The organism is Pseudomonas fluvialis, assembly GCF_014207935.1.
In the GTDB taxonomy this organism is placed as follows: domain Bacteria; phylum Pseudomonadota; class Gammaproteobacteria; order Pseudomonadales; family Pseudomonadaceae; genus Aquipseudomonas; species Aquipseudomonas fluvialis_A.
Map to the genome: position 1 here is coordinate 420,774 of NZ_JACHLL010000002.1, position 55,959 is coordinate 476,732.

General features: G+C 64.3%; 53 protein-coding genes (2 of these 53 running past the window's edge). 34 read left to right on the forward strand and 19 right to left on the reverse strand.

Features of this window, described 5'->3' with window-relative positions:
• From rsxA to HNP49_RS07025, 8 genes are all read left to right on the forward strand, one after another.
• Positions 1–319, forward strand: partial view of an electron transport complex subunit RsxA gene (gene rsxA, locus HNP49_RS06990; protein ID WP_095939322.1) — the 3' portion only. Its footprint begins 266 nt before the window's first position; the window shows 319 of its 585 coding nt (coding positions 267–585); its start codon lies off the left edge, out of view; its stop codon occupies positions 317–319.
• Positions 316–891, forward strand: coding sequence for an electron transport complex subunit RsxB (gene rsxB / locus HNP49_RS06995; RefSeq protein WP_095939323.1), 576 nt, complete (start codon positions 316–318; stop codon positions 889–891). The genes rsxA and rsxB overlap by 4 nt, the downstream gene beginning before the upstream one ends.
• On the forward strand, positions 888–3,365 hold the full coding sequence (rsxC, locus tag HNP49_RS07000; RefSeq protein ID WP_184681824.1) for an electron transport complex subunit RsxC: 2,478 nt from the start codon (positions 888–890) through the stop codon (positions 3,363–3,365). Before rsxB ends, rsxC begins: the two co-directional genes overlap by 4 nt.
• A 14-nt stretch (positions 3,366–3,379) precedes the next feature.
• The gene (locus HNP49_RS07005) at positions 3,380–4,411 is read left to right on the forward strand and encodes an RnfABCDGE type electron transport complex subunit D (RefSeq protein WP_184681825.1); all 1,032 of its coding nucleotides are present in this window, start codon (positions 3,380–3,382) and stop codon (positions 4,409–4,411) included.
• A gap of 1 nt (position 4,412) precedes the next feature.
• Complete coding sequence (rsxG, locus tag HNP49_RS07010) at positions 4,413–5,054, forward strand: electron transport complex subunit RsxG (RefSeq protein ID WP_184681827.1); 642 nt, start codon at positions 4,413–4,415, stop codon at positions 5,052–5,054.
• Entirely contained in the window at positions 5,047–5,757 is a 711-nt protein-coding gene (locus HNP49_RS07015) for an electron transport complex subunit E (protein WP_095939326.1), read from the forward strand. Before rsxG ends, HNP49_RS07015 begins: the two co-directional genes overlap by 8 nt.
• A 2-nt stretch (positions 5,758–5,759) precedes the next feature.
• The gene (nth, locus tag HNP49_RS07020) at positions 5,760–6,398 is read left to right on the forward strand and encodes an endonuclease III (protein ID WP_184681828.1); all 639 of its coding nucleotides are present in this window, start codon (positions 5,760–5,762) and stop codon (positions 6,396–6,398) included.
• Positions 6,399–6,505: 107 nt separating this feature from the next.
• Positions 6,506–6,691 (forward strand): PA3496 family putative envelope integrity protein, encoded by a 186-nt coding sequence (locus HNP49_RS07025; RefSeq protein WP_184681829.1) that lies wholly within the window; start codon positions 6,506–6,508, stop codon positions 6,689–6,691.
• Between the two features lie 75 nt (positions 6,692–6,766).
• Here HNP49_RS07025 and grxD read toward each other — a convergent pair whose 3' ends face one another.
• From grxD to HNP49_RS07040, 3 genes are all read right to left on the reverse strand, one after another.
• Positions 6,767–7,090 carry a Grx4 family monothiol glutaredoxin gene (gene grxD / locus HNP49_RS07030; RefSeq protein ID WP_184681830.1) on the reverse strand — a complete coding sequence of 108 codons (324 nt, stop codon included), beginning with the start codon at positions 7,088–7,090 and terminating at the stop codon, positions 6,767–6,769.
• A gap of 294 nt (positions 7,091–7,384) precedes the next feature.
• A complete protein-coding gene (locus tag HNP49_RS07035; protein ID WP_184681831.1) occupies positions 7,385–7,996 on the reverse strand; it encodes a hypothetical protein in 612 nt (203 codons plus the stop codon).
• On the reverse strand, positions 7,993–10,101 hold the full coding sequence (locus tag HNP49_RS07040) for a molybdopterin oxidoreductase family protein (protein ID WP_184681832.1): 2,109 nt from the start codon (positions 10,099–10,101) through the stop codon (positions 7,993–7,995). The genes HNP49_RS07035 and HNP49_RS07040 overlap by 4 nt, the downstream gene beginning before the upstream one ends.
• Positions 10,102–10,399: 298 nt before the next feature.
• Between HNP49_RS07040 and argF the strand changes: the two genes are divergently transcribed.
• On the forward strand, positions 10,400–11,317 hold the full coding sequence (argF, locus tag HNP49_RS07045; protein ID WP_184681833.1) for an ornithine carbamoyltransferase: 918 nt from the start codon (positions 10,400–10,402) through the stop codon (positions 11,315–11,317).
• Positions 11,318–11,319: 2 nt separating this feature from the next.
• Complete coding sequence (locus HNP49_RS07050; protein ID WP_184681834.1) at positions 11,320–12,432, forward strand: ABC transporter ATP-binding protein; 1,113 nt, start codon at positions 11,320–11,322, stop codon at positions 12,430–12,432.
• Positions 12,433–12,465: 33 nt separating this feature from the next.
• On the opposite strand, the gene HNP49_RS07055 is transcribed toward HNP49_RS07050, so the two are convergent.
• Positions 12,466–13,245, reverse strand: coding sequence for a PhzF family phenazine biosynthesis protein (locus HNP49_RS07055; protein ID WP_184681835.1), 780 nt, complete (start codon positions 13,243–13,245; stop codon positions 12,466–12,468).
• Positions 13,246–13,575: 330 nt separating this feature from the next.
• Between HNP49_RS07055 and HNP49_RS07060 the strand changes: the two genes are divergently transcribed.
• The gene (locus tag HNP49_RS07060) at positions 13,576–14,859 is read left to right on the forward strand and encodes an alginate export family protein (protein WP_184681837.1); all 1,284 of its coding nucleotides are present in this window, start codon (positions 13,576–13,578) and stop codon (positions 14,857–14,859) included.
• Positions 14,860–14,915: 56 nt separating this feature from the next.
• Entirely contained in the window at positions 14,916–15,716 is an 801-nt protein-coding gene (locus HNP49_RS07065) for a type IV pili methyl-accepting chemotaxis transducer N-terminal domain-containing protein (protein ID WP_184681838.1), read from the forward strand.
• On the opposite strand, the gene HNP49_RS07070 is transcribed toward HNP49_RS07065, so the two are convergent.
• The 3 genes from HNP49_RS07070 to ybaK form a co-directional block, all read right to left on the reverse strand.
• The gene (locus HNP49_RS07070; protein WP_184681839.1) at positions 15,700–16,470 is read right to left on the reverse strand and encodes an ABC transporter substrate-binding protein; all 771 of its coding nucleotides are present in this window, start codon (positions 16,468–16,470) and stop codon (positions 15,700–15,702) included. The two genes, HNP49_RS07065 and HNP49_RS07070, sit on opposite strands and share 17 nt — an antisense overlap.
• Before the next feature lie 19 nt (positions 16,471–16,489).
• Positions 16,490–17,977 (reverse strand): glycerol kinase GlpK, encoded by a 1,488-nt coding sequence (gene glpK / locus HNP49_RS07075; protein WP_184681840.1) that lies wholly within the window; start codon positions 17,975–17,977, stop codon positions 16,490–16,492.
• A gap of 62 nt (positions 17,978–18,039) precedes the next feature.
• Positions 18,040–18,510 (reverse strand): Cys-tRNA(Pro) deacylase, encoded by a 471-nt coding sequence (gene ybaK / locus HNP49_RS07080; RefSeq protein ID WP_184681841.1) that lies wholly within the window; start codon positions 18,508–18,510, stop codon positions 18,040–18,042.
• Between the two features lie 170 nt (positions 18,511–18,680).
• Here ybaK and HNP49_RS07085 point away from each other — a divergent pair, with 170 nt between their 5' ends.
• The 4 genes from HNP49_RS07085 to HNP49_RS07100 all read left to right on the forward strand — a co-directional run bounded on the left by HNP49_RS07085 (position 18,681) and on the right by HNP49_RS07100 (position 25,035).
• On the forward strand, positions 18,681–19,439 hold the full coding sequence (locus HNP49_RS07085; protein ID WP_184681842.1) for a DeoR/GlpR family DNA-binding transcription regulator: 759 nt from the start codon (positions 18,681–18,683) through the stop codon (positions 19,437–19,439).
• Positions 19,440–19,753: 314 nt separating this feature from the next.
• The gene (glpD, locus tag HNP49_RS07090) at positions 19,754–21,292 is read left to right on the forward strand and encodes a glycerol-3-phosphate dehydrogenase (protein WP_184681843.1); all 1,539 of its coding nucleotides are present in this window, start codon (positions 19,754–19,756) and stop codon (positions 21,290–21,292) included.
• A gap of 592 nt (positions 21,293–21,884) precedes the next feature.
• Positions 21,885–24,218, forward strand: coding sequence for an autotransporter outer membrane beta-barrel domain-containing protein (locus tag HNP49_RS07095; RefSeq protein ID WP_184681844.1), 2,334 nt, complete (start codon positions 21,885–21,887; stop codon positions 24,216–24,218).
• 103 nt (positions 24,219–24,321) lie between these two features.
• The gene (locus HNP49_RS07100) at positions 24,322–25,035 is read left to right on the forward strand and encodes a S9 family peptidase (RefSeq protein ID WP_184681846.1); all 714 of its coding nucleotides are present in this window, start codon (positions 24,322–24,324) and stop codon (positions 25,033–25,035) included.
• On the opposite strand, the gene HNP49_RS07105 is transcribed toward HNP49_RS07100, so the two are convergent.
• From HNP49_RS07105 to HNP49_RS07120, 4 genes are all read right to left on the reverse strand, one after another.
• On the reverse strand, positions 25,032–26,123 hold the full coding sequence (locus tag HNP49_RS07105; RefSeq protein WP_184681848.1) for an AAA family ATPase: 1,092 nt from the start codon (positions 26,121–26,123) through the stop codon (positions 25,032–25,034). The two genes, HNP49_RS07100 and HNP49_RS07105, sit on opposite strands and share 4 nt — an antisense overlap.
• Positions 26,120–28,378, reverse strand: coding sequence for an ATPase, T2SS/T4P/T4SS family (locus HNP49_RS07110; protein ID WP_184681849.1), 2,259 nt, complete (start codon positions 28,376–28,378; stop codon positions 26,120–26,122). The genes HNP49_RS07105 and HNP49_RS07110 overlap by 4 nt, the downstream gene beginning before the upstream one ends.
• Positions 28,379–28,552: 174 nt before the next feature.
• On the reverse strand, positions 28,553–29,866 hold the full coding sequence (gene brnQ, locus HNP49_RS07115; RefSeq protein ID WP_184681851.1) for a branched-chain amino acid transport system II carrier protein: 1,314 nt from the start codon (positions 29,864–29,866) through the stop codon (positions 28,553–28,555).
• 165 nt (positions 29,867–30,031) lie between these two features.
• Positions 30,032–31,051: an alpha/beta fold hydrolase gene (locus HNP49_RS07120; protein ID WP_184681853.1), complete on the reverse strand. Its 1,020-nt coding sequence runs from the start codon at positions 31,049–31,051 to the stop codon at positions 30,032–30,034.
• A 207-nt stretch (positions 31,052–31,258) separates the two neighbouring features.
• Here HNP49_RS07120 and HNP49_RS07125 point away from each other — a divergent pair, with 207 nt between their 5' ends.
• A complete protein-coding gene (locus HNP49_RS07125; protein WP_184681856.1) occupies positions 31,259–32,212 on the forward strand; it encodes a class I SAM-dependent methyltransferase in 954 nt (317 codons plus the stop codon).
• A gap of 159 nt (positions 32,213–32,371) precedes the next feature.
• Positions 32,372–32,722: a hypothetical protein gene (locus HNP49_RS07130; RefSeq protein WP_184681857.1), complete on the forward strand. Its 351-nt coding sequence runs from the start codon at positions 32,372–32,374 to the stop codon at positions 32,720–32,722.
• 2 nt (positions 32,723–32,724) lie between these two features.
• Here HNP49_RS07130 and metE read toward each other — a convergent pair whose 3' ends face one another.
• The 4 genes from metE to HNP49_RS07150 form a co-directional block, all read right to left on the reverse strand.
• Positions 32,725–35,052: a 5-methyltetrahydropteroyltriglutamate--homocysteine S-methyltransferase gene (gene metE, locus HNP49_RS07135; RefSeq protein ID WP_184681859.1), complete on the reverse strand. Its 2,328-nt coding sequence runs from the start codon at positions 35,050–35,052 to the stop codon at positions 32,725–32,727.
• 129 nt (positions 35,053–35,181) lie between these two features.
• A complete protein-coding gene (locus HNP49_RS07140; protein ID WP_184681861.1) occupies positions 35,182–36,273 on the reverse strand; it encodes an extracellular solute-binding protein in 1,092 nt (363 codons plus the stop codon).
• Positions 36,274–36,282: 9 nt separating this feature from the next.
• Positions 36,283–37,392 (reverse strand): agmatine deiminase, encoded by a 1,110-nt coding sequence (aguA, locus tag HNP49_RS07145; RefSeq protein ID WP_184681863.1) that lies wholly within the window; start codon positions 37,390–37,392, stop codon positions 36,283–36,285.
• Positions 37,393–37,489: 97 nt separating this feature from the next.
• Positions 37,490–38,377, reverse strand: coding sequence for a LysR substrate-binding domain-containing protein (locus tag HNP49_RS07150; protein ID WP_184681865.1), 888 nt, complete (start codon positions 38,375–38,377; stop codon positions 37,490–37,492).
• Between the two features lie 136 nt (positions 38,378–38,513).
• Between HNP49_RS07150 and metR the strand changes: the two genes are divergently transcribed.
• Both metR and HNP49_RS07160 read left to right on the forward strand, forming a co-directional pair.
• A complete protein-coding gene (metR, locus tag HNP49_RS07155) occupies positions 38,514–39,434 on the forward strand; it encodes a transcriptional regulator MetR (protein WP_184681867.1) in 921 nt (306 codons plus the stop codon).
• 23 nt (positions 39,435–39,457) lie between these two features.
• Positions 39,458–40,216: a hypothetical protein gene (locus tag HNP49_RS07160; RefSeq protein ID WP_184681869.1), complete on the forward strand. Its 759-nt coding sequence runs from the start codon at positions 39,458–39,460 to the stop codon at positions 40,214–40,216.
• Here HNP49_RS07160 and HNP49_RS07165 read toward each other — a convergent pair whose 3' ends face one another.
• A complete protein-coding gene (locus HNP49_RS07165; protein ID WP_184681871.1) occupies positions 40,217–40,573 on the reverse strand; it encodes a hypothetical protein in 357 nt (118 codons plus the stop codon). It lies immediately after the preceding gene.
• Between the two features lie 161 nt (positions 40,574–40,734).
• Here HNP49_RS07165 and HNP49_RS07170 point away from each other — a divergent pair, with 161 nt between their 5' ends.
• A complete protein-coding gene (locus HNP49_RS07170; protein ID WP_184681873.1) occupies positions 40,735–42,033 on the forward strand; it encodes a serine/threonine protein kinase in 1,299 nt (432 codons plus the stop codon).
• A complete protein-coding gene (locus HNP49_RS07175) occupies positions 42,026–42,790 on the forward strand; it encodes a VacJ family lipoprotein (protein WP_184681875.1) in 765 nt (254 codons plus the stop codon). Before HNP49_RS07170 ends, HNP49_RS07175 begins: the two co-directional genes overlap by 8 nt.
• A gap of 1 nt (position 42,791) precedes the next feature.
• Here the strand turns inward: HNP49_RS07175 and HNP49_RS07180 are convergent, their stop codons facing one another.
• Together HNP49_RS07180 and HNP49_RS07185 are read right to left on the reverse strand one after the other, a co-directional pair.
• Positions 42,792–44,057 (reverse strand): patatin-like phospholipase family protein, encoded by a 1,266-nt coding sequence (locus HNP49_RS07180; RefSeq protein WP_184681877.1) that lies wholly within the window; start codon positions 44,055–44,057, stop codon positions 42,792–42,794.
• A gap of 49 nt (positions 44,058–44,106) precedes the next feature.
• Entirely contained in the window at positions 44,107–45,039 is a 933-nt protein-coding gene (locus HNP49_RS07185) for a lipid A biosynthesis lauroyl acyltransferase (RefSeq protein ID WP_184681879.1), read from the reverse strand.
• 101 nt (positions 45,040–45,140) lie between these two features.
• Between HNP49_RS07185 and minC the strand changes: the two genes are divergently transcribed.
• The 5 genes from minC to HNP49_RS07210 all read left to right on the forward strand — a co-directional run bounded on the left by minC (position 45,141) and on the right by HNP49_RS07210 (position 49,123).
• Positions 45,141–45,899: a septum site-determining protein MinC gene (gene minC / locus HNP49_RS07190; protein WP_184681881.1), complete on the forward strand. Its 759-nt coding sequence runs from the start codon at positions 45,141–45,143 to the stop codon at positions 45,897–45,899.
• 99 nt (positions 45,900–45,998) lie between these two features.
• Positions 45,999–46,811 (forward strand): septum site-determining protein MinD, encoded by an 813-nt coding sequence (gene minD / locus HNP49_RS07195; RefSeq protein WP_184681883.1) that lies wholly within the window; start codon positions 45,999–46,001, stop codon positions 46,809–46,811.
• Positions 46,811–47,065, forward strand: coding sequence for a cell division topological specificity factor MinE (minE, locus tag HNP49_RS07200; protein WP_160491111.1), 255 nt, complete (start codon positions 46,811–46,813; stop codon positions 47,063–47,065). The genes minD and minE overlap by 1 nt, the downstream gene beginning before the upstream one ends.
• 56 nt (positions 47,066–47,121) lie before the next feature.
• Positions 47,122–47,757 (forward strand): RluA family pseudouridine synthase, encoded by a 636-nt coding sequence (locus HNP49_RS07205; RefSeq protein WP_184681884.1) that lies wholly within the window; start codon positions 47,122–47,124, stop codon positions 47,755–47,757.
• A 76-nt stretch (positions 47,758–47,833) separates the two neighbouring features.
• Positions 47,834–49,123, forward strand: a complete 1,290-nt coding sequence (locus tag HNP49_RS07210) for a M18 family aminopeptidase (RefSeq protein WP_184681885.1) — start codon at positions 47,834–47,836, stop codon at positions 49,121–49,123.
• A gap of 61 nt (positions 49,124–49,184) precedes the next feature.
• Here the strand turns inward: HNP49_RS07210 and HNP49_RS07215 are convergent, their stop codons facing one another.
• Positions 49,185–49,901, reverse strand: coding sequence for a UTRA domain-containing protein (locus tag HNP49_RS07215; protein ID WP_184681886.1), 717 nt, complete (start codon positions 49,899–49,901; stop codon positions 49,185–49,187).
• Between the two features lie 306 nt (positions 49,902–50,207).
• Between HNP49_RS07215 and HNP49_RS07220 the strand changes: the two genes are divergently transcribed.
• The 7 genes in view from HNP49_RS07220 to HNP49_RS07250 are tightly spaced (at most 57 nt apart) and all read left to right on the forward strand, a layout consistent with a single transcriptional unit that may run on beyond the window.
• Complete coding sequence (locus HNP49_RS07220; RefSeq protein ID WP_184681887.1) at positions 50,208–51,260, forward strand: ABC transporter substrate-binding protein; 1,053 nt, start codon at positions 50,208–50,210, stop codon at positions 51,258–51,260.
• Between the two features lie 48 nt (positions 51,261–51,308).
• Positions 51,309–52,115 (forward strand): alkaline phosphatase family protein, encoded by an 807-nt coding sequence (locus HNP49_RS07225; RefSeq protein WP_184681888.1) that lies wholly within the window; start codon positions 51,309–51,311, stop codon positions 52,113–52,115.
• Positions 52,112–52,957 carry an ABC transporter permease subunit gene (locus HNP49_RS07230; RefSeq protein WP_184681889.1) on the forward strand — a complete coding sequence of 282 codons (846 nt, stop codon included), beginning with the start codon at positions 52,112–52,114 and terminating at the stop codon, positions 52,955–52,957. The genes HNP49_RS07225 and HNP49_RS07230 overlap by 4 nt, the downstream gene beginning before the upstream one ends.
• Complete coding sequence (locus HNP49_RS07235; RefSeq protein WP_184681890.1) at positions 52,944–53,729, forward strand: ABC transporter permease; 786 nt, start codon at positions 52,944–52,946, stop codon at positions 53,727–53,729. Before HNP49_RS07230 ends, HNP49_RS07235 begins: the two co-directional genes overlap by 14 nt.
• A complete protein-coding gene (locus HNP49_RS07240) occupies positions 53,726–54,715 on the forward strand; it encodes an ABC transporter ATP-binding protein (protein ID WP_184681892.1) in 990 nt (329 codons plus the stop codon). The genes HNP49_RS07235 and HNP49_RS07240 overlap by 4 nt, the downstream gene beginning before the upstream one ends.
• Entirely contained in the window at positions 54,715–55,368 is a 654-nt protein-coding gene (locus tag HNP49_RS07245; RefSeq protein ID WP_184681894.1) for an HAD family phosphatase, read from the forward strand. Before HNP49_RS07240 ends, HNP49_RS07245 begins: the two co-directional genes overlap by 1 nt.
• Positions 55,369–55,425: 57 nt before the next feature.
• Positions 55,426–55,959, forward strand: partial view of an ABC transporter ATP-binding protein gene (locus HNP49_RS07250; protein ID WP_184681895.1) — the 5' portion only. 393 nt of this gene lie beyond the right edge of the window; the window shows 534 of its 927 coding nt (coding positions 1–534); it begins with the start codon at positions 55,426–55,428; its stop codon lies beyond the right edge, outside the window.

The following is a 55,959-nucleotide window of genomic DNA, read 5'->3' on the forward strand; positions in this document are numbered from 1 at the left end:
AATGGTGGTGAAGAAGAGCAGCCCCCTGCTCTACCGCGTGCTGGGCATTTTCCTGCCGCTGATCACCACCAACTGCATCGTCCTCGGCGTGGCGCTGCTCAATGCCAACAAGGCCGAATTCACCTTCCTGAGTGCCAGCGTCAACGGCTTTGCCGCGGGGCTCGGCTTCTCCCTGGTGCTGGTGCTGTTCGCCGCCATGCGTGAGCGCATTGCCATTGCCGATGTGCCCAAGCCGTTTCAGGGCGCGGCCATCGGCATGATTACCGCCGGGCTGATGTCGCTGGCGTTCATGGGCTTTGCCGGGTTGATCAAGCTATGAGTCTGGTGCTGATTGCGGTACTGGCCATCCTCGCGCTGTGCCTGATCTGCGGTGCCATCCTGGGTTTCGCGGCGGTGCGCTTCAAGGTCGAGGGCGATCCCATCGCCGAACAGATCAACGCCCTGCTGCCACAGACCCAGTGCGGCCAGTGCGGCTACCCAGGCTGCAAGCCCTACGCCGAGGCCATCGCCGCCGGCGACAAGATCAACAAGTGCCCACCCGGTGGCGAGGCCACCATCCAGGCGCTCGCCGACCTGCTCGATGTGGAAGCCGAACCGCTGGACGCCGAGGGCGGCGAGAAGCCGCAGATGGTCGCCTTCATCCGTGAAGCCGAGTGCATCGGCTGCACCAAGTGCATCCAAGCGTGCCCGGTAGACGCCATCGTCGGCGCCGCCAAGCAGATGCACACGGTGATCGCCAGCGAGTGCACCGGCTGTGACCTCTGCGTGGAGCCCTGCCCGGTTGACTGCATCGACATGATTCCGGTTGGCAGCACGCTGCAGGGCTGGAAATGGGACCTGCCCGTACCGGCCAGCCAACTGATCGCAACCGACCGGGAGCATGCGGCATGACAGCCCTGATCGACCACGCCCAACAGATCTGGGACATCCCCGGCGGCATCCACCCGGCCGAGTGCAAGACACTCTCCAACGGCTCACCTATTCAACAGGCTCCGCTGCCCCGCCAGCTAATCGTGCCACTCAACCAGCACATCGGCGCGGCGGCCGAACCCTGCGTGGCGGTGGGTGATCGCGTACTCAAGGGCCAGTTGATCGCCAAGGCCAATGGCTTTGTCAGCGTTGCCGTGCATGCCCCGACCTCCGGACTCGTCAGCTTTATCGGCCCGCAGCCCTACCCGCATGTTTCCGGCCTGCCGGCACCGGCCATCGTGATCGACAGCGATGGTCAGGATCAGTGGAGCGACCTGGCGCCCTGCCCGGACTACCGCCAGCTGGACAGTGCGGCGTTGCTGGCGAAAATCCGCGATGCCGGTATCAACGGCCTCGGCGGCGCCGGTTTCCCCACCGCAGTCAAGCTCAAGGCCCGCGCGGCACAGAAGATTCATACCCTGGTGATCAACGGCACCGAGTGCGAGCCCTACATCACCGCCGATGACCTGCTGATGCGCGAGTACGCCGCCGAGCTGGTTTCCGGCATCGATATTCTGGTGCAGCTGATCCAGCCCGATGAAGTGCTGATCGGCATCGAGGACAACAAGCCCGAGGCCATCGCCGCCGTGCGCGCCGCGCTGACCGAGCGCAGCTACACACTCAAGGTGTTCCCGACCAAGTACCCGTCCGGTGGCGAGAAGCAGCTGATCCAGATCCTCACCGGCCGGGAAATCCCCAGCGGTGGCCTGCCGGCCGATATCGGCATCGTCTGCCAGAACGTCGGCACCTGTGTGGCCATCCATGACGCGGTGGTGCACGGCAAGCCGCTGATCGAGCGCATCACCACCCTCACCGGCGAAGCGCTGGCCCGCCCCGGCAATGTACGCGCACTGATCGGCACTCCGGTGGGTGAGCTGCTTGCCTTTGCCGGTCTGGATGAGCGCAAGCTCAACCGTCTGATCATGGGCGGGCCGATGATGGGCTTTACCCTGCCCTCGCTGGATGTACCGCTGATCAAGACCAGCAACTGCCTGTTGGCCTCGACCCGCCAGGAACTGCACGCGCCGCCGCCAGCCATGCCCTGCATCCGCTGCGGGGATTGCGCCGAGGCCTGTCCGGCTAGCCTATTGCCGCAACAGCTGCACTTCTTCGCCCTCGGCCAGCAACACGACCAGCTCAAGGCACACAACCTGTTTGACTGCATCGAGTGTGGCGCCTGCGCCTATGTCTGCCCGTCGAGCATTCCGCTGGTGCAGTACTACCGCGCCGCCAAGGCAGAGATTCGCGAACTGGAACAGAAGCAGCAGAAGGCCGAACACTCCAAGCAGCGTTTCGAATGGCGTCAGGAGCGCCTGCGCCGCGCCGAAGAGCAGAAGGAAGCCGAGCGCATCGCCCGCGCCGAGCGTGCCGCCAAAGCCAAGGCTGCCCAGGCCGAAGCCGCCACTGCGACTGCCGCGCCCTCCGCCACCGACGAGCAGCTCAAGCGCCTGAAGATCGAAGCCAGCATGGCGCAGGTCGCCCTGAAGAAGGCCGAGAAGCAGCTCGCCACCCACGACACCGCCGAGCTGCAGGCACAGGTCGAGTCGTTGCGCGCCGCCGCCGATGCCGCCCAGCAGACCCTGCAGGAAGCACTGGCTGCTGCCCCGCCTGCACCAGTGCCTACGGCCGCACAGCCGGCTGCCGACGAGGTGCTGAAGAAGGCCAAGATCGAAGCAGCCATGCTCAAGGCGCAGATCCGCAAGCTGGAAAAGATCGAAGCGCCAACGCCAGAGCAACAGAGCGAACTGGACGCGCTGCGTCAGCAGCTGAGCCAGGCCGAGCAGGCACTGGCCAGTGCCGAAGCCAGCGCGCCAGCAGCTCCCGCCAAACCCGCCACCGACGAGGCACTGAAGAAAGCCAAGATCGAAGCGGCCATGTTCAAGGCGCAGATCCGCAAGCTGGAAAAGATCGAGGCGCCGACGGCCGAGCAGCAGAGCGAACTGGATGCCCTGCGCCAGCAACTGAGTCAGGCCGAGCAGGCACTGGCCGCTGCGGAAAGCACTGCCGCCAGCGCACCAGCCGCCGCCAAATCACCAGGCGAGGAAGCCCTGAAGAAGGCCAAGATCGAACTGGCGATGAAGCGCGCCGAGCTGAAGAAGGCGGAAAAGGCCGGGGCCGACGAAGCAAGCCTCGCCACCCTGCGCAGCGCCCTGGCAGACGCCGAGCAGGCCCTGCACGCTGCCGAGGAGGCTTCCGGCAAACCGGCACCCGAGCTGCAGCGCCACAACAAATCGGGCGTCGATGATGCCCTGCGGGCGCTGAAGACCGACGTTGCCTTCGCCCGCGCCGATCTGCGCAAGCTGGAGCGCGATGAAACCGCCAGCAGCGAGGCGCTGGACGCCGCGCGTACCCGACTGGCGGCCACCGAACAGGCCCTGGCCGCCCATCAAGGTTGATTTCCGGAGACTCCATGGCCCTGCCCCGCATCACATCGCCCCACGCCAAGGGCAACAACCGCACCCAGCGCGTCATGCTGCTGGTGGCGGCGGCCTGCGCCCCTGGCGCCCTGGCCCTCACCTGGCTGTTCGGCATCGGCACGCTGGTCAATCTGGTCTGGGCCAGCCTGGTCGCAGTGGCGGTGGAAGCTGCCATTCTGGCAGTACGCCGTCGCCCGCTGGCGTTTTTCCTCAAGGACGGCAGCGCCCTGGTCACCGCTGTGTTGCTGGCCCTGGCATTGCCGCCCTATGCGCCCTGGTGGCTGACCCTGGTGGCCGTCGGCTTTGCCATCATCTTCGGCAAACAGCTCTATGGCGGCCTCGGGCAGAACCCCTTCAATCCGGCCATGCTTGGCTACGTGGTGGTGCTGATTTCCTTCCCCATTCCCATGACCAGTTGGCCCGCACCGCACAGTGTGGGTGTCTGGGAAGGTCTGCAGCACATCTTCGGTCTGGCCAGCCTGCCCGATGGCTGGAGCCAGGCCACGGCGCTGGACAGCCTCAAGGTCAACAAGAGCCTGACCATGGACGAGCTGTGGGCGCAAAATCCGGCCTTTGGCCAGTTTGGCGGCAAGGCCGTTGAGTGGGTCAATCTGGCGTTTCTCCTTGGCGGCCTGTTCCTGATCCACAAGAAGATCATCAGCTGGCACGCGCCGCTGGGCATGCTCGGCGCCCTGTTCGTCATGAGCCTGATCTTCTGGAACGGCTCGGGCTCGGACTCCAACGGCTCGCCGCTGTTCCACCTGCTGACCGGGGCCACCATGCTCGGCGCCTTCTTCATCGTTACCGACCCGGTGTCCGGCGCCACCAGCAACCTTGGCCGCGTGATCTTCGGCGCCGGTGTCGGCATTCTGGTGTACCTGATCCGCACCTGGGGCGGCTACCCGGATGGCGTGGCCTTTGCCGTGCTGCTGATGAACCTCGCCGCACCGACCATCGACTACTACACCCGCCCGCGCACCTACGGCCACCGCAAGGCCGAGCGCGGCTTCAAGCTGGGGGAATGACATGGCCCTGCCGGATATCTCCCGCTCGATGCTGAACAACAGCCTGGTCCTAGGGCTGTTTGCCGTACTCACGGTCGGCCTGGTCGCCGTCACCCAGTTCGGCACGGCAGATCGCATCGCTGCCGCCGAGCGCGAGGCCAAGGCCCGTGCGCTCGGCGAAATCCTGCCCGCAGGCAGCTACGACAACCACCTGCTCGATCATCCGCGAGAGGTGTTCGACCCACTGCTCGGCAACAAGACCGCCACCCCAGCCTATGTGGCCACCCTCAAAGGGCAGCCCAGCGGCATCATCCTTCAGGCCACCGCACCGGATGGCTACAGCGGCAGCATCGTGTTGCTGGTGGGCGTGCTCGCCGATGGCCGTCTGGCTGGCGTGCGGGTCATCGGCCACAAGGAAACCCCCGGCCTGGGCGACAAGATCGAACTGGCCAAGAGCCCGTGGATTCGCAGCTTCGAAGGTCGTTCGCTGACCAGTCCCGACGAGTCGGGCTGGGCGGTGAAGAAGGATGGCGGTCAGTTCGACCAGTTCGCCGGCGCCACCATCACCCCGCGCGCGGTGGTCAAGGCGGTGCACAAGGCGCTGCAATACTTCGATGCGCACAAGGCCGAGTTGCTGGCTGTGCAGGAGAACAGCAATGGCTAGTTATCGCGAGATCGCCGTCAACGGCCTGTGGAAGAACAACCCGGGACTGGTGCAGCTGCTGGGCCTGTGCCCCCTGCTCGGGGTCAGCAACTCCATGGTCAACGCCCTCGGCATGGGCATCGCCACCGCCCTGGTGCTGGCCGCCTCGAATGCTGCCGTGGCACTGGTGCGCAATCAGGTCACCGACGCCGTGCGCCTGCCGGTGTTCGTGATGATCATCGCCGCGCTGACCACCTGCATCGAACTGCTCATGCAGGCCTTCACCTACGAGCTGTACCAGATTCTCGGCATCTTCATCCCGCTGATCACCACCAACTGCATCATCCTCGGCCGCGCCGAGGCCTTTGCCGCGAAGAACAGCGTGCTGCACGCCAGTTTTGACGGGCTGATGATGGGCGCAGGCTTCGGCCTGGTGATGTTGGCCATCGGCACCGTGCGCGAGCTGCTCGGCACCGGCGCCATTCTCGGCAACATGCACCTGCTGTTCGGCCCGATCGCCGCCCACTGGCAACTGACCCTCTTCAGCGACTACTCCGGCTTCCTGCTGGCCATTCTGCCGCCGGGTGCTTTCCTCGTACTGGGCCTGCTGATCGCACTGAAAAACGTGCTCGACGAACGTGCCGCCGAAAGGGCAAAGGCCACCGCTGCCGCACCGGCACCGGCCACCAGCCGCCGCGTGCGCGTGACCGGGGTGATCGAGTAAGCATGAACGCCGCCAAGCGCCTGGAAATCTTCCGCCGCCTGCACGAGGACAACCCCGAGCCGAAGACCGAGCTCAACTACAGCTCGCCCTTCGAGCTGCTGATCGCGGTGATCCTCTCGGCTCAGGCCACCGACGTGGGCGTGAACAAGGCCACCGACAAGCTGTTCCCGGTGGCCAACACCCCCGAAGCCATTTATGCGCTGGGTTATGACGGCCTGTGCGCTTACATCAAGACCATCGGCCTGTACCCGAGCAAGGCGAAGAATGTCATCGAGACCTGCCGCCTGCTGGTCGAGAAGCACGGCAGCCAGGTGCCGGATAACCGAGAAGACCTCGAGGCCCTGCCTGGCGTCGGGCGCAAGACCGCCAACGTGGTGCTCAATACCGCCTTCCGCCAGCCGGCCATGGCGGTGGACACGCATATCTTCCGCGTCAGCAACCGTACCGGCATCGCGCCGGGCAAGAACGTGCTGGAAGTGGAGAAGAAGCTGCTCAAGTTCGTACCCAAGGACTACCTGCTCGACGCCCACCACTGGCTGATTCTGCATGGCCGCTACGTGTGCAAGGCACGCAAGCCGCAGTGTGGCAGCTGCCGCATCGAAGACCTGTGCGAGTTCAAGGCCAAAACCTCTGACGATTGACGGCTTATAGACTTCCCCAAGCTGCTGATTGAAAAAATCTTTTTTACCCTCCAGAACTTTGTCGCTATAAGGTGCGCCATCAGCACCCCGACCGCTGGAGTGAAGCCATGAGCACTGAAACAGAAGATATCGTTCTCGAAGACGACTTCGTTGCGGAAGACGAAGACAGCACTGCCGCCCCCGCCGCACCAGTGGTCGCCAAGACCAACCTGGCCAAGCGCCGGGTCATCGACAACCTGCTGGAGGAGCGCCGCCTGCAGAAGCAGCTGAGCGACTACGACTTCGATCTCTGAGCCATATTCCCGACATGAAAAAGCCCCGCACTTGGCGGGGCTTTTTTGTCCAGCATGTACAGTCCTGAAAAGGAATCAGGCGGCGCTGCCGACAGCTTCCTTGATCAGGCTCTGCAGCTCACCCTTTTCGAACATCTCGGTGATGATGTCGCTGCCGCCGACCAGCTCACCCTTGACCCACAGCTGCGGGAAGGTCGGCCAGTTGGCGTACTTCGGCAGCTCGGCGCGGATTTCCGGGTTCTGCAGGATGTCGACATAGGCGAACTTCTCGCCACAGGCCATCACCGCTTGTGCGGCACGGGAAGAGAAACCGCACTGCGGGGCGTTCGGCGAACCCTTCATGTACAGCAGAATGGTGTTGTTGGCGATCTGATCTTTGATGGTTTCAATGATGTCCATGGGGCACCTCGACGACTGAATACGAACCGTGCAAGACCGGCCTGCGGCCGATTGGGTGGCCGCAGTTTACCGGAAAGTCGAGCGTTACGCTCGGTCTTTGCCAGCCTAGAACCTGTTCAAAGACTAGAGAGCTAGAGGTATGCAAGGCGAAAGCAGGTGAGAAGCGCACGCCTACAGGGATGTAGGCGTTAGAGCGAAGCAGGAGCCAGAGCCGAGTTTACGAGCAGTAAATGAGCATTCCGAACCTGCCTTTAACGCAGCAGAACCGACGCGCAGCAGACTTTGGACAGGTTCTTAGAACCAGCCAGTGATAGCCGCCTTGGTCTTGCCCAGCAGTACCAGGGTCTTGAGCTTGAACAGCGCCCAGCTGTCGCCCTCCTCCAGCACCTCCTCTCCACAGCGCGGGTCGGAGCGCTGCAAGGCACCGATCATCTTGCGTGTCACCGGGATGGATTCGCAGCCATGCCCTGTTTCACAGACAAAATCCCAGGGCTGGCGCGCCGGGGCATGGCAGGCAAAGCAGTTGCCGCCGAAGCGGTTGTTGACCTCGGCAAAACCGCGCGCGCGCACACTGGAACCCTTGTCGCTGACATCCAGCTCGAAGAACTCCCAGTCGCCGGTGGCCGGGCTGAAACCGGCTTCGCGTTTGACCATCACCTCGCTGGGCACCAGTTGCACCACCGAGCCCGGAGGGTAGATGGCGCCTTTGGGCGCATTGGCCGCCGCCAGGGTGCCATCGAGGTTGCCCAGCAGATTGTCGACATAGAAATGCCGCACGGGGGTCATCTCGCGGATGCAGCGAAAGCTGTCCGCCTCGACCTTCATGGCCTCGCCCGTCGCCGTCAGACTCAACGGAAGCAGACTGAAGCTGACGGCCAGCAGAGCGGCCCGATTCAGCGGTTTCATAGGCTGGTCACCTTTACGGGAACGCCATTGAGTGCGGCATTGCCGGACAGCACATCCAGAAAGCGCTCGTCGGTCAGGTCGTTGGCACTGGCGCCCGGCTGCGCGCTGGCAATCGCCATCTGCACCCCTGCACGATTGTGCCCCCAGCCATGGGGCAGGCTGACCACCCCGCGCATCACCTCGTCACTGCCGGCCACCTCGACTTCCACGCTGCCGACCCGCGAGCGCACCTGCACCCGCTGACCATCGCCCAGGCCGCGGACGGCCAGGTCGTCCGGGTGCATCAACAGCTGGTGACGGGGTTTACCCTTAACCAGGCGGTGGTAGTTGTGCATCCAGGAATTGTTGCTGCGCACATGGCGGCGGCCGATCAGCAGCAGTTCGCCCTCGGCCGGCTGCGACTGGGCCGCGAAACGCGGCAGGTCGCCGAGCAGCAGCGTGGGGGCTGCCTGTACCTGCTTGTCGGCGGTTTTCAGACGCGCGGCCAGGTTGGGCCTGAGCGGGCCGAGATCGATACCGTGAGGCGCATCGCGCAGCGCCGCCAGGCTGAGCTTGTGCTCGCTCTTGTCGCCGTAGGGGCCAAAACGCAGCCCCATGTCGATCATCTGCTCGGGCGCCATGGTCGGTTTCAGCTCCACACCGGTGCGGGCGGCGAAGGCCTTGGCCAGACCGACGAAGATTTCCCAGTCATGCAGCACGCCCTCGGGCTTGGGCAGCACCGCCTCGTTGAAGCGGGTGACATTGCGCACGGCAAAGACATTGAAGGTGGTGTCGTAGTGATCATGCTCCAGCGGCGCGGTCGGCGGCAGGATCAGGTCGGCGTAGCGGGTGGTCTCGTTGATGTACAGATCGACCGAAACCATGAACTCCAGCCCCTCCAGCGCCTGTTCCAGCTGCCGGCCATTGGGCGTGGACAGCACCGGGTTGCCGGCCACCGTGACCAGCGCGCGCACCTGTCCTTCGCCGGGCGTCAGCATTTCCTCGGCCAGCGCCGCCACTGGCAGTTCGCCGCCGTATTCCGGCAGGCCGGACACACGACTCTGCCAGCGGTTGAAACTGCCACCGGAGGTGGCCGAGACCAGATCCACTGCTGGCGAGGTGCAGAGCACGCCACCCTCGCGGTCGAGGTTACCGGTGACCAGATTGATCAGTTGCACCAGCCACTGGCACAGGGTGCCGAAGGCCTGGGTGGAAACGCCCATGCGTCCGTAACAGACCGCCTTGTCGGCGGCAGCAAAGTCTCGCGCCAGCTGGCGGATGGCGCCGGCTTCGATACCACTGCGCGGCGCCATGGCTTCGGCGGTGAACGGCGCGATGGCCACACGCACCTCATCCAGCCCCACCACCGGCAGATGGGTGGCGCGACCCAGGTTTTCCTCCAGCAAGGTGTTCAGCAGGCCCAGCAGCAGCGCGGCGTCCTGCCCGGGACGGATGAACAGGTGCTGATCGGCGATGGCCGCTGTCTCGCTGCGCCGGGGATCGACCACCACCAGCTTGCCGCCGCGCTTCTGGATGGCCTTGAGACGTTTCTCCACGTCCGGCACGGTCATGATGCTGCCGTTGGAGGCCAGCGGGTTGCCGCCGAGGATCAGCATGAAGTCGGTGTGGTCGATGTCCGGAATCGGAATCAGCAGGCCATGACCGTACATCTGCAGGCTGGTCAGGTGGTGCGGCAACTGGTCCACCGAGGTGGCCGAAAAACGGTTGCGCGTCTTCAGCAGGCCGAGGAAGTAGTTGCTGTGGGTCATCAGGCCGTAGTTGTGCACGCTGGGATTGCCCTGATACACCGCCACGGCATTCTGCCCATGGGCAGCCTGGATGGCACTCAGGCGCTCGGCGACCAGCTCGAAAGCCTCGTCCCAGCCAATGGCCTGCCACTCGCTGCCGACCCGTCGCATGGGCTGGCGCAGGCGGTCCGGGTCGTTCTGGATATCCTGCAGGGCCACCGCCTTCGGGCAGATATGGCCGCGGCTGAAGCTGTCCTGGGCGTCGCCCTTGATCGACAGGATCTGCACGCCGCCCTGCTCATCCGGGGCAGTTTCAATCGTCAGGCCGCAGATGGCCTCGCACAGGTGGCAGGCACGGTGATGCTGGGTCTTGCTCATGGCTAACCTCTTTCTTGTAAACGCGGTGGCGTTGTAGGCGAGACGACCGGTCGGGTCAGTCCATGCCCGCCAATCTAAGAAGCTCAGGCCCTGCTGACCAGCCTATCGTGACAGCTGAATCCCCTATCATCAGGCCGGTCGATGGGCGGGCAGTGCCTGATTTGCGCCGCCGCGTCATTTCCTTATAAGATTCCGGCCTTCCTGTTTGTCGCCCCCGCGCGGCTTGTGCCGCGGGTTCCGCCGTTTTCCCCGCAAAACCGAAGCCCCGGCCGCCCCCTCCAGCAGTTAAGGTACGACCATGAGCGTTAGGCATTTTCTCTCATTGACGGATTTCAGCCCCCAGGAACTGGTGGCCCTGATCCGCCGCGGCATCGAGCTGAAAGACCTGCGCAACAAGGGCGTGCTGCTGGAGCCGCTAAAGAACCGCGTGCTGGGCATGATCTTCGAGAAAGCCTCGACCCGTACCCGCCTGTCCTTCGAGGCCGGCATGATCCAGCTCGGCGGCCAGGCCATCTTCCTCTCGCCGCGCGACACCCAGTTGGGCCGTGGCGAGCCGATCAGCGACACTGCCATCGTCATGTCGCGCATGCTCGATGCGGTGATGATCCGCACCTACGCCCACAGCACCCTGACCGATTTTGCCGCACACTCGACCGTGCCGGTGATCAACGGCCTGTCCGACGATCTGCATCCCTGCCAGCTGCTGGCCGACATGCAGACCTTCCGCGAGGCGCGCGGCAACATCGCCGGCAAGACGGTGGCGTGGATCGGTGATGGCAACAACATGTGCAACACCTACCTGGAAGCCGCCGTGCAGTTCGACTTCCAGCTGAATATCGCCTGCCCGGAAGGCTACGAGCCCAAGGCCGAGTTCCTCGCTCTGGCCGGTGATCGCGCGCGGATCATCCGCGACCCGCTGGAAGCCGTGCGCGGCGCCCACCTGGTCAGCACCGACGTCTGGGCCTCGATGGGCCAGGAAGAGGAAATGGCCATCCGCCAGAAAGCGTTTGCGCCCTACCAGGTGACCCGTGAGCTGCTGGATGCCGCCGATCCGTCGGTGATCTTCCTGCACTGTCTGCCGGCTCACCGCGGCGAGGAAATCAGCCACGACCTGCTGGACGACCCGCGCTCGCTGGCCTGGGATCAGGCTGAGAACCGCCTGCACGCGCAGAAGGCCCTGCTCGAACTGCTCGTCGAACACGCCCACCGGGTCTGAACATGAATCAGACTGCCCCGCTGTTGCTGCTGCGTGACCTGGTCTGCGGCTATCAGGAGCAGAAGGTGGTGCAGGAACTCAATCTGCACCTCAAGCAGGGTGATATCGGTTGTCTGCTCGGCCCGTCGGGCTGCGGCAAGACCACCACGCTGCGCGCCATCGCCGGCTTCGAGCCCGTCCAGGCAGGCGCCATCGAACTCAATGGCGAAGTGATCTCCAAGGCCGGCTATACCCTGGCACCGGAGAAACGCCGCATCGGCATGGTGTTTCAGGATTACGCACTGTTCCCCCACCTGTCGGTGGAAGACAACGTCGCCTTCGGTATCCACCGCGATCCGCAGGCCGCGCGGATCACCGCCGAACTGCTCGATCTGGTCAAGCTTGGCGCGCTGGCCAAGCGCTTTCCCCATGAGCTGTCCGGTGGCCAGCAGCAGCGTGTGGCCCTGGCCCGTGCCCTTGCCCCGCAACCGGCGCTGCTGCTACTTGATGAGCCTTTCTCCAACCTCGATGGCGAACTGCGCCGCCGCCTCAGCCAGGAGGTTCGCGAGATCCTCAAGGCCCGCGGCACCAGCGCCATTCTGGTTACCCACGATCAGGAAGAAGCCTTCGCCGTCAGCGACCATATCGGCGTGTTCAACGCCGGCCGCCTGCAGCAGTGGGACACCCCGTTCAACCTGTACCACGAGCCGCTGACGCCCTTCGTGGCCAGCTTTATCGGCCAGGGCTACTTCATTCGCGGTCAGGTACTCAGTCCGGACACGGTACAGACCGAACTCGGCGAGCTGCGCGGCAACCGCGCCTACAACCTGGCCAGCGGCAGCGCGGTGGATGTTCTGCTGCGCCCGGACGATATCGTCTACAGCGAAGACAGCCCGCTCAAGGCGCGCATCAGCGGCAAGACCTTCCTCGGTGCCGCTACCCTCTACCGTCTGCAGCTGCCCACCGGCTCGCTGCTGGAAGCCATCTTCCCCAGCCATGCCGACCACCAGCCCGGTGAAGAAGTCGGCATTCGCGTGGCCGCCGATCACCTGGTGCTGTTCCCCGCTCAGGGCAGCGTGGCCGCGCACCTGCCTCTGGGCGAGTCGGGCGTACGCCGCTTCAGCAGCGACGCCTGACCGACTGCTGCCCCGCTGCCCCGCCAGTCCAGATCAGATCAGCAGCTCACCGCTGGCCACCCGTCGCGCCTGCCCAGCAATCTTCACCCGCTCGCCTTCCAGACGGCAGCGCAGTTCGCCGCCCCGGCTAGAACACTGGAAGGCTGCCAACTCCTGTTTGCCCAGACGTTCGGCCCAGTACGGGACCAGGCTGCAATGGATCGAGCCGGTCACCGGGTCCTCATCCACACCCAGTGCCGGGGCGAAGTAGCGCGAAACAAAATCGTGCTGCTGCCCCGGAGCAGTAACGATCAGTCCGAGAAACGGCCATTGCGCCAGCGTTTTCAGGTCCGGCTGACAGGCACGCACGGCCGCCTCCGACTCCAGCACCACCATCAGCGAACGACCGGTGAAAGCAGCCTGCACCGACTGCCCGACCAGTTGCTGCAGCTCGGCATCCACGTCTCGTGCATCAGGAGCCTGCTTCGGGAAATCCAGCTCCAGCCAGTCGCCCTGACGCGTCACCGCCAATGGCCCGGACAAACTGTCGAACTGCAGCACCGGCGCCGGCTCACCGTACACCTCGAACAGCACATGGGCTGCCGCCAGAGTGGCATGACCACACAGCGGCACTTCGCAATTGGGGGTGAACCAGCGAATGCGCCAGCGCTCGCCCTCACGCACCAGGAACACGGTCTCGGAGAGATTGTGCTCGGCAGCGATGCGCTGCATCAGCGCCTCATCCAGCCACTGATCAAGGCGATAGACCATGGCCGGATTGCCGGCGAAGGGACGGTCGCTGAAGGCGTCGACCTGATGGAACGCGAGGGACATGGCGATTCTCCTGATTGATCCGTCATGCAGCATGGCGCAGTCGCGCCAGAGCGCAGCGGTACAGCAGACCCGAAAATGGGCATAACAGCCGGGCAGCTGCACAAAGGCAAAGCATATGCCTTCACCGAACCACCGCCCTGACGCCAAAAAACAGCAACATTTCGTTAATAAACAAGGAACTAACGTAACTGGCATAGTCTCTGCTTAGTCCAGCACCGGACAGCACAACGGCGTGTCTGCCAACCCGACAACGACGTCACGAAGCCCGCTCTGATCAGAGACGGTGGCTCGTGGCGTTTTTTTTTGCGTTTTGGCACAAGGAATACCGACATGCGTCTTCACACTCTCTCCGTTCTCTCGCTGGCTGTTTGCGGCGCCTTCAGCAGCGTCACCATGGCCGCCGAAGACCTGGCCAACCTGGTCAACTACGGCAAGGTCAGCGTCGATGCCCGCTATCGCTACGAGAACGTCGACCAGGACAACGCGCTCAACAACGCCAACGCCCAGACACTGCGCACCCGCATCGGCGTGCAGAGCGGCAAGTGGTACGGCCTCTCGGGCCTGGTCGAAGCCGATAACGTCAGCCGCATCGGCGACTCATCCTTCAACAGCACCCGCAATGGTCAGAAAGACTTCTCGGTGGTCGCCGACCCGGACGGCAGCGAGATCAACCAGGCGCTGCTGCGCTATGACTTCAAGCAGGGCAACGTGGTGGCCGGCCGCCAGCGCATCAACCTGGACAACCAGCGCTTCGTCGGCGGCGTGGCCTGGCGCCAGAACGAGCAGACCTACGATGGCGCCCTGGCCCAGATCAAGCCACTCACCGGCATGACCCTGACCTACAGCTACATCGACAACATCAACACCATTTTCGGCCCGGACGATAACCGCTTCGACAACAAGACCAACCCGGCCAACATCGAAGGCCACAGCCACCTGTTCAACGCCCAGTACATTCTGATGCGTGACCGCCGCGGCGCGCCGCAACTGACTCTGACCGGGTACAGCTACCTGCTGGGTCTGGACAACATTGCCACCACCGCTGCCGCGCCGCTCGGCAGCCTGGCCAGCCGCACCAACGGCGTGCGCGCCGCCGGTGCCATCGGCCCCGTCAGTCTGGTCGGCGAATACGCCCAGCAGCAGGACTACGCCGACAACCCCATGGACCTGGACAGCGATTACTACCTGGCCGAGCTCGGCTACACCTGGCAGAACATCGTGTTCAAGGGTGGCTATGAAGTCCTCGGTGGTGACGACGGCGTCGGCAACCGCGCCTTCCAGACCCCGTTGGCGACCAAGCATGCCTTCCAGGGCTGGGCTGACGTATTCCTCACCACCCCGGCCGACGGCATCGAGGACGCCTACGTTGGCGTTACCGCGCCGCTGTGGGGCGGCCAGCTGCAGGCCTGGTACCACGACTTCGAAGCCGAGCAGGGCAGCGACAGCTACGGCGACGAGATCGATGTGTCCTACGGCCACCCGATCCCCGGCGTGCCTGGCCTGGTCGGCCTGGTCAAGTACGCCAGCTACGATGCCGACACCCCGCTGCTGCGTGGCAACGTCGCCAACGTCGACACCGACAAGTTCTGGCTGCAACTGCAATACACCTACTAAGGGCCAGCCGTTGGCACGGGGCTGCAGCGCAGCCTCGTTGCCGCAAGGAGAACACCATGCGTCAACTGATCTCACGCAGTCTGCTTGCCCTCAGTCTCAGCCTGGGCAGCCTGCCCTGCTGGGCAGTGATCAACGACGCCGAAGCGATGAACCTGTCGGGCATGCAGCGCATGCTCAGTCAGCGCATCGCCAAGAGCTACCTGATGATCGGCAGCCAGATCCGTCCGGACGTGGCCAACCAGCAGCTCGACCAGAGCCTGGCCAAGTTCGAGAGCAACTACATGGCGCTCAGTGAATACGCCCCCAGCGAGGAAATTCGCCGCGAACTTCAGGTCGTCGAAGGGCTGTGGCATGAGTACCGCAATCTGGTATTGGAAACCCCGGACAAGACCGGCGCCGCAGAGGTGCTGGCACAAAGCGACAGCCTGCTGGCCCAGTGCGAAAAGGTGGTCAGGCTGATCGAGGCGCACACCGGCAGCCGCTCGGCCCAGTTGGTCAACCGCAGCGGCCGGCAGCGCATGCTCAGTCAGCGCATCGCCAAGCTGTACCTGGCCATGAGCTGGCATGTACCCGTCGCGGGCCTGGAGCAGCATTTCAATCAGGCCGTGGGCGAATTCGATACGGCGCTTGGCCAGCTGCAGGCCGCCGAGGAAAACACTCCGGCGATCCAGGCGGCGCTGAAGAAGTCGGGTGCCCAGTGGGCCTTTTCCCGCGCGGGTTTCCGCCTGTCGGGCGACTCACGCTATGTGCCGACCGTCATCACCACCACCACGGAAACCCTGCTGTGGCAGATGAACGATCTGACCACTGCCTACGAAGGTGTGATGAACAGCCGCCTGGTCAGCGCCCTTCCCTGACCCCGTAGCGTTCGAGCAGAGCCTGCAGTCGGCCATCGGCGCGATAGCGACGCAGGCCCTGGTCGAGCAGCCGCACATAGTCATGGCTACGCGGCAGGGCCGGGGAAAACGCCAGGTAGATGGGAATATCCGGCTGCTGGCAGCCGGCCTCACGCAGCGTACCGACATAGCCGCGCCGGGCCAGGTACTCCTGCATCACCCAGCTGTTTTCCAGCACCACGTCGACCCGGCCTTCCAGCAGCTTGGCCAGGTTCAGCGCCAATGCCTGCTGGCCGGCCGCCGCCTGCAGGTGCTGCGGGTTACCCTGCTCGGCCTGCACGTAGGCATCCAGTTCCTCGCCGTAGCTGTAGTCGTTGACCACGGCCAGACGCTGCGTATGCAGGGATTTCAGGGAATCAAAATGCCACTGGCTTTCGCGGACGGTATAGAAGCAGTTGCGCGACTGGCTGACCGGCTGCTCGGTGAAGACGAAGTCCGGCGCATCGCTCCGGGCCGCGCCGATCACCGCATTGATATGACCCTGCCGCACCTCCTGCAGGGCCCGCGCCCAGTTGATCACACGGTATTCAACAGCGATTCCGGCCTCGGCAAAGATGTCGCGGGCCAGCTCGACATAGATGCCGGGCCGTGGCGAATCAGGCGCGCAGTTGACCGGGCACCAGAGGTCCCCGGCAATCACCAGGGTTTCCCCCGGCGCCTGCCCGCTCAGCAGCAGCGCAGCAACGCCCAGCCATGCCTGCCTCAGTCTGCGCATCCCCTGCCCTCATCCGTTATCAGCCTTCGCTGCGCACCCGCTTGACTGCATCCAGCCAGCCATCATAAAGACGGGCACGGTGAGCCTCGCCCATGCGCGGCTCGAAACGCCGGTCACGGTGCCACATCCGCGCAATGTCATCCAGGCTGGCGTACAGCCCCAGCTGCAGGCCAGCCAGGTAGGCCACGCCCAGCGCCGTGGTTTCGGTGATTTCCGGGCGCTCCACCGGCACGCCGAGGATGTCGGCGAGGAACTGCATGACCCAGTTGTTGACCACCATACCGCCATCCACCCGCAGCGCGCTGGGCGCGGCCGCGCCGTCGCGGCGCATGGCTTCGAGCAGGTCGCAGGTCTGGTAGCAGACCGACTGCAGGCCGGCGGTGACGATCTCCTTGATCCCGGTGTCGCGGGTCAGGCCGAAGATGGCGCCACGCGCGCGCGGGTCCCAATAAGGCGCGCCGAGACCGGTGAAGGCCGGCACCAGATAGACGCCACAGGCATCGCCCGTGGCCTCGGCCAGCGCCTCGGTATCACGGGCATGACTAATCAGCTTGATGCCGTCACGCAGCCACTGCACCGCCGCACCGGCGACGAAGATGCTGCCCTCCACCGCATAGGTGGTCTGCCCCTTGAGGCGGTAGCCAACGGTGGTCAGCAGGCGGTGCTGGGACGCCACCGGGGTGGTGCCGGTGTTCTGGATCATGAAGCAGCCGGTGCCATAGGTGCTCTTGACCATGCCGGGCTGGAAGCAGGCCTGGCCAATCAACGCGGCCTGCTGGTCGCCGGCCATGCCCAGCACCGGAATCGCCGCACCGAGCAACTCCTCCGTGGTGGTGCCGAAGTCGGCGGCGCAGTCGAGTACCTCCGGCAGCAGGCTGCGCGGAATCTCGAACAGGTCGAGCAGCTCCTGATCCCACTGCTGGCTATGGATGTTGAACAGCAGGGTACGCGAGGCGTTGGTGGCATCGGTCTTGTGCGAGCGGCCGTCGGTCAGGCGCCAGAGCAGGAAGCTGTCCACCGTGCCGAAGCGCAGTTCACCACGCTCGGCCCGCTCGCGGGCGCCGGGCACCGTGTCGAGAATCCAGCGAATCTTGGTGGCTGAGAAATACGGATCGATCAGCAAACCGGTCTTGGCCGCCACCGCCGCCTCATGACCCTTCTCCTTCAGCCCAGCGCAGTAATCGGCAGTACGACGGTCCTGCCAGACAATGGCCGGGTGAATAGGCGTACCGGTCGCAGCATCCCATACCAGAGTGGTTTCACGCTGGTTGGTGATACCGATGGCAGCGATTTCAGACGCCTGCAGGCCGCTGTTCTGCAGGGCCTCGCGACAGACCTTGAGGGTGGTCAGCCAGATCTCCTCGCCGTCATGCTCGACCCAGCCATCCTTGGGGAAATACTGTTTGAACTCCTGCTGGGCGCTGGTCACCGGCAGCCCCTGGGCGCTGAAAACAATGGCGCGGCTGCTGGTGGTGCCCTGGTCGATGGCGAGAAGGTACTGGCTCATTGTTGTGCTCCGACGTGCCCGTGCGGATGCGGGCGCGCTTGATGGTTGGATAACGAAGGTTATTAGCCGCGGGCCAGCTCGGCAAATTGCCCGGCGGTCAGCTCAGCCAGCACGCTGGCGCTCAGCTCGACCTCCAGACCGCGCCGGCCGGCGCTGACATAGATGCTCGGCCACTGCCCGGCCGACTGATCGATAAAGGTACGCAGGCGCTTCTTCTGTCCCAGCGGGCTGATGCCGCCGAGCAGGTAACCGGTACTGCGCTGCGCCGCCTGAGGATCGGCCATCTCGGCCTTCTTGGCCCCGGCCGCGCTGGCCAGTGCCTTGAGATCGAGGCTGCCGGCCACCGGCACCACGGCCACCAGCAGCTCGCCCTTCTCGGTCGCTGCCAGCAGGGTCTTGAACACCCGCGCCGGTTCAAGGCCAAGCTTTTCAGCAGCCTCCAGCCCGTAGGAAGCGGCCTTGGGATCGTGTTGATAGCTGTGCACGCGATGTTCCGCGCGCTGTTTCTTGAGCAGATCGATAGCCGGCGTCATGTTCGTTTCCGAAAACAAACGAAAAGATGCGCTACCTTAACGGAAAAAACTGCAGGACGCAGTTTTTCACGCCAGACAACGACAGCTCGCTGGATGGCAGCCATGCCTGGCAAGCCATAAAAACTCCCCCAGGCAGCCTGTATACTCCCGCCATCTCAAGGAGTGCCCGCATGACCCTAGCGCCGCGCCAACAGCAGTTGCTCGACCGCATCCATGAAACCGGCTACGCCAGTATCGATGAGTTGGCCCAGGCCTTTGCCGTCACCCCGCAGACCATCCGCCGCGACATCAACCAGCTGGCCGAACTCGGCCTGGTGCGGCGCACCCACGGTGGCGCGGCGAGCGAAGGCAGCAGCACGCGCAACACCGCTTACAGCATGCGCGCCGAGCAGATGCGCGAGGAGAAACAGCGCATCGCCGAAGCGGTGGCGGCGGCCATTCCCGACCACGCCTCGCTGTTCATCAATATCGGCACCACCACCGAAGCCATCGCCCGCGCCCTGCTCAACCACCGCGGCCTCAAGGTGATTACCAACAACCTGCACGTGGCCGCCACCCTGGCCGGCAAGGATGACTTCGAGGTGCTGGTGGCTGGTGGCATGGTGCGCAGCGACGGCGGCGTGGTCGGCCAGGCGGCCGTGGATTTCATCCAGCAGTTCAAGGTCGACTTCGCCCTGGTCGGCATCAGCGGCATCGACGAGGACGGCAGCCTGCTCGACTTCGACTTCCAGGAAGTGCGCGTGTCGCAGACCATCATCGACAACGCCCGCCAGGTGTTTCTCGCCGTCGACTCCAGCAAGTTCGGTCGCAACGCCGTGGTGCGTCTGGGCTCGCTGAGCCTGGTCGACCGCGTGTTCACCGATCATGCCCCGCCGGCGGCCATCGCCCAGCAGCTGCAGCAGCAGAAGATCCGTCTCGATATCGTCTGAGAACCTGTTCAAAGTCTGCTGCGCGTCGCCCAGGCTGCGTTGCAACGCAGTAACAGCCGCAGGCTGGTCAATCGCGCTCAGAATGCTCATTTACCGCTCGTAAACTGCGCTTCTTCGCCCAATTTCGCCTTGCCTGGCTCTAGCTCGCGAGACTTTGAACAGGTTCTGACGCCACCCTTCCCCCTCCAACCGAAAATCCGACCAGATGACTGGTCAGACGGCGCAGCTTCGCCTAGACTATTTTCGAAAGTGAACATTAAAGTTCGATTTCGATAAGCTATTTCGAAAATCGATTTCGAAACGAGGACTCCGCCATGCACAGCCAGACCACCCTCAACGCCCCTCTGGGCGAAATCTATGACCTGGCGGTGATCGGCGGTGGCATCAATGGTGTGGGCATCGCGGCCGATGCCGCCGGACGTGGCCTGTCGGTGTTTCTTTGCGAAAAGGACGACCTGGCGCAACACACCTCCTCGGCCAGCAGCAAACTGATCCACGGCGGCCTGCGCTACCTGGAGCACTACGAGTTCCGCCTGGTGCGCGAAGCCCTGGCCGAGCGCGAAGTGCTGCTGGCCAAGGCCCCGCACATCGTCAAACCACTGCGTTTCATCCTGCCGCACCGCCCGCACCTGCGCCCGGCCTGGATGATCCGCGCCGGCCTGTTCCTCTACGATCACCTGGGCAAGCGCGAGAAGCTGCCAGGCTCGCGCGGCGTGCGCTTCGGCGCCGACAGCCCTCTCAAGAGCGAGATCAACCGCGGCTTCGAATACTCCGACTGCTGGGTCGACGATGCCCGTCTGGTGGTACTCAACGCCATGAGCGCCCGCGAGCATGGCGCGCACATCCACACCCGCACCCGCTGCGTCAGCGCCCGGCGCAGCAAGGGCCTGTGGCACATTCATCTGGAGCGGGCCGATGGCAGCCTGCTGTCGATCCGTGCCCGCGCACTGGTCAATGCCGCCGGCCCCTGGGTGGCACGCTTCATCCGTGAGGACCTCAAGCAAAGCTCGCCCTATGGCATCCGCCTGATCCAGGGCAGCCACATCATCGTGCCGCGCCTGTTCGAGGGTGAGCAGGCGTTCATCCTGCAGAACGAGGACGGCCGCATTGTTTTCGCCATTCCCTACCTGGAGCGTTTCACCCTGATCGGCACCACCGACCGCGAATACCAGGGCAACCCGGCCGAGGTGAAGATCAGCGACGAGGAAATCGACTACCTGCTGGCGATCAGCAACGCTCACTTTCGCCAGCAACTGCAACGCAGCGACATCCTGCATACCTACGCCGGCGTGCGCCCGCTGTGCGACGACGAATCCGACGAACCCTCGGCCATCACCCGCGACTACACCCTGGCGCTCGCCGCCAATGCCGGGGAAGCCCCGCTGCTGTCGGTGTTCGGCGGCAAACTGACGACCTACCGCAAACTGGCCGAAGCGGCACTGGCCCAACTGGCGCCCTTCTTCCCCGGCATGCGCGACAGCTGGACGGCCAGCGCTCCGCTGCCGGGCGGCGAACAGATGACATCAGTGCAGGCACTGGCCGACAGCCTCTGCCAGGCCTACAGCTGGCTGCCCGAAAGCCTCGCGCGGCGCTGGAGCACCTGCTACGGCAGCCGTGTCGAGCGGCTGCTGGCAGGCGTCCGCCACCTCAGTGATCTGGGTGAGCACTTGGGCGGCGGCCTGTATGCCCGCGAAGTCGATTACCTCTGTCAGGAGGAATGGGCACAGAGCGCCGAAGACATCCTCTGGCGCCGCAGCAAACTCGGCCTGTTCCTCACCCCGGCTCAGCAAGGCCAGGTGACCGCCTACCTGCAGCAGCACCCACACAGCCCCCAGGACGCCCACGCGGCCTGACAGCGCACCCGAGCAAGTCCCCTTCAGCCCCGCCCGAGCGGGGCTTTTTTCTATGAATTAAGCCCACTCGAAAGTTAGGCACGATGAGATTGAGCCAACGCTGTGATCGGGTAGGATTGGCGGCCTCATGAATAAGTCGCCCTACAAGGGCACAGCCATCATCCACCTTCAGGCCCGACAAGGAGCGTTCATGGCCCTCTCCCGCTTTAGCAAGTCGCTACTCAGCTTAGCCATCATGGCCAGCCAGCCGCTTTCGGCCGCCACACTGGAGCTCAGCGGCCCCTCATTGACCACATCCGTTCCCGATTACCCCGAGGAACTGGTGATAACCGGCTGGGCTTCTGGGACTGATACTGCCCTGACTCTTGATACCGTCCACTGGTGGTTAGGCCGCTCGATCGGGAATATTCATAATCAAGCCAACCTGCTAAGCAACGCAGATGACTCGAGTGCACTACACCTATCCAACTCAGCATTACTGCAGTACATCTACATCAGTGACATAAAGAATGACGGCCAAATTATCAGCCAAGGGGCGCGCAGCACTGCACTGCATCTGGGGATGCCATTTATTGGCTGGCACCTGTTTTCCATGTCTGGTGAACTCACCAACAACGGGCTGATCAAAGCCAGCGGGGAGGAGTCGGCGGCAATTCGCCTGGAAAGCTTCCTGCTAGGCGATGCAAGGCTGATAAACAACGAAGTCATCGAAGCCGAAGGCGACCAATCATCCGCACTCGAGTGTGGCTATGGCTGCTCCATCGAGAGCCTGGACAACAACGGCAGAATTCAGACAACAGGCACTGCCAGCCAGGCACTCGATTTCTCGCGAAGTGTTGTCTCCTCGTACCGTCTCAACAATCAGGGGCTAATCCTCGCCACCGGGGACGCTAGCCATGCCATCAGCACTATGGGCAATGGCGTACTGCTCAATGACTATAACGGCCTGATCAGAGCCGAAGGCGCAGGCAGCCAAGCCATCACCATTGAAACGTCCCGTTACCGTATCAGTGACCCGACCGGCAGCATCACCAACCACGGCCATATCGAGAGCGAAGGCAGCGAGAGCGCGGCCGTGGTCATCGACCATCCCGCGCTGGTCGGCGAGCTGCTCAACGAATTCGGCAGCATCACGGCCAGAGGCGATAACGCGACGGCCATCCGAGTCGGATCGGGCCACCCCATTGACGATGCTTCCAGCAGCGGCCTGGTCATCCGGAGTGAATGGGGGCTGACTCTGGCCGAGGGCAATGCCATAGAGGTCGGCGCCACTCCAGACAGTTACCTGGGCAGCTCACCCTGGGTGCGAATCCAGGCCAACAACAGCATGCTGCTCAGCCAGCAGGCGGCCATCCAGGGCGCCGGCAATGTCGATGTCGAGTTGACCCGCAGTTTGGTGCAGGGCGATCTGCTGGGATTGAACCTGCTGAGCATCGATGCAGGCACCCGGCTCGATAGCTCGCTGATAGAAGCGCGAGAGGTCAGCGTCGGACAGGCCGAACTGGGCTCCCCCCATACCCAGCTACGCGGCGACCTGACCCTGCTGACCTCCGGCACCCTGGACCTTTCGATTGCACCGGACACCGACAGTAATACGGCCCTGCTCGCCATCGACGGCCAGGCCGATTTCGCCGAAAACTCGCAAATCCGCCTAAAGCCGGTCAGCGAGGATTTCCGCTTTGGTGCACCACGCCAACTGACCCTGGTGGAAGCAGACAGCATTCTTGACAGGGGCCTCAGCGTGGGCAGCCTCAGTCAGTTGCTACGCGTATACGGCTACAGCGTCAGCGGTGATCAGGTGCTGGCCACGGTCGGCGGCCTCTCCACCGCCGAGGCCACCGAGCAACTGCGCGGCCTGGGCGCGCCCGGCAATGTGCTGCCGGCCTATGGCGCCTTCTATGGCGCGGTGCTCGGCCAATTGGACTCAAATGACCCGCTGTTCCAGCGTTTCACCGAAGGGAGTTCGCAACAGCTGCTGGGGCTCGCCTCCCAACTGACGCCCGACGCCAGTGGCGGGACTTTCCGTACGCATATCGGCAATCAGAATCTGCTGGCCGGCAGCCTTCAGCAGCGAGGCAGCCAGCTGCGCCAAGGGATGTCGTCGGGCGACGGTCTGAGCGAGACCGGCGCTTGGGTGACTCTGCTCGACAGCGATGCCGACCAGAGCAGCCGTGGCGGCGTGAGCGGCTACGATGCCGACAGCCAGGGCATCCTGGTCGGCGCCGACGGCAAGCTGAACGAGCAAGCCACCCTGGGCCTGGCCTACAGCTATCTGGACAGCGACATCCACGGCGCCAGCAGCAAGACCGAGAGCGACGCCCACAGCCTCAGCCTCTACGGCAGCTGGGAGCAGCTGGCCTGGTTCGTCGACGGCAACCTCAGCCTGGGCCTGGCCGACAACGACTCCACCCGCCATGTCGCAAGCACCCGCGCCGAGGGCGACTACGACAGCCAGCTGTACGGCGCCGCGCTGATCGGTGGCTATCGCTACCCGCTGCAACCGAACCTGGAACTGGAGCCGCGCCTGGGCGCGCGCTACAACCGCATCGACAGCGACAGCTACCGCGAGCACGGTTCATCCGCCGCACTGGCCGTGGATGACCAGCGTTTCGAGGCGGGCGAGTTGGGCGCCGGCATCCGCCTGGCCGGCCTGCTGCCTCTGGGCGAAGGCCAGCTCAAGCCACAGCTGACGCTGATGGCCTGGCACGACCTGATCGCCGACCAGGGCAGTCAGAGCAGCAGTTTCCTGGTCGGTGGCAGTCCCTTCATCACCAGCGGCAGCGAACCGACCCGCGACAGCTACGAGGCGCGCCTGGGCGTCGACTACGAGCTGGGCGCGGTGACCCTTGGACTGGGCTATGACTACCTGGGCAAGGCCGACTTCTCGTCGGACACCCTCAGCGCGAAGCTGCGTTACGACTTCTGACCGCCGCCGGCCCCGGCCCGGCCCACTGACCTGGGCCCTGGCCGGGTTGCTTAGCGGCTGTCAGCAGCTCCCCTCCCCGCCCGACGACGCCCGGCATGTAGCCGTGACGCTGCAGGCCGGCGACTTCGACTTGCAGGCCCTGCTGCCGCGTCAGTCTGTGAGTGGCACATTGAGGGTCTATCTGGAAGGCGACGGCCGCGCCTGGATACTCCGCGACCGCCCCAGCCAGAACCCGACCCCACGCAACTCCATGGTGCTCGATCTTGTTCGAGACGACCCTCGGCCCAGCGTCTATCTGGCTCGCCCCTGTCAGTACCTTGCAAGCCACGACTGCAAGCCCCACTGGTGGACCCATGACCGCTTCGCCCAGACGATTGTCGACAGCCAGTCCGCCGCGCTCGATAAGATCAAAGCTCGGTTGGGCAATCATGATTTCGAACTGGTCGGTTACTCGGGTGGCGCCACCATGGCCCTGCTGCTGGCCGAACAGCGAATGGATGTGCGTGTAGTACAGAGCCTGGCTGGAAACCTGGACCCACAGATGTGGGCAACCTCGCAGGGTTTGAGTGCGCTGGGATCACCAACCTCGCCTCCCCTGGCCAGCCCGCGCATTCGCCAATTGCCTCAGCGTCACCTGATCGGCAAGGACGATCGCACCATCACACCAACACTCAGCCTTGAAGCTCTGCGCAAAACCGATCTTGCACAGTGCAGAGAGTTCCACCTGCTGCCGGGTGTAAATCATCATCTAGGCTGGCAACGAGCCTGGCAGGCATTTCGTGACAAACCAATTTACTGCCCTAGGTTGCCTGACTAGAGCAGATGCCGCTGGGCATACACCTGCTGCCACTTGGCATCCTGGCGCTGGCTGATCTCGCTGTCGAAGTAGTACTTCAGGCGGCGGCGGTCTTCGGGCTTGTCCTTCAGCGCGGTGCCGATGATGAAGTGCACCAGGTCCTCGGCGCGCATCTGGTCGTTGCTGTAGTAGTGGGCATGCACGCACATGGCGTGCGCCACGTGGATGGCCTCGGCGGTGGACAGCGCCGCGCCGGCCATGCGGTGGGTGCTGCGTCCGTCCAGGCTCTGACCGCTGCGCAGCTCGTGGAACAGGGTCACCAGCACCTCAATAATGTCGGCGTCGGGCTCGATATTAAGGCCCAGATTGCTGTTCAACTGGCGCAGCTCGGTCTGCACCACGCCGATTTCATCCTCGATACGCGCAATCGGGCGGATGGTTTCGAAGCTCAGCCGGCGCTTGAGCGCCGCACTCATGCTGTGGATGCCTTCGTCGACGTTGTTGCTGGTGGCGATCAGGTTGAAGCCCGGCCGTGCATAGAGGATGCCGTGCTCGCCGGCCAGCTCGGGGATCAGGATGATGCGTTCGGACAGCACCGCCAGCAGCGAATCCTGCAGTGACAGCGGGCAGCGCGTCAGCTCCTCGAAGCGCAGCAGCTGGCCGGTCTGCATCGCCCGGTACAAGGGCCCCGGCACCAGTGCCTCGGGACAGGGGCCATGCTGCGCCAGCACACCGGGATTCCAGCTGTAGAGCATCTGCTGCAGGCTGGAGATGGCGTTGCCCTGAATGGTCAGGGTCGAGTTGCCGCAGATGGCCGCCGCCAGCAATTCCGACAGCCAGGACTTGGCCGTGCCCGGTTCGCCGGTCAGCAGGCAGCTGCGGTTGGCGCACAGGGAAATGATGGTGCGGCGCAGCTGGCCGCTTTCGCCAACGAACTTGCGCGCAATACCCAGCTCCGGCGCACCATCGATAAAACGCTCCACGGCAATTGGCGACAGACGCCAGCCCGGTGGCACCTCATGACTGTCGGTTTCGGCCAGGCGCCGCAGCTCCTCGGCAAAACGCACCTCGGCCGGAACCCGCTGAACCTTCTTGCTTGACTCGCTCATTCACTGCTCCTGATGCCGCCACGCGGCTCGGGCGCCAGGCGTTCCTCGGGGAGGATGCGTGGCAACTCGGACAGCGGAATCACGCCCTGCAGCACCAGTTCCAGGGCGCTGTCGCGCATGGTCACCAGCCCCGCATCCAGCGCCCGCCAACGCAACTCGCCGAGTGGTGGCTGACGGCTGATGACATCACGCAGCTCGCCGTTGATCTGCAGAAACTCCACCACTGCCGTGCGCCCACGGGTGCCGCGGCCGTTGCACTGCGGGCAGCCCTTGCCCACGAAGCAGCGGAAGTTGTCCGGCACCTGCTGAGGGAATAGCTCACGGAGGATCTGCGGGTCCGGCTCGGCGGGCACCTTGCAGTCCGGGCAGATGCGCTTGGCCAGGCGCTGGGCCATGATCGCCAGCAGCTCGCTGGCCAGCGAATTACGGTGCAGGCCGAGGTCGAACAGGCGCTGGATGGCATCCACCGAGTCGTTGCAGTGCAGGGTCGAGAGCACCAGATGGCCGGTCTGCGAGGCGCGCACCGCTTCCAGCGCGGTTTCGCCGTCGCGGATCTCGCCGACCAGAATCACGTCCGGGTCCTGACGCACGAAACTGCGCATGGCATCGGCAAAGGTAAAGCCGATGTTGTTGCGTACGCGGGTCTGCTGAATGTTGTCGATGGCGTATTCGATCGGGTCCTCGACGGTGATCACCTTGCGCGTGCCGTCATCGGCCAGTTCCTGCAGGCCCGCCGACAGCGTGGTGGTCTTGCCCGAGCCGGTCGGGCCGACGATCAGCACCAGCCCCGAGGGGTTGTCGAGCAGCCGGCGGTACTGGCGGGTAAGCCCCGGCGACAGGCCGAGGTCCTTGAGCGTCAGGGCATGGCCGCTCTGCGGCAGCAGGCGGATCACCACATGCTCGCCATGCAGCGAGGGCTGGGTCTGGATGCGCAGGTCGTAGCTGGTTTCGCCGACCTTCAGCCGCGAGCGCCCGCCCTGGGGCAGGCGGTGCTCGGCGATGTCCAGCTGGGCGCGGGTCTTGATCACGTTGATTACCCCGGCCAGCTCCGCCGGCGTCAGCTGGTAGTGGTGAAGGTCGTACAGATCGCCATCAACCCGCAGGCGGATGCGCACACGCTGCTGGTAGCGCTCGATGTGCACGTCGCTGGCCTTCTCGCTCACGGCATCGAACAGGATCGCCTCGTAGATGGCCACCAGATAGGGGCTGACCTGATTGTCCAGATCAGCCGCGAAGGCCTCCGCCTCACCGGCCAGCGCCTGCTGCGGCGGCGGCACATAGCCATCGCTTTTGCCGCTGATGTTGAGCACCGACCACAGACGGCGGAAGTCGTTGCTGGTCACCAGCACCTTGTCCACGCCGGTGCAGGGGTGCATCTGTTCGAGCAGCTCGCTCTTCACGTCCGGGTTGTCCGAGGCGATCACCAGGCGGCCATCGCGCTTGCACACCGGCAGCAGACGATGGTGATCGAGGAAGGTGCGCGAAAAGCTCAGGAAAAACTGTTTATCGAGCTCCTTGAACAGCTCGTCGGCCTCGGCGAAGCGGATACCCAGACGCTGGGCCAGGGCCTTGTAGGTGTTGATGTTGTCGATGTCGACATGGCGCAGGATCGAATGCAGCACCGGTTTCTTCAGCAGCCGCGCCTCGGCACGCGCCACCTCGACCACCATCTCGTCCACCAGACCGAGGTCGATCAGCGCCTCCGACGAGTCACGGCTGAAATCGATCAGCCCCAGCTTGCTGATCTGTGCCCTTCCCTGCTCGTCGGTGCGACAGAGCATCAGGTTGGCCCAGGGGCCGTTGCGCGTTCCCAGGTAATAGATGGCGCCCTGCGGGCTTAGCTGGGGCAGCAGCGACTCGGCGGTACTCAGCTCGCAGCTGCTGATGATCAGGTCATAGGGAGCCAGCTGAGGCAGGCCCTGACGCCCGTCGCCGCTGTGCAGGTGCAGATTGCCGGGCATGAATTTGGCGATATTGGCCCGGGCAATGGCGAGGATCTGCGGGTTGTTCTCGATCACCTGCACCTGACGCACCAGACGCGACAGGACCACGGCCAGGTAGCCGGAGCCGGCGCCGATCAGCAGTACCTGCTCATTGCCAGTCAGCGCCGGCAGATAACCCAGCAGCGTACGCACCACCAGGGTCGAGGGAATGCTGTGGCCGGACAGCTGGGCGCTGAGATCCGGCGAGGCGACGAACTGGGCGCGCGGAACATCCTTGAGCGCCTGCAGTGCGAGTGGGTCGAGTGCTCTCATGAACTTCCCGTGGGCCGACTGCGCGAAGGAGGATACCGGGCGCTGGCCCGGCGACTGCTGAGCCATTCTGTGGCGGCGCCCGCTGCCCTGACAATAGAGCCAGATCAAGCCGACGCCAAAGAAAACGGCCTCACTCGGGAGGCCGTTTTATCAACATGAAGAGCCCTTGCAGCGCTACTCCACTTGCAGTCCGGGAACCCCGCGCAGGCGATCGAAGACGGCCACCACCAGCAGGGTCAAGCCCACCGGCAGCAGCCAGCCGAGGCTGTCGCCGGCCAGTGGCAGCTGGCCGATGGCAGCCGGCACCCAGGACTTGAGACCCGCCGCCGCCAGGCCATCGAACAGGCCGAACAGCAAGGTCACCGCCATGACCGGGATGAACACCCGGCGCGGCTCACACCACAGGCTGCTCGCCAGGCTCAGGCCGACCAGCACGATGGCCAGCGGGTACAGACCAACCAGCACCGGCACCGACACGCTGATCAGTTGGGTGAGGCCCTGGTTGGCCACCAGCAGGCTGAACAATGCCAGAGCGATGACCACCGTGCGGTAGGACAGCGGCAGCAACTGGCTGAAAAACTCGCCACAGGCCGTGAGCAAGCCTACAGCAGTGGTCAGGCAGGCCAGAGTAATGACCACCGCCAGCAGCAGGCTGCCGGCCATGCCGAAGGTGTGCTGCACATAGCTGGAGAGAATCTGCACGCCATTCTGTGCGTCACCGGCTATACCCTGGCTGGTGGCACCCAGGTAGAACAGCGCGAGATAGACCAACGACAAGCCGACGGCGGCGATCAGCCCGGCGCTGATGGCATAGCGGGTGATCAGCGCCTCGTTGCGCACACCACGGTCGCGGATGGCGGTGGCAATGACGATGCCGAACACCAGAGCGCCGAGGGTATCCATGGTCAGGTAGCCCTGCAGGAAGCCCTGCAACAGCGGCGCCTCACGATAGGCCTGGGCACTCTCGCCGACTGCTCCGGCCGGCGCGAGCAGGGCCGCCCCGCCCAGTACCAGCAGCGCGGCCAGCAGCACCGGGGTGATCCACTTGCCGATGCGGTCGACCAGTTGACCCGGATTCAGCGCGAGAAACAGCGCCACGGCGAAATACCCCAGGCTGTACAACCCCAGCGCAAGCTGGCTGTTGCCACTGAACGGCGCCATGCCCATCTCGAAGGCCACCACCGCGGTACGGGGCGTAGCGAACAGCGGGCCGATGGCCAGATAGACCACCACCGCAAACAACAGGCCGGCGCGGCGGCCCAGCGGAGCAGTGAGTTTGTCCAGGCCGCCACCAACGCGGGCCAACGCTACCACGGTCAGCAGGGGAAGGCCGACACCGGTCAGCAGAAAGCCCAGCGCGGCGCTCCAAACCTGCTCGCCGGCGGCCATGCCGGCACTGGGTGGGAAGATGATGTTGCCGGCGCCGAGGAACAGGGCAAAGGTCATGAAGCCCAGGGCGAGCAGATCGAAACGATTGAGGCGATGCATAGAGGATTTACCACGACAGCGAGGGGGCCAACGACCGGAGCCGGCGGCGAAGGCCGCCACCTTACTGCAAGGCCCGGCGCCGGGCATGTACCGGCGGGAAGCGCGTCCGCCAGGCTAAAGCGCATGTCGCAAATCCGTAACTATCCTGACCAACCGGACAGCTCTCTACTGTACCCAGACGGCCTCGCCATCCAACCGCCCTGCCAGTTGCGGGGCCTGCACCTCCTGCGCCGCCAGGTGTGCCTGCACAGCCTGCAGCAGAGGACGCTTGAAGGCACTCTGAAAGCGATGGGCCAGCCCGGGAATCAGCACCAGCTCGCTGCCACGGATATGCGCCGCCACATGCACCCCGTGCATCACCGGCAACAGCGGGTCGGCGGTACCGTGCACCACCAGGGTCGGCACGCGCAGGCGGTTGAGCAACTCGACACGGCTGGGTTCGGCCAGCACGGCCAGCAACTGGCGCTGGATGCCCTGCGGGTAGTGCGCGCGGTCGTAGCTGCGCGCCGCCTGACGCAACAGCGCGGCGCGGTCATCCGGCACCTGCGGACTGCCCAGAGCGGCCAGCAGATCGGCTTGCTGCTCCAGTGCCACCTGACGATTGGGCGCTTCACGCCGCGCCAGCAACTCCAGCAACTGCGCCCGGGGCGCCGGCAGGCCCTGGGCACTACTGCTGGTCATCAGCAGCGTCAGGCTGCGCACCCGCTCGGGAGCCAGGTCGGCCATGTGCTGGGCGATCATCCCGCCCATGCTGGCGCCGAGCAGATGAAACTGCTCGATGCCCAACTCGTCCATCAACTGCAGGCCATCGGCTGCCATGTCGCGCAGGTGATACGGCGCCTCGACCGGCAAGCCCAGGCGGTAGCGGATGGCCGCATAGGTGAGGCTGGCCTTAGGTTCTTCCCCCTTGAGACGCGACAGGCCGACATCACGGTTATCGAAACGAATCACCCGCCAGCCGGCCTGACACAGGCTGCCCAGCACCTCGTCCGGCCAGTCGATCAGTTGCCCGCCCAGGCCCATCACCAGCAGCAGGGCCGGATCGCTGTCGCGGCCGATACTCTGGTAGGCCAGGCGCACCTCTCCCAGCTCAGCCATGGCTGTAGGGGCACGGGTATCACAGGGTGAGGCGGCAATAGCCGCCGATGCGCCCCAGAGGGCGACGATAAGGAGTAACCAGCGCATGGGGAGTCCATCCAGAGCGGAGCATTACGGCAAGCGGCAAGTCTGGCCAAAGGCCCGCCGCGGCGCTGCCACAAAGCCGTGACAATTTGATGAAGCCCGCCGAACGGTCGTGACTCGGCCCAAGCTTGCCCCGCTACCCAGTTTCAACAAGCACGCCGTGCCCTCGCCCAGTAGAATCCACGCCCCAACTCTGTCGACCCGACCGCCATGTCCAGCACTGCCTACACCACCCTGCAGCAACACCTCAGCCAGGCCCTCGCCTCGCCGCCCGGCGAAACCCGCCGCCTGTTCCACGGCCGTGGCAGGCTGTGGCCGGGACTGGAGCAGATCACGGTGGACTGGCTGCAGGGCATCGTTCTGGTGGCGCTGTTCCGCGAGCCGGAAAGCGCCGACCTGACCGCGCTCAGACAAATGCTGCTGGCGCTGACGCAAACGCCTGCCTGGCAGGCCAGCGGCGCCCACACCCTGCTGTTGCAGCACCGCTACCGTCAGCAGGACAGCGCCGAATGGCTGCTGGGTGAGGCAGTAGAACACTGGCAGATCAGCGAGAACGGCCTGCGCTACCTGCTCGATCTGGGCAGCAAGCAGAACAGCGGCCTGTTCCTCGACATGCGCCTGGGCCGCCAGTGGGTTCAGGCCAATGCCGACGGGCTCCGTGTGCTCAACCTGTTCGCCTACACCTGCGCCTTCTCGGTCGCGGCGCTGGCCGGCGGCGCCAGCCGGGTGGTCAATCTGGACATGGCCCGCGCTGCCCTCAGCCGTGGCCGCGACAACCACCGACTGAACCAGCAGGACCTCAGCCGGGTCAGCTTCCTCGGCCACGATCTGTTCAAGTCCTGGGGCAAGCTGCGCAAGGACGGTCCCTTTGATCTGATCATCATCGACCCGCCCACCTTCCAGAAAGGCAGCTTCGCCCTGACTCAGGATTACCAGAAGATCCTGCGCCGCCTGCCCGAACTGCTCAGCCCCGGCGGCAGCGTGCTGGCCTGCGTCAACGACCCGGACATCGGCCCGGACTTTCTCATCGACGGCATGGCCCGCGAGGCACCGGGACTGCGTTTTATCGAGCGTCTGGACAACCCGCCGGAGTTCGCCGACATCCACCCGGACAGCGCCCTCAAGGTCCTGTTGTTTCGCCAGCAGGAAGCCGTTCAGGAGTAATGGGCGAGTAAAGGCAGCACAACGCTGGATTTTTTGCGACACAGATCACACAATCCAGCCTGATGCCGACCACGGCAACAGAATGCAGAGCGGCACAGCCGCCGATAACTCGAACCCCGCAGGCCGGCGCCGAGCGCCGGACCGTAACAGGGCAAAACGATGGACTTCTACCGCAAGCATGCGCGCCGGATCGAACACCTGTCAGACCTGCTGCTGACCCGTGCCGAGCTGTTCATGGCCGAACAGGGCACGCCGGCACTGCCATCGGCCCTGCACGCCGAGCTCATGCAACCTCTCGATGCCGGCGACCTGCCCGCCTTTGCCCAGGCCCTGCGTGAAGCGGCCGTGCACTTCGTCATGGCCGGCAACTCCGCCGAGTTCTGGTCCCTGCTCAATGCCCTGCAGTCGCTCTGCCAGGCCTTGGAGAAAGCCCGGCACAGCCAGGCTGACGAGAGCGGTGAACGCGCACTGGATCACCTGCAAGAGCAACTCGCCAGCCAGACAGCCTGAACCTAGGCCAGCTCGGCGCGCAGCTGACGGGCCGCCGCCACCATGTTCACCAGCGCCGCTTCGGTCTCCGGCCAGGCGCGGGTCTTCAGACCGCAGTCCGGGTTGACCCAAAGCCGCTCGGCCGGCACCCGACGGGCAGCCTTTTTCATCAGACGCACCATCTCGGCGCTGTCCGGCACGCGGGGCGAGTGGATGTCGTAGACGCCCGGGCCGATCTCGTTGGGGTACTCGAAGCGCTCGAAGGCATCCAGCAACTCCATGTCCGAGCGCGAGGTCTCGATGGTGATCACGTCGGCATCCATGGCGGCGATGGACTCGATCACGTCATTGAACTCGCTGTAGCACATGTGGGTATGGATCTGCGTCTCGTCGCGCACGCCCGAGGCGCACAGGCGGAAGGCCTCGGTGGCCCAGTCCAGATAGCCCTGCCACTGGGCGCGGCGCAGCGGCAGGCCCTCGCGGAAAGCCGCTTCATCGATCTGGATGATCTTGATGCCGGCCGCTTCCAGATCCACCACCTCGTCACGGATGGCCAGTGCCAGCTGGCGCGCCTGCTGTTCGCGGGAGATGTCCGCGCGCGGGAAGGACCACATCAGCATGGTCACAGGTCCGGTCAGCATGCCCTTCATCACCTTGTCGGTGCAGCGCTGGGCGTAGCTGATCCAGTCCACCGTCATCGGCTGCGGACGGGACAAATCGCCATAGATGATCGCCGGCTTCACACAGCGCGAGCCGTAGCTCTGCACCCAGCCGAAGCGGGTGAAGGCATAACCGTCGAGCTGCTCGGCGAAGTACTCGACCATGTCGTTGCGCTCGGCCTCGCCATGCACCAGTACGTCCAGGCCCAGTTGCTCCTGTACCTGCACCGCGTGGCGGATCTCGCTGTGCATCGCCTCGGTGTATTCGGCCTGGGACAGCTTGCCGGCCTTGAACGCCTGGCGCGCCAGGCGGATGGCCGAGGTTTGCGGGAAGGAGCCGATGGTGGTGGTGGGGAATGGCGGCAGGTTGAGCAGCGTCCGCTGCCTGGCGATACGCTCGGCGAACGGAGACTGGCGCTGACTGTCCCGGGCGGTAACGGCGGCCAGACGTTTCTGTACCGCCGGTTTGTGGATGCGTGGCGAAGCGGCGCGACTGGCCTGAACCGCACGGCTCAGCGCCAAGGCATGCTCAACATCGGTGGCGTCCGGCTGATTCAGAGCACGCGCCAGCACCGCCACTTCGCGGCACTTCTGCACGGCGAAGGCCAGCCAGCTTTTCAGCTCGGCATCCAGCCCCGTTTCGCGCTCCAGATCCACCGGCACATGCAACAGTGAAGAGCTGGGCGCGACCCACAGGCGACTGCCCAGGCGTTCGTGGGCCTGCTGCAGTACCTCCAGCGCCTGCGTGAGGTCGGTGCGCCAGATATTGCGGCCATCCACCACGCCAAGCGACAGCACCTTGTAAGCCGGCAGACGATCGAGAATGGCCGGGAACTGCTCCGGCGCGCGCACCAGATCGATGTGCAGACCGTCCACCGGCAAGCCGGCGGCTAGCCCCAGATTATCTTCAAGGCCGGCGAAGTAGGTGGCGATCAGCTTCCGACCCGGCTCCTTCTGCAACAGGTTGTAGGCTCGCTCGAAAGCATTCTTCCAGTCCTGTGGCAGATCCAGCGCAAGGATCGGCTCGTCGATCTGCACCCAGTCGACGCCCTGGGCTGCAAGGCGCTGGAAAATCTCGCCGTAGACCGGCAACAGGCGCTCCAGCAGGTCAAGCTTGTCGAAGCTGTTGGTTTCACCCTTGCATTTGCCCAGCCACAGGTAGGTCAGCGGGCCGATCAGCACCGGCTTGAGGTTGTGACCGAGAGCCTTGCCCTCCTTCACTTCCTCGAACAGCTGCTCCCAGCTCAGGGCGAACTGCTGGTCAGCGGTGAACTCGGGGACCAGGTAGTGGTAGTTGCTGTCGAACCACTTGGTTAGCTCTTGTGCAAAGGCGGGCTGCGCATGCGCACCGCCGCAGCAGCTGTCCTGCGTACTCTTGTTTCCAGAGACTCCCCGCGCCATGCCGAACAGGGTGTCGAGCGTCGGCTGTCCGGCATGGGGACGGAAACGCTCGGGAATCACGCCGAACATCATCGAGTGGGTCAGCACCTGGTCGTACCAGGCGAAGTCGCCGACCGGCAGCAGTTCGATACCGGCATCCTTTTGCAGCTGCCAGTGCTCGGCGCGCAGGCGGGCGCCCACGTCACGCAGACCAGCTTCGTTCAGCTCGCCTTTCCAGTAGGCTTCCAGCGCCTTCTTCAATTCGCGGTCGCGGCCAATGCGCGGGAAACCGAGGTTGTGGGCCAATGCCATGGGTGTCTCTCCTTGTCTGTGGATGGCGACATTCTCGGCAGCCAGACAAAGTGAGACAAACTCAATAAATTCTTGATTAACTCAAGTTTCATTCATGAAAGAGGCGCCTAGCGGCGCCCCTCCCACGCATCAGGTCCCGGATTTGAACCGGCTGAATGCCCGCGTCAGCGCCCGGTTGAACGCCTTGCCATTGTCATTCTTGGTGTAGAGCGTGGCCCGCACCTCGGCCGGCGGATAGGTGCCGGGGTCGGCCAGAATGGCAGGATCGACCGTCTTGTCCGCCGCCGGCACCGCGTTGGCATAAAACACCGTGTTGGTGATGGCCCCGATCACCTCGGGGGTCATCAGGTGATCCATCAGCGCCAGCGCCGCCTCAGGATGCGGCGCATCCTTGGGAATGACCATGGCATCGAACCAGATCAGCGCCCCTTCGCGCGGGATGCTGTAGCTCAGCGAATAGGGCTTTCCGGCCTGCTGGGCCTGGCCGGCGGCGATGCCGACGTTGCCGTTCCACGACATCGCCAGGCAGGTGTCGCCGTTGGCCAGATCGGCGATGTTGCGGTCATTGTCGAAGTAGCGAATATGCGGCCGCACCTGAGCCAGGTGTGCCTCGACCTTTTTCAGGTCATCCAGGTTCTGCTTATTGATATCCAGCCCGAGGTAGCGGAAGGCAGCGGCAAACACCTCGTTGGGATCGTTGAGGTAGCTCACCCCGCAGTCGGCAAACTTCGCCACCACCTGTGGGTCGAGCAGCATGGCCCAACTGTCCACCGGTGCCTCGGGCATGCGCTTGGCGATGGCCTCCTGCTGATAGCCGAAGCCGGTGGTACCCCACAGGTAGATGCCGGCATAGCGGTTGCCCGGGTCGAAGGCCGCCATGTGCCTGGCAAACTCCTGCCCGATGCCGGCGAAGTGCTGCAGCGCGGCCTTGTCCAGCGGCTGCAGCGCACCGCTCTGAATGGCCCGCTGCAGATGCTGGCCGGCGGTCAGCACCAGGTCGTAGCCGCTGCGGCCGGTGAGCAGCTTGGTTTCCACCGTTTCCAGCGAGTCGAAGTGATCGACCACCACCTTGATGCCGGTCTTCTGCTCGAAGGACGACAGGGTGTCCGGCGCCAGGTACTCGTTCCAGATATAGAGGTTGACCTGTCTGGCGGGCTCGGCCGCCTGCGCACACGCGCAGACGGACAACGCCAGGGCCAGCCATGAGGCGGGCAGTTTCATGGTGGCCTCCTAGCGCTTGGGCGCGGCGTATTGCGGCGAGGTGATGCAGGCGACGTTACCGCCACCGAGCAGGATCTCGCGCGAATTCTGGATGCCGAGAATGCGGTGCTGGGGGAACAGCTCGGCCAGGGTCGCCTGGGCGATGCGGTCATTCGGATCGTTGAACAGCGGCACGACGATGGCCGAGTTGCCGGCGTAGTAGTTGATGTAGGACGCGCAGATCTGCGTGCCGGCCTGACGGGTGTGGGTGGCGTCATCCTGGTCCAGGCCCTCGGCTTCTTCCGCCGTCCACTCCAGCACGCGCGGCTGCGGCAGCTTGTGAATCTCCAGCTCGCGGCCCTGGGCATCGCGGGTGCTGCGCAGGATGTCGTAGGCCTCCTGGTAGATTTCCCACTGCGGGTCGCTGCGGTCGTCGGTCCACTGCATCACCACCACACCAGGGCGGACGAAGCAGGCCAGGTCGTCGATATGGCCGTCGGTTTCATCGAACTTGCAGCCGCGCGGCAGCCAGATCACCTGCTCGGCGCCCAGGTAGTCCGAAAGGCGCCGGGTCATCTCATCCTTGCCCAGGTGGGCGTTGCGGTTGCGGTTGAGCAGACACTGCTCGGTGGTCAGCAGGGTGCCCTGGCCGTCGCTCTGGATGCCGCCCATCTCGGCGATGAAGGGGGTGCGGTAGCGGTCGAAGCCCTCGATCTCGAGGATCTTCTGGGCGATCTGATCGTCCTTGTCCCAAGGGTAATAGAGACCGCCATCGAGGCCGCCGTAGGCGTTGAACTCGAAGTCCACGCCACGCACCTCGCCGGTCGCGTCGTTGAGCAGAAAGGCCGGGCCGCTGTCGCGGAACCAGGTGTCGTTGCAGGTCATTTCCACCACCCGCACATGGCCCGGCAACTGGCGGCGGGCATTGGCGTACTGCGCCGCCGAGGCGCAGACGGTGACCGGCTCGCTGCTGGCGATGGCGGTGACAATTTCGACCCAGACCTTCTGCGCCGGTTTGCCGCCGTTGCGCCACACGTCCGGGCGCTCCGGCCAGCCGAGCCAGCAGCGGGATTTGGGTTCGAATTCGCCGGGCAGGCGGAAGCCGTCGGCTTTGGGGAGGGAAGTCAGGGTACGGGCCATTGCAGGGGACTCATCGGTGGCGGTTGGATGAGCCGACAGTACCCGCGCCAGAGCGTCCGCGACCAATGACCATTATCGCGGAACCATTGAATTCAATTCACAGATCAACCAACTGATCAGTGAACCATTCAATGAACTGCGCCACCGCCGGTTTGTCCAGCCGCAGGCGTTCGCAGACCAGCGCGTACTGCCCGAGCGACGCCACCTGCGCAGCGAACGGCCGCACCAGACGGCCGCTGGCCAGGTCCTCGGCGCTGGTCAGGTTGTCGCCGATGGCCACGCCCTGCCCGCGCGCGGCGGCCTCCATGGTCAGCCCGGCATGGCCCAGGTACAGATGGCGCACCGGCTGGATGTCGCCGGCATGGGTAGTCAGCCAGGCGGTCCAGGTCTTGCCGTCCTGGTCGTCGTGCAGCAGGCAATGGCGGGCCAGATCGCGCGGGTGTTTGAGCGGCTGCTGGTTGAACAGCCCCGGGCTGCACACCGGGAAGAACTGCAGGGTTGGCAGCGGCCGCACGAAGTAGGCGCTGGCATCCTCGGGGCCGGTGCCGTAGGTGATCGCCAGGTCGATCTCGGCCCCCGGCAGCGCCGCTTCCAACGGCTGCTCATGCAGGTGCAGGGTGATCTGCGGGTGACGCTCGGTGAAGTCGGCCAGCCGGCCGATCAGCCATTTCTGCGCCAGCTCCACCGTCACCGCAATGCGCAGCTGCGCCTGGGAACCGGGGTCGCGCAGCTCGTCGCAAGCCTCTCCGATCAGCTCGAAGGCCTGCTGCAGGCTGCGCAGCAGGCGCCGCGCGGCCGGCGTCGGGCGCACCTGCCGCCCCTCCCGTTCGAACAGCGGCGTACCGAGCTGCTCCTCCAGCTGGCGGATCTGGTGGCTGACCGCACTGTCGGTCACACAGAGCTCGGCCGCCGCACGGCCGAAATGGGCATGGCGGGCGGCGGCCTCGAAGGTGCGCAGGGCGGTAAGCGAAGGCAGACGGCGCATGGACGACTCCGGAAACGGACAGGCCCGCATGCTGGCCCAGAGCAGGGCTTCGGGCAAGCGCTCGACAGCCCGGCCATCTTGAAGGAAACTCACCTCAATCGCGAAAAGCCATAAGTTTTACTCACCGAGGCCTGACATGCTCGAACTGCGCCATCTGAAAACCCTGCACGCTCTGCGCGAGGCCGACAGCCTGGTGGAAGCCGCCGAGCGCCTGCACCTGACCCAGTCGGCGCTGTCGCACCAGTTCAAGGAGCTGGAGAGCCAGCTGGGCCTTTCGCTGTTCATCCGCAAGACCAAGCCGGTGCGCTTCACCAGCGCCGGCCTGCGCCTGCTGCAACTGGCCGACAGCCTGCTGCCCCAGCTGCGCGCCGCCGAACGCGACCTGGCCCGGCTGGCCGGTGGAACGGCCGGGCGACTGCACATGGCCATCGAGTGCCACAGCTGTTTCCAGTGGCTGATGCCGACCATCGACCAGTTCCGCGATGCCTGGCCGGAGGTGGAGCTGGATCTGGCCTCGGGCTTCTCCTTCGCTCCGCTGCCGGCGCTGGCCCGCGGCGACCTGGATCTGGTGGTCACCTCCGACCCGGTGGACATGCCCGGCATCACCTACGTGCCCCTGTTCACCTACGAGGCCATGCTGGCGGTGGCCAATCAGCACCCGCTGGCCAGCAAGCCCTACGTGGTGCCGGAAGACCTGGCGCGGGAAATCCTCATCACCTACCCGGTGGAGCGCGACCGGCTGGATATCTTCACCCGCTTCCTTGAGCCGGCCGACGTCGAACCGGCACAGGTGCGCACCTCGGAACTGACAGTGATGATGATGCAGCTGGTGGCCAGCGGCCGGGGCGTCTGCGGCCTGCCCAACTGGGCGCTGCATGAGTACAGCTCGCGCGGCTACGTGACCGCCAAACGTCTCGGCGACAAGGGCCTGTTCGCCACCCTGTATGCCGGCATCCGCGCCGACATGCTCGACGCGCCGTTCATGCGCGACTTCCTGCTCACCGCCAAGGACACCTCGTTCGCCACCCTCGAAGGCGTCAGCGCCGCGCGCAGCTGAGCCTTTCCCTGCAAGGATGCAGCATGAAAGCATTGCAAGACCCGCATCTGGAAACTCCCCACGGCAACGCGGCCGTCTGGCGCTACATGGCGCAGTGGAAGCTGGAGAAACTGCTGCAGGACCGCGCCCTGTTCTTCCCCAACGCCAGCCGCCTGTCCGATCAGTACGAAGTGTCGATTCCGGCCAGCACGCTCAAGGCCAAGCGCGATGAACTGGCCGCCAGCGGCCTGCAGGGGCAGAGTCTGGAGGCCGCACTGGCGGCCTTTCACTGGGAGTGCAACCCGCTCAAGGAGCAGGTGCTGGTCAATTGCTGGTCGCTCAGCGCCCACGAATCCTACGCATTGTGGAAGATCTACCTGGGCGGCGAGCGCAACGGCGTGGCCATCCGCAGTACGGTCAGCAGCCTGCGCCGCGCCCTGCTGCAGGGTGACGATGACTACCCGCAGGATTTCTACCTGGCCAAGGTGCAATACCGGCGGCATCTGACTGTGGCGCAGACGGAACGCCTGGCGGTGATCACCACCAAGAAGCCGTTCTACGATTTCGAAAAGGAACTGCGCCTGTTCATCCTCGATGGCCAGGACAATCGCCCCAAAGGCCAGCATGCCCCCTTCGATGCCAGTCAGGGGCGCAACGTGCGGATCGACCTGCCGCTGCTGATCCAGCAGGTCTATGTCTCACCTTTCGCCGACCCCGGCTATGCCGAACAGGTCAGCCAGCGACTGCATGAGGCAGGGCTCAACCCACTACTGCTGCGCCAGTCGGAAATTCGGGATCGCTGATCAGGCTTTGCGCACCAGGCGCAGGCCCGACAGCACCACGGCAAAGACCGCCAGGCTGGCGCTGTACAGCACCAGTGCCGGCAAGGCGAGAAACAGGCCGAGCACAGCCAGCCACCAGCCAGCTGCGCGCGGCAGGAAGAAGGCAAGAAGGGAGGCCAGCAGCGCCGCGCCGGCAATCACCCGGAAGTGAATCAGCAGGCCCAGCGCAGCCCGCACCTCGCACTGCCAGAGCCCGGCCTGCTCCACGCACAGCCCGACCCATTTGGCATCCTCCATCAGGGCAAAGCGCACGCCATAGCTGGCGGCCAGCCACAGTGGCACGAGGAGCAGAAGGATCAGAGCGGAACGGCGGGTCATGCGATAACTCCGGGGGTGGCGGGGCGGTATGCAACGGGCGCCAAGGATACCGGGCGACCACGCCACTGCAAACCGCAGACATGCGTTAAACCCACCCTCCTCCCACTTGCGCCGGAACACCAGAGCAGGTTCACTGCGCCCTTCTATCACGGAGGATCACCATGCCCCTTTACCTGCGCCTCGCAGCACTGGCTGTCACCAGCTGCCTGAGCCTGATGGCCGCAGCAGAAACTTCTGCGCCTGCCGCCTATGGTTTTCCCATCGACAATCCATTCGAAGCCACCATCGCCGGCACCCCGGCGGAGCTGCGCCCGGCGCTGCCCAGCGACGACGATATCGACCAGGGCGACTACAGCCTCAATCTGCTGCCCCAGCGCGAAGCCAAGCTGCCGTCCAACTTCTGGCCGGTCAAACGCCTGAGCTACCGCCTGGCCCGTCAGGCTGGCCCGGCGCCGCTGATCTTCATCATTGCCGGCACCGGCGGGCACTACAGCGGCGGCAAGATGGAGTTCCTCAAGCGCCTGTACTACGGCGCCGGCTACCACGTGGTGCAACTCTCCTCGCCGACCAGCTACGACTTCATGGCCGCCGCCTCGCGCCATGCCACGCCGGGCTTCAGCGTGGAGGATGCCAAGGACCTGTACCGCGCCATGGTCGCCATTCGCGAGCAGCAGGAGAGCCTGAAAATCACCGAGTTCTACCTGACCGGCTACAGCCTGGGCGGCCTCGACTCGGCCTTCGTCAGCCATCTCGACGAACAGGAGCGGGTGTTCAACTTCAAGCGCGTGCTGCTGATCAATCCACCGGTCAACCTGTACACCTCGGTGAGCAATCTGCAGTTGCTGGTGCAGAGTGAAGTGCCGGCCGTGCGCAACCAGGGCAGCTTCTTCGAATCGCTACTGGGCAAGCTCACCCACTACTTCCAGGACAAGGGCCATATCCAGATGGATGACGCCCTGCTCTACGACTTCCAGGAATCGAAGGAACGCCTGTCCAACGAAGAAATGGCCATGCTGATCGGCTCGTCGTTCCGCTTCACCGCCTCGGACATCGCCTTCACCTCCGACCTGATCAACCAGCGCGGTTTCATCACCCCGCCGCACTACCCGCTCGACGATGGCACCAACCTGACGCCCTTCTACAAGCGCGCCCTGCTCTGCGATTTCGACTGCTACATGACCGAGCAGCTGATCCCGTTCTGGCGTAAGAAATACGACGGTAGCGGCCTGCAGATGCTGATCCAGCAGACCAGCCTGTACGCCCTGGAAGACTACCTGCGCCAGTCACCGAAGATCGCCGTGATGCACAACGCCGACGACCTGATCCTCGGCCCTGGCGACCTCGGTTTTCTCAAGCGCACCTTCGGCGAACGCCTGACCCTTTATCCGCGCGGCGGCCACTGCGGCAATATGGACTACCGCGACAACAGCCAAGCAATGCTGGAGTTCTTCCGTGGCTAAGTACCTTTTCCTCGCCCTGCTCCTGACCGCACCGCTGGCCCAGGCCGAACATGGCGCCGACGCAGACGGCTACACCCGTCCGCTGGAGCACCTGAAGATCAATCCGGCGCTGGACCAGCGCGAGTTCGAACGCTCGACCCTCGACGCTCTGGATATCTACGACCCCTGGGAATCGTGGAACCGGCGCGTTTACCACTTCAACTACCGCGCCGATCAGTGGGTCATGCTGCCGGTGGTGCGCGGCTACGAGAAAGTCACTCCGGGCCTTGTACGAACTGGCGTGAGCAACTTCTTCAGCAACCTCGGCGACGTCCCCAACCTGCTCAACAGCCTGTTGCAGCTCAAGGGCAAGCGTTCGATGGAGATCACCGGTCGCCTGCTGTTCAACACCACGATCGGTGTATTCGGTCTGTGGGACCCGGCCAGCCGCATGGGCCTGGACAAGCAGAGTGAGGATTTCGGCCAGACCCTGGGCTTCTACGGCATGCCGGACGGCCCGTTCGTCATGCTGCCGCTACTGGGCCCGTCCAACCTGCGCGACACCGGCGGTCTGGTGGTGGATTTCGCCGCCGAGAGTCAGGTGAATTTTCTCAATGTGGCCGAGGTCAGCAGCGATCACCCGGAAATCACCCTGCTGCGCGCTATCGACAAGCGCTACAGCACACCGCTGCGTTACGGCCAGCTGAACAGCCCGTTCGAGTATGTGAAGCTGCGCTACGTCTACAGCAAGGCACGAGACCTGCAGATCGCCGAATGACTCAGCGAGCGCCGGGGTTCATGGCCTCGGCAACATTCTGCAGCGGGCTCTCGGCCACCCGCGGCTCCACGCCCAGATTGATCACCGGCGCCGGCATCTGTTGCAGGCCGAGAAAACGGCAAAGCTCGTCTTTCTGCCCCATGGCATCCTGATAGCCCAGTTCGATCAGCTCGTTGCAATAACCCGGCTCGAACAGCAGGTAACTGAGCACCCCGGCACCACTCGCCCGCGTCGCCCCCGGCCCGCGCAGGAACAGGCGCAGGGCAGCCGGCAACTCCCGCCGATGGCGCGCGGCGATCTGATCCAGCGGCCGGCTGGGCGAGATCACCAGCACATCCACTGGCTTGCTGCCCAGGCCCTTGCTGCGGGCATCCGGCGGCACCAGCCGCCCCAGATGGTTGATGCGCTCCAGCAGTTCGATGTCGCTTTCCAGATTGTCGATGAAGGTGCTGTTGAGCATGTGCCCGCTGATCTGCGCCAGGGTCGGCGGTTTGCCGGTCTGGTTGCGCTGCGTCGTCTCGGCACTGGTCCGCGCGTTATTGCTCACCCCCACGACCAGCACACGGGTCGCACCCAGGTGCAACGCCGGGCTGATCGGCGCCGACTGGCGAACCGCACCATCGCCGAAATACTCGCGGTTGACCCGCACCGGCGGAAAAATCAGCGGAATGGCCGCGCTGGCCATCAGGTGCTCGATACCCAGACGGGTCGGCACCCCGACCCGACGATGGCGGAACCATGGGTCGATCGCCGCACGCCCCTGATAGAACGTCACCGCCTGGGCCGACTCGTAACCAAAGGCCGTCACTGCAACCGCCCGCAACCGCCGCCGCGCCACGGCCGCGGCAATTCCGGAGAAATCCAGCTCGCGGCTGAGCAGCTCGCGCAGCGGCGCGTTATCCAGCAGCGCCACCGGCACGTCGCCACCCAGGCCAAGCATGCTGTGACCGACGAAACGCGCGCTCTGCTGCAATACGCCGGCCCAGTCGCTGCGGTACACATTGTGGGTGTGAAAGCCCTGCCAGACCTGGGTCAGGCGATGAATCGCCTCGGTGAAATGCAGGGCACCGCAGGCCAGGCCGACGGCATTGATGGCACCAGCCGAGGTACCGACGATGACAGGAAAGGGATTGTGCGCGGCATCCGGCAGCAGGTCGGCAATGGCTGCAAGCACGCCGACCTGATAGGCGGCGCGGGCACCACCACCGGAGAGGATGAGGCCGGTTATGGAACGACCTTGGCTGGGGCTGTCTGTCACGTCGGGCATTTCCTTGTGCTATGCCGCGAGTATAGCCAAGCCCCCTGGCGTCGCCGTCCTAGCCTTTCTTGCGGTACAGCTTTGCCTCACCGGCCGGGCGGGTCTTGAAGCGCCGGTGCGCCCACAGGTACTGCTCGGGCTGCTGGCGGACGACCTGTTCGATCCACTGGTTGATGCGCAGGCAGTCCGCCTCTTCATTCTCCCCGGGAAAATCCTTCAGCGGCGGATGAATGGTCAGCCGATAGCCCTGACCATCCGGCAGACGACTCTGGGTAAAGGGCACCACGATGGCCTTGCCCAGCCGTGCAAACTTGGTGGTGGCGGTGACGGTGGCTGCCTGGATGCCAAACAGCGGCACAAACACGCTGTGCTGTGCGCCGTAGTCCTGATCCGGCGCATACCAGATCGCCCGGCCATTGCGCAGTACCTTGAGCATGGCACGCACATCGTCACGCTCAATGGCCGTCGCGTCACGGTTATGCCGCTCGCGGCCGCGGCGCTGGATATAGTCGAACGCCGGATTCTTGTGCTCGCGATACATGCCATCGATGGTTTGCACCTGCCCAAGCAGCGCCGCCCCGATTTCCAGCGTGGTGAAGTGCACAGCCATCAGGATCACGCCCTGCCCTTCGGCCTGAGCCTGCCTGAGCACCTCCAGCCCCTCGATATGGCCCAACCCGGCCAGACGCTTCCGCGACCAGAACCAACCCATGGCCGTTTCAAAAAATGCCATGCCGGTGGAAGCAAAGTTTTCCCGCAGCAGACGCTGTCGCTCGGCAACGGACAACTCGGGAAAGCACAGTTCCAGATTGCGTTCGATGATGTGTCGCCGCGATGCCGCCAGGTGATACATCAGCCAGCCCAGACCGCGTCCCAGCGCCAGCAGCCAGCGATACGGCAACTGCACCACCAGCCAGAGCAACCCCATTCCCAGCCATAGCGGCCAGAAACGCGGATGCAGGAAATAGATACGAAAAGCCGGACGATCCATCACGAAATCCGAAAAGACGACAAAGGCGCGCATTCTACATGGCTTGCGACCGACAGGGCTTCTGGTTATAAGTCGTGGCCATTTGTACCGATGGGCGATCCATGAGCCAGCCAGACCTTCTCGACCAAGACCCCGTATTCCTGCTCAAGGGCAGCATGCTGGCCACCACCATTCTCGAGCTCAGCCATAACGACCTGGCCCGCCTGGATCGCCAGCTGGAAGAAAAGGTGGCGCAAGCCCCGGCCTTCTTCGAGAACATCCCGCTGATCATCGCCGTGGACAAGCTGCCCGAGGCTGAGGGCCAGATCGACCTGGCCGCCCTGATGCAACTGTGCGGCAAACACGGCCTGCGCACCCTGGCCCTGCGCGCCGGACGCGAGGAAGACATCGCCGCCGCCAGCGCCCTTGAGCTACCGGTGCTGCCGCCGTCCGGGGCGCGGGAAAAACTGATCGAACTGGTCGAGGCCCGCCAGGCGGCTGCCGAAGCGGTCGCCCCGGCCGAGCCGGAAAAACCCAAAGAGCCGGAACGCAAGCCGAGCAAGGTGATCAACCACCCGGTCCGTGGCGGCCAGCAGATCTATGCCGCCGATGGTGATCTGGTGGTACTCGGCCCGGTCAGCGCCGGCGCCGAGCTGCTGGCCGATGGCAACATCCATATCTACGGCCCCATGCGCGGCCGTGCCCTGGCCGGCGTCAAGGGCGACACAGGCGCGCAGATTTTCTGCCAGCAGATGGGCGCGGAAATGCTCTCCATCGCCGGAATCTACAAGGTCGCCGAGGACCTGCGCCGCGACCCGCAATGGGGGCGCAGCGTGCATGTCAGCTTGTCGGGAGATGTGTTGAACATCACCCGCCTTTAACGGATACTGCGGCCAATTTTCAAGGACCACGAAGGCATTCGGAAGCCAGTAGTTCGGCTCGGAAATGCCCGATTTTTCATATATTTGGGGTGAATCACCTTGGCCAAGATCCTCGTAGTCACTTCCGGCAAGGGTGGCGTGGGCAAAACCACCACTAGCGCCGCCATCGGTACCGGCCTCGCCCTGCGCGGGCACAAGACCGTCATCGTCGACTTCGACGTCGGTCTGCGTAACCTCGACCTGATCATGGGCTGCGAGCGTCGCGTGGTGTATGACTTCGTCAACGTCATCAACAACGAAGCAACCCTGACCCAGGCCCTGATCAAGGACAAGCGCCTTGAGAACCTGTACGTACTGGCCGCCAGCCAGACCCGTGACAAGGACGCGCTGACCAAAGAAGGCGTGGGCAAGGTTATCGACGAGCTGTCGCAGAACTTCGAATACGTGATCTGCGACTCGCCGGCAGGCATCGAGACCGGCGCGCACCTGGCCATGTACTTCGCCGACGAAGCCATCGTCGTGACCAACCCTGAAGTGTCTTCGGTTCGCGACTCCGACCGCATGCTTGGCCTGCTGGCGAGCAAGTCGCGCCGTGCCGAACAGGGCCTGGAGCCGATCAAGGAGCGGCTGCTGCTAACCCGCTACAACCCGGAGCGCGTCACCAAGGGCGAAATGCTCGGCGTGGAAGATGTCGAGGAAATCCTCGCCATCAACCTGCTCGGCGTCATCCCGGAATCCCAGGCCGTGCTGAAAGCCTCCAACCAGGGCGTGCCGGTGATCCTCGACGAACAGAGCGATGCCGGCCAGGCCTACGGCGATGCCGTTGACCGCCTGCTGGGCAAGGATGTACCGCATCGATTCCTCGATGTGCAGAAGAAAGGACTCATGCAACGCCTGTTTGGAGCGCGCTAATGAACATTTTCGACTTCTTTCGTGAACGCAAGAAGGAAACCCCTGCGTCGATTGCGAAAGAGCGTCTGTCGATCATCGTCGCCCATGAGCGCGGCCAGCGCAGCCAGCCGGACTACCTGCCGGCCCTGCAGAAGGAGCTGGTCGAGGTGATCCGCAAGTACGTCAACATCGACCAGGATCAGGTGCAGGTCGCTCTGGAAAACCAGGGCAGCTGCTCCATTCTGGAACTCAATATCACCCTGCCGGATCGTTGATTCGTCCAGGGTAAGCAACGGCGGCCAAGGCCGCCGTTGTCATTTGTGGAACGCCCATGCCGCTGTCGAATGTCGAAATCATCCATCAGGACGCCGCCCTGCTGGTGATCAACAAGCCCACCCTGCTGCTCTCGGTACCAGGCCGCGCCGAAGACAACCGCGACTGCCTCGTCACCCGCCTGCAGGAAAACGGCTACCCGGAAGCGCGCATCGTCCACCGTCTGGACTGGGAAACGTCCGGCATCATCGTGCTGGCCCGCGATGCCGACAGCCACCGCGAACTGTCCCGCCAGTTCCACGACCGCGAGACCGAGAAGGCCTATACCGCCCTGTGCTGGGGCCAGCCAGACGCCGACAGCGGCAGCATCGACCTGCCACTGCGCTACGACCCGCCAACCAAGCCACGGCATGTGGTCGACCATGAACTGGGCAAGCACGCGCTGACCTACTGGCGCGTGCTGGAGCGTTGCGGTGACTACTGCCGCGTCGAGCTGACGCCCATTACAGGCCGTTCGCACCAGCTGCGCGTACATATGCTGTCGATCGGCCACCCGCTGCTCGGCGACGGTCTGTACGCCCACGAACAGGCCCTGGCCGCCTGGCCACGCCTGTGCCTGCACGCCAGCTTGCTCAGCCTGACCCACCCGCAAACCGGCGAGCGGATGCGCTTCGAGAGCCCTGCCCCCTTCTGAAGACTGGCTGAGCCTTCATGACTCCGCCGGGCCGGGCAAATCCTTTACACTGCGCGCATCCCGTCTGGAGTCCGTTATGCGCGAAGAGCTGAATCAGGGCCTGATCGATTTCCTCAAGGCCTCGCCTACCCCCTTCCACGCCACCGCAAGCCTGGCTCAACGCCTGGAAGCGGCCGGTTACAAGCGCCTCGACGAGCGCGACGCCTGGCCGGTGCAGCCGCACGGGCGTTACTACGTCACCCGCAACGACTCCTCGATCATCGCCATCAAGCTCGGCAAGCGGCCGTTGCTCGAAGGCGGCCTGCGTCTGGTCGGCGCCCACACCGACAGCCCCTGCCTGCGCGTCAAACCCAACCCGGAACTGACCCGCCAGGGCTTCTGGCAGCTGGGCGTGGAGGTCTACGGCGGCGCCCTCTACGCGCCCTGGTTCGACCGCGACCTGTCGCTGGCCGGGCGCGTCACCTACCGCACCGCCGGCAAGGTGGAAAGCGCACTGATCGACTTCCAGGTACCGCTGGCGGTCATCCCCAACCTGGCGATCCACCTCAACCGCGAGGCCAATCAGGGCTGGGCGATCAACGCACAGAACGAACTGCCACCGATACTCGCCCAACTGAGCGACCCGAGCGCGGCCGACTTCCGCGCCCTGCTGGCCGACCAACTGGCCCGCGAGCACGACCTGGCCGCCGATGCCATCCTCGATTACGAACTGTCGTTCTACGACACCCAGAGCGCGGCGGTCATCGGCCTCAACCGCGACTTCATTGCCGGTGCCCGCCTGGACAACCTGCTGTCCTGCTACGCCGGCCTGCAGGCCCTGCTCGACTCCAGCGACGAAGAAAGCGGCGTGCTGGTGTGCACCGACCACGAGGAAGTCGGCTCCTGCTCGGCCTGCGGCGCCGACGGCCCGTTCCTGGAGCAGGTATTGCGCCGCCTGCTGCCGGAAGGCGATGCCGTGGTGCGCATCCTCCAGCGCTCTCTGCTGGTATCGGCCGACAACGCCCACGGCGTGCACCCCAACTACGCCGACAAGCACGACGCCAACCATGGCCCCAAGCTCAACGCCGGACCGGTGATCAAGATCAACAACAACCAGCGCTACGCCACCAACAGCGAAACCGCCGGATTCTTCCGCCACCTGTGCCTGGAAAACGAAGTACCGGTGCAGAGCTTCGTGACCCGCAGCGACATGGGCTGTGGCTCGACCATCGGCCCGATCACCGCCAGCCAGCTGGGCGTGCGCACCGTCGATATCGGCCTGCCGACCTTCGCCATGCACTCGATCCGCGAACTGGCCGGCAGTCACGACCTGGCGCACCTTGTGACCGTGCTGCGCGCGTTCTACAACAGCGCCGAACTGCCGTAAGGCCTTTCAGCTGCGCATGAAAAAGCCGGGCATGCCCGGCTTTTTGCTGTATCAGGACCTTTTAGTCCGGCACTTCCACGCTGACGTGAATGGCGTCATGCCGCCAGTACTCCACATCACAGTCGATCACCCGCCCATGCTGATCGCGGTTGACCCGGGTGATCAGCAGCGCCGGGCTACCGGCGGTGACCTTGAGAATGCTGGCCGCTTCCGCCGGCAGGGCGGTGGGCACCATGTCGAAGGCCACCCGACCGTAGCGAATGTCGTAGTGACTGGCATAAAGGTCGGTCAGGGAGCGGGTCAGGTCAAAATCGAGAATGCCAGGAAACACCTGCGGATTGAGGTAGTGCTCGACATACAGCACCAGACGCCCGTCGATCCGCCGCGCCCGGCGAATCTGGATCACGCTGGACAACGCCGGCAACTCAAGGCGCGCGCACATCTCGGCCGGCGTCGGCACGATACGCGCACTCAGCACCTCGGTCTCCGGCACCCGCCCCTGCTCGCCAACCATGGCGTGAAAATGGCTGCGTACCAGCGGGTTGTAGGCGATCCGCGGCGGCGAAACGAACCAGCCACGGCGGTCCTCGCGATAGATCAGGCCCTGGGCCTCCATCTGCCCCAGCGCCTCACGCAGCGTGATGCGGGTGGTATCAAACACCTCGGCCAGCTGGCGCTCGGCCGGCAATTTGCCGCCCTGGGGCAACAGGCCGCACTCGATCTGCTCCTGCAGGGCACGGCAGATGGCGGTCACCGTGCGGGGCGCTTCTTCGCGCATGGATACAGCTCCATATTGGACTAGACCAAAAAGCATAAACGCCAAAATGGCCGAATTTGTGACTGATTTCTGCGCAGTTTATGACTGCCGCCAGACAGTAGCGATTTCTTACCATGAAGTCGCCACCCCTTCCGCAGATCTTCCGCACGGTGCGCTGAAAATCAGCCGCACAGGGCTGCAGGAATGATTGGGAGCAAAGGAGAACTGCAGAGACAGTTCGATGCTGCAATAAAAACGTCACCTGCCATGGTTAGATTGGCTCGCGCCTTGCTGATCTAGACCAAACCACCTGAAAAGGACTCACACATGAAACGCTTGCTGCTGGCTTCACTGTTGGGCTCGACACTGGCACTCAACGTCCAGGCTTCAACTGTGGATATTCAGGCACTCGAAAAGGCCGCCCGCGCCGAAGGCGCCGTCAACAGCGTCGGCATGCCGGACAGCTGGGCCAACTGGAAGGACACCTGGGCTGATCTGCACAAGCTTTACGGCCTCAAGCACATGGATACCGACATGAGTTCGGCCCAGGAAATCGCCAAATTCGCCGCCGAAAAGGACAACGCCACGGCGGATATCGGTGATGTCGGCGCCGCATTCGGCCCTATTGCGGTGCAGCAGAGCGTCACACAGGCCTTCAAACCGAGCACGTGGGAGCAGATCCCGGCCTGGGCCAAGGATGCCGACGGCCACTGGATGCTGGCCTACACCGGCTCCATTGCCTTTATCGTGAACAAGACGCTGGTCAAGGATATTCCGCGCTCCTGGGCCGACCTGAAAAACGGCAGCTACAAAGTCACCATCGGTGATGTCAGCACCGCTGCCCAAGCCACCAATGGCGTGCTGGCCGCCGCCATCGCAAACGGCGGCAACGAGCACAACATCCAGCCGGCCCTGGACTTCTTCGCCACCCTGGCCAAACAGAACCGCCTCGGTCTGTCGAACCCGACCATCCAGACCCTGGAGAAGGGTGAAGTGGAAGTCGGTATTGTCTGGGACTTCAACGGCCTGTCTTACCGGGACCAGATCGATCCAAGCCGCTTCGAAGTACTGATCCCCTCCGATGGCTCGGTGATCTCCGGCTACAGCACCATCATCAACAAGTACGCGAAAAACCCCAACGCCGCGAAACTGGCGCGCGAGTACATTCTCTCCGATGCCGGCCAGATCAACCTGGCCAAGGGTAACGCGCGGCCGATCCGTGCCGAGTTCCTGAAGCTGCCGGCCGATGTGCAAGCCAAGCTGCTGCCGCAGGAGCAATATGCCAAGGTCCAGCCGGTCAAAGACGGCGCCGCCTGGGAGGCCACGGCCAAGGCACTGCCTCAGCTCTGGCAGGAACACGTCATCATCGAAATGCAGTAAGCGAAACGGGGCCGGCCTGCCGGCCCCGTTTCCTGCAGGAATGCTGTCATGCCCCACAAAGTCATTCTGGTGATTCTCGACGGCCTGAACTATCAGGTTGCCGAACATGCCCTGGGCCATTTGCAGGCCTACCGGGCCGCAGGCCGCGCTCAGCTGTACAAGCTGGACTGTGAACTGCCGGCCCTGTCACGCCCGCTCTACGAGTGCCTGCTGACCGGCAGCGCGCCCATCGTAAGTGGCGTAGTGCACAATCAGGTCGTGCGCCTGTCGAATCAGCAGAGCCTGTTTCACCTCGCCCGCGAGGCTGGCCTGACCACCGCGGCGGCGGCCTACCACTGGATCAGTGAGCTGTATAACCGCTCGCCCTTTGTCGCCGTGCGCGACCGCCATACCAGCGACCCGAGCCTGCCGATTCAGCACGGGCACTTCTACTACGCCGACCACTATCCGGACTCCCACCTGTTCGTGGATGCCGAGAGCCTGCGACTGCGTCACCAGCCCGATTTTCTGCTGGTACACCCAATGAATATCGACGATGCCGGCCACCGCCACGGCGCCGACTCGGCGCAATACCGCAACAGCGCCCGCAGCGCCGACATTCTTTTGGCCGATTACCTGCAGACCTGGCTGGAAGCCGGCTATCAGGTGATGGTGACGGCCGACCATGGCATGAACAACGACCGTTCGCACAACGGCCTGTTGCCGGAAGAGCGTGAGGTCCCCCTGTTCGTGATCGGCTCAGCCTTCAGCCTGAACCCCGATGCCCGGCCGAAGCAGACCGAACTGTGCGGCACGCTCTGCAGCCTGCTGGGCCTGGCCCATGACAAACCGCGCTGCGCGGAGCTGCTCGCATGAGCCGGCGTCTCCCCCGTGGCAAATGGCTGGCCCTGCTGTGCCTGGTGCCCTTTGCGCTGTTTTTTACCGCCTTCCAGATTGCGCCACTGGTCTGGGTAGCCGTGCACAGCCTGATCACCGCGGAGGGCTGGGGGCTGGGCAACTTCAGCAAGCTGTTCGCCTCGCGCTTTTACCTGCAGGCAGTGCAGCACAGCCTGGAAATTTCGCTCTACTCAAGCGTGCTGGGCCTGCTGATTGCGCTCTTCGGCAGTTACTCATTGCGTCAGATCGATAGCCGCCTGCGCGATCTGGTGATGGCCTTTGCCAACATGAGCAGCAACTTTGCCGGAGTGCCGCTGGCGTTCGCCTTCATCATCCTGCTGGGCTTCAACGGCGCGCTGACCCTGCTGCTGAAACAGGCGGGACTGATCGAGGATTTCAACCTCTATTCACGCAACGGCCTGATCCTGCTCTACACCTACTTCCAGATTCCGCTGGGCGTACTGCTGCTCTATCCGGCCTTCGATGCGCTGCGCCAGGACTGGCAGGAGTCCGCCACCCTGCTCGGTGCCAACCGCTGGCAGTACTGGCGGCATATCGCCCTGCCGGTACTGACCCCCGCCCTGCTCGGCACCTTTGTCATCCTGCTGGCCAACGCACTGGGCGCCTACGCCACGGTGTACGCCCTGACCACGGGCAACTTCAACGTGCTGCCGATCCGTATTGCCGCACTGGTCTCGGGCGACATCAACCTGGACCCCAACCTGGCCAGCGCCCTGTCCATGCTGCTGGTCGGGCTGATGGCGCTGATCACCCTGACTCACCAGTGGCTGCTGAGGAGGAGCTACCATGTCGCGCGCTAATCAGCTCTACCACCGCAGCGTGGTCTGGCTGCTGCTGTTGATTCTGCTGCTGCCACTGCTCGGCACCCTGCTCTATTCGCTGGCCACCAGCTGGTCTGCCACCATCCTGCCCAGCGGCCTGACCCTCAAGTGGTATGGGGCGCTGTGGAGTGATGCACGCTTTCTCACCGCCTTTGCGCAATCGCTGCTGGTGTGCGCCGGTGCCTTGCTGCTTGCGGTGCTGCTGATTCTGCCGCTGCTGTTCGTGGTGCATTACCACTTCCCGCGCCTGGACGGCCTGATGAATCTGCTGATTCTGCTGCCGTTTGCCGTGCCACCGGTGGTGTCCTCGGTGGGTCTGCTGCAGCTCTATGGCTCGGGGCCGCTGGCCATGGTCGGCACGCCGTGGATTCTGCTCGGCTGCTATTTCAGCCTGTCACTGCCGTTCATCTACCGTGCGATCAGCAACAACCTGCAGGCCATCCACCTGCATGACCTGATGGATGCTGCCCAACTGCTCGGCGCCAGCCCGCTGCAGGCCGCTCTGCAGGTGATTCTGCCCAACCTGCGCAAAGGCCTGATGGTCTCGCTGTTTCTGTCCTTCAGCTTCCTGTTCGGCGAGTTTGTCTTTGCCAACCTGCTGGTGGGCACCCGCTTTGAGACCCTGCAGGTCTACCTCAACAACATGCGCAACAGCAGCGGCCACTTCAACAGCGCGCTGGTGATCTCGTATTTCAGCTTCGTCGTACTCTGCACCTGGGCGGCCAGCCGCCTGAACAAGGATCGGACATGAGTTACCTGAGCATTCGCGGCCTGAACAAGCAGTACGCCGCCACCCCGGTATTCCGTGACATCAACTGCGAAATCAACCGGGGCGAATTCGTCACCCTGCTCGGCCCGTCCGGCTGCGGCAAGTCCACGCTGCTGCGCTGCATCGCCGGCCTGACAGCGGTCGATGGCGGTCAGATTGTCCTCGACGGCCAGGATCTGCTGCCGCTTTCCCCGCAGAAGCGCGGCATCGGCATGGTCTTCCAGAGCTATGCACTGTTCCCCAACCTGACGGTGGCGGAAAACGTCGCCTTCGGCCTGCGCATGCAGAAAGTCGCCAGGGACGAATGCCGCCAGCGCGTGGAGGACATCCTCGCCCTGGTTGAACTCAGCGCCCATGCCGACCGCTACCCGCACCAGCTCTCGGGCGGCCAGTGCCAGCGCGTCGCCCTGGCCCGCTCGCTGGTCACCCGGCCACGACTATTGCTGCTCGATGAGCCGTTGTCGGCGCTGGACGCACGTATCCGCAAGCACCTGCGCGAGCAGATTCGCAGCATTCAGCAGGAGCTGGGGCTGACCACGCTCTTCGTGACCCACGACCAGGAGGAAGCGCTGATCCTCTCTGACCGCATTGTCCTGATGAATGCCGGCCAGATCGTGCAGAGCGGCAGCGCCGAGACGCTCTACACCGAACCTGCCAACGCCTTTGCCGCCAGTTTTATTGGCAACTACAACCTGCTCGATGCCGAGCAGGCAAGCCGCCTCCTGCAACGCCCGCAGCCCCGGCAGATCGCCATCCGCCCGGAGGCCATCAGCCTGCAGGCCGAGGGTTCGCTGCGCGGCATCGTGCAGGGCCACAGCCTGCTGGGCAACGTGATCCGCTACCGCGTGCAGGCCCATGGCGTCGACCTGCTGGTGGATGTCCTCAACCGCTCAGCCGACGACCTGCTGCCCGCCGGCAGTGCCGTGAACCTGAATATTGATCCAACCGCTATTCGTGAGGTGGCCTGATGGCCCTTGCAATTTTCGATCTCGATGAAACCCTGATCGACGGCGACTGCGCGTCGCTCTGGGCGCAACACATGGTGGACCTGCAGTGGGTCGACGGTGACAGTTTCCTCGCCCGCGAGCAGGAGCTGATGAGACTGTACGGGCGAGGCGAACTGGCCATGGAGGATTACATGGCATTCACCCTCTCGCCTCTGGTCGGCCGCACGCCCGAAGAAGTGGCTTACGTTGTCGGCCCCTTCGTTGAAGACGTCATCGAGCCGCTGATTTTCAGTGATGCCATGCGCTGCGTCGCCGAGCACCGCGCCGCCGGCGACCGCATTCTGGTCATCTCCGCTTCCGCCGTGTTTCTGGTCGAAGCCATCGCCGAACGTCTGGGTATCGCCGAAGTGCTGGCCATCGACCTGGAGCAACAGCATGGCTGTTACAGCGGCAAGACCTGCGGCGTGCTGACGTACCGTGAAGGCAAGGTCACCCGCCTGCAGCAATGGCTCGGCGAGCAGGCTGAAAGCCTGGAAGGCGCCTTCTTCTACTCCGACTCGCGCAATGACCTGCCGCTGCTCTCGCAGGTCAGCAACCCCCGTGCGGTCAACCCCGACGAGGCGCTGCAGGCCCATGCACAGGAGAACGGCTGGCCCATTCTCGCCTGGCACTGACGCACCTGCCGCTGCCTGCTACCCTGCGCGTCTGCCTTCGACCTACAGGGAGCCCTCATGGAGTCGGTCATTTCCATCCAGCAGTTGAGCAAGACCTATGCGTCGGGCCACAGCGCGCTGCGTGAGATCAATCTGGAGATCCGCCGCGGCGAGATCTTCGCCCTGCTCGGCCCCAACGGGGCCGGCAAGACCACCCTGATCAGCATCGTCTGCGGCATCGTCAATCCGGGCAGCGGCCAGGTGCTGGTCGCCGGCCACGATATCGTCCGCGACTACCGTGCCTCGCGCTCGGAGATCGGTCTGGTGCCCCAGGAACTGGTCAACGACGTGTTCGAAACGGTCTGGGCCACCGTACGCTTCAGCCGCGGCCTGTTCGGCAAGAAGCCCGACCCGGCCTACCTGGAGCAACTGCTCAAGGACCTGTCGCTGTGGGACAAGCGCGACGCGAAGCTGATCGAGCTGTCCGGCGGCATGAAACGCCGGGTGATGATCGCCAAGGCCCTGTCCCACGAGCCGTCCATCCTGTTTCTCGACGAACCCACCGCCGGCGTGGATGTCGAGCTGCGCCGCGACATGTGGGCCATGGTGCGG

Excerpts from the sequence above, each read along its gene's own strand:
- HNP49_RS07220 (WP_184681887.1), top strand. The coding sequence starts at position 50,208 with ATGAAACGCTTGCTGCTGGCTTCACTGTTGGGCTCGACACTGGCACTC.
- HNP49_RS07035 (WP_184681831.1), bottom strand. The coding sequence starts at position 7,996 with ATGAAACCGCTGAATCGGGCCGCTCTGCTGGCCGTCAGCTTCAGTCTG.
- HNP49_RS07015 (WP_095939326.1), top strand. The coding sequence starts at position 5,047 with ATGGCTAGTTATCGCGAGATCGCCGTCAACGGCCTGTGGAAGAACAAC.
- HNP49_RS07215 (WP_184681886.1), bottom strand. The coding sequence starts at position 49,901 with ATGCGCGAAGAAGCGCCCCGCACGGTGACCGCCATCTGCCGTGCCCTG.
- minC (WP_184681881.1), top strand. The coding sequence starts at position 45,141 with ATGAGCCAGCCAGACCTTCTCGACCAAGACCCCGTATTCCTGCTCAAG.
- HNP49_RS07040 (WP_184681832.1), bottom strand. The coding sequence starts at position 10,101 with ATGAGCAAGACCCAGCATCACCGTGCCTGCCACCTGTGCGAGGCCATC.
- ybaK (WP_184681841.1), bottom strand. The coding sequence starts at position 18,510 with ATGACGCCGGCTATCGATCTGCTCAAGAAACAGCGCGCGGAACATCGC.
- HNP49_RS07240 (WP_184681892.1), top strand. The coding sequence starts at position 53,726 with ATGAGTTACCTGAGCATTCGCGGCCTGAACAAGCAGTACGCCGCCACC.
- glpK (WP_184681840.1), bottom strand. The coding sequence starts at position 17,977 with ATGAGCCAGTACCTTCTCGCCATCGACCAGGGCACCACCAGCAGCCGC.
- HNP49_RS07205 (WP_184681884.1), top strand. The coding sequence starts at position 47,122 with ATGCCGCTGTCGAATGTCGAAATCATCCATCAGGACGCCGCCCTGCTG.
- HNP49_RS07060 (WP_184681837.1), top strand. The coding sequence starts at position 13,576 with ATGCGTCTTCACACTCTCTCCGTTCTCTCGCTGGCTGTTTGCGGCGCC.
- HNP49_RS07085 (WP_184681842.1), top strand. The coding sequence starts at position 18,681 with ATGACCCTAGCGCCGCGCCAACAGCAGTTGCTCGACCGCATCCATGAA.
- HNP49_RS07130 (WP_184681857.1), top strand. The coding sequence starts at position 32,372 with ATGGACTTCTACCGCAAGCATGCGCGCCGGATCGAACACCTGTCAGAC.
- HNP49_RS07050 (WP_184681834.1), top strand. The coding sequence starts at position 11,320 with ATGAATCAGACTGCCCCGCTGTTGCTGCTGCGTGACCTGGTCTGCGGC.
- HNP49_RS07055 (WP_184681835.1), bottom strand. The coding sequence starts at position 13,245 with ATGTCCCTCGCGTTCCATCAGGTCGACGCCTTCAGCGACCGTCCCTTC.
- HNP49_RS07120 (WP_184681853.1), bottom strand. The coding sequence starts at position 31,051 with ATGCGCTGGTTACTCCTTATCGTCGCCCTCTGGGGCGCATCGGCGGCT.
- HNP49_RS07110 (WP_184681849.1), bottom strand. The coding sequence starts at position 28,378 with ATGAGAGCACTCGACCCACTCGCACTGCAGGCGCTCAAGGATGTTCCG.
- nth (WP_184681828.1), top strand. The coding sequence starts at position 5,760 with ATGAACGCCGCCAAGCGCCTGGAAATCTTCCGCCGCCTGCACGAGGAC.
- HNP49_RS07245 (WP_184681894.1), top strand. The coding sequence starts at position 54,715 with ATGGCCCTTGCAATTTTCGATCTCGATGAAACCCTGATCGACGGCGAC.
- HNP49_RS07165 (WP_184681871.1), bottom strand. The coding sequence starts at position 40,573 with ATGACCCGCCGTTCCGCTCTGATCCTTCTGCTCCTCGTGCCACTGTGG.
- HNP49_RS07230 (WP_184681889.1), top strand. The coding sequence starts at position 52,112 with ATGAGCCGGCGTCTCCCCCGTGGCAAATGGCTGGCCCTGCTGTGCCTG.
- rsxC (WP_184681824.1), top strand. The coding sequence starts at position 888 with ATGACAGCCCTGATCGACCACGCCCAACAGATCTGGGACATCCCCGGC.
- HNP49_RS07125 (WP_184681856.1), top strand. The coding sequence starts at position 31,259 with ATGTCCAGCACTGCCTACACCACCCTGCAGCAACACCTCAGCCAGGCC.
- rsxG (WP_184681827.1), top strand. The coding sequence starts at position 4,413 with ATGGCCCTGCCGGATATCTCCCGCTCGATGCTGAACAACAGCCTGGTC.
- metE (WP_184681859.1), bottom strand. The coding sequence starts at position 35,052 with ATGGCATTGGCCCACAACCTCGGTTTCCCGCGCATTGGCCGCGACCGC.
- brnQ (WP_184681851.1), bottom strand. The coding sequence starts at position 29,866 with ATGCATCGCCTCAATCGTTTCGATCTGCTCGCCCTGGGCTTCATGACC.
- HNP49_RS07105 (WP_184681848.1), bottom strand. The coding sequence starts at position 26,123 with ATGAGCGAGTCAAGCAAGAAGGTTCAGCGGGTTCCGGCCGAGGTGCGT.
- HNP49_RS07170 (WP_184681873.1), top strand. The coding sequence starts at position 40,735 with ATGCCCCTTTACCTGCGCCTCGCAGCACTGGCTGTCACCAGCTGCCTG.
- rsxB (WP_095939323.1), top strand. The coding sequence starts at position 316 with ATGAGTCTGGTGCTGATTGCGGTACTGGCCATCCTCGCGCTGTGCCTG.
- HNP49_RS07180 (WP_184681877.1), bottom strand. The coding sequence starts at position 44,057 with ATGCCCGACGTGACAGACAGCCCCAGCCAAGGTCGTTCCATAACCGGC.
- grxD (WP_184681830.1), bottom strand. The coding sequence starts at position 7,090 with ATGGACATCATTGAAACCATCAAAGATCAGATCGCCAACAACACCATT.
- HNP49_RS07065 (WP_184681838.1), top strand. The coding sequence starts at position 14,916 with ATGCGTCAACTGATCTCACGCAGTCTGCTTGCCCTCAGTCTCAGCCTG.
- HNP49_RS07185 (WP_184681879.1), bottom strand. The coding sequence starts at position 45,039 with ATGGATCGTCCGGCTTTTCGTATCTATTTCCTGCATCCGCGTTTCTGG.
- HNP49_RS07150 (WP_184681865.1), bottom strand. The coding sequence starts at position 38,377 with ATGCGCCGTCTGCCTTCGCTTACCGCCCTGCGCACCTTCGAGGCCGCC.
- HNP49_RS07005 (WP_184681825.1), top strand. The coding sequence starts at position 3,380 with ATGGCCCTGCCCCGCATCACATCGCCCCACGCCAAGGGCAACAACCGC.
- HNP49_RS07025 (WP_184681829.1), top strand. The coding sequence starts at position 6,506 with ATGAGCACTGAAACAGAAGATATCGTTCTCGAAGACGACTTCGTTGCG.
- metR (WP_184681867.1), top strand. The coding sequence starts at position 38,514 with ATGCTCGAACTGCGCCATCTGAAAACCCTGCACGCTCTGCGCGAGGCC.
- HNP49_RS07225 (WP_184681888.1), top strand. The coding sequence starts at position 51,309 with ATGCCCCACAAAGTCATTCTGGTGATTCTCGACGGCCTGAACTATCAG.
- glpD (WP_184681843.1), top strand. The coding sequence starts at position 19,754 with ATGCACAGCCAGACCACCCTCAACGCCCCTCTGGGCGAAATCTATGAC.
- argF (WP_184681833.1), top strand. The coding sequence starts at position 10,400 with ATGAGCGTTAGGCATTTTCTCTCATTGACGGATTTCAGCCCCCAGGAA.
- aguA (WP_184681863.1), bottom strand. The coding sequence starts at position 37,392 with ATGGCCCGTACCCTGACTTCCCTCCCCAAAGCCGACGGCTTCCGCCTG.
- HNP49_RS07160 (WP_184681869.1), top strand. The coding sequence starts at position 39,458 with ATGAAAGCATTGCAAGACCCGCATCTGGAAACTCCCCACGGCAACGCG.
- HNP49_RS07235 (WP_184681890.1), top strand. The coding sequence starts at position 52,944 with ATGTCGCGCGCTAATCAGCTCTACCACCGCAGCGTGGTCTGGCTGCTG.
- minE (WP_160491111.1), top strand. The coding sequence starts at position 46,811 with ATGAACATTTTCGACTTCTTTCGTGAACGCAAGAAGGAAACCCCTGCG.
- HNP49_RS07070 (WP_184681839.1), bottom strand. The coding sequence starts at position 16,470 with ATGCGCAGACTGAGGCAGGCATGGCTGGGCGTTGCTGCGCTGCTGCTG.
- HNP49_RS07210 (WP_184681885.1), top strand. The coding sequence starts at position 47,834 with ATGCGCGAAGAGCTGAATCAGGGCCTGATCGATTTCCTCAAGGCCTCG.
- HNP49_RS07095 (WP_184681844.1), top strand. The coding sequence starts at position 21,885 with ATGTCTGGTGAACTCACCAACAACGGGCTGATCAAAGCCAGCGGGGAG.
- HNP49_RS07140 (WP_184681861.1), bottom strand. The coding sequence starts at position 36,273 with ATGAAACTGCCCGCCTCATGGCTGGCCCTGGCGTTGTCCGTCTGCGCG.